General features: G+C 66.8%; 48 protein-coding genes and 1 tRNA gene (2 of these 49 cut by a window edge). 32 read left to right on the forward strand and 17 right to left on the reverse strand.

The annotated features are described in order from the left end of the window. Positions 1-4,378 carry the 3' end of a type I polyketide synthase gene (locus KRX55_RS05385; RefSeq protein ID WP_255567610.1) on the forward strand. 4,766 nt of this gene lie to the left of the window's left edge, so the window shows 4,378 of its 9,144 coding nt (coding positions 4,767-9,144); its start codon lies off the left edge, out of view; the stop codon is at positions 4,376-4,378. A 270-nt stretch (positions 4,379-4,648) separates the two neighbouring features. Here the strand turns inward: KRX55_RS05385 and KRX55_RS05390 are convergent, their stop codons facing one another. Then, positions 4,649-4,921 (reverse strand): restriction endonuclease, encoded by a 273-nt coding sequence (locus KRX55_RS05390; protein WP_255567611.1) that lies wholly within the window; start codon positions 4,919-4,921, stop codon positions 4,649-4,651. 203 nt (positions 4,922-5,124) lie between these two features. Here KRX55_RS05390 and KRX55_RS05395 point away from each other — a divergent pair, with 203 nt between their 5' ends. Beyond that, positions 5,125-6,327: a hypothetical protein gene (locus tag KRX55_RS05395; protein WP_218406770.1), complete on the forward strand. Its 1,203-nt coding sequence runs from the start codon at positions 5,125-5,127 to the stop codon at positions 6,325-6,327. Positions 6,328-6,958: 631 nt separating this feature from the next. Here KRX55_RS05395 and KRX55_RS05400 read toward each other — a convergent pair. The 3 genes from KRX55_RS05400 to pgi form a co-directional block, all read right to left on the reverse strand. Then, positions 6,959-9,928 (reverse strand): restriction endonuclease, encoded by a 2,970-nt coding sequence (locus KRX55_RS05400; protein WP_218406771.1) that lies wholly within the window; start codon positions 9,926-9,928, stop codon positions 6,959-6,961. Between the two features lie 12 nt (positions 9,929-9,940). Further along, positions 9,941-11,776: a site-specific DNA-methyltransferase gene (locus KRX55_RS05405; protein WP_370625758.1), complete on the reverse strand. Its 1,836-nt coding sequence runs from the start codon at positions 11,774-11,776 to the stop codon at positions 9,941-9,943. A 288-nt stretch (positions 11,777-12,064) separates the two neighbouring features. Next, positions 12,065-13,705 carry a glucose-6-phosphate isomerase gene (pgi, locus tag KRX55_RS05410; protein ID WP_218406772.1) on the reverse strand — a complete coding sequence of 547 codons (1,641 nt, stop codon included), beginning with the start codon at positions 13,703-13,705 and terminating at the stop codon, positions 12,065-12,067. A gap of 286 nt (positions 13,706-13,991) precedes the next feature. On the opposite strand from pgi, the gene KRX55_RS05415 reads away from it, so the two are divergent. Together KRX55_RS05415 and KRX55_RS05420 are read left to right on the forward strand one after the other, a co-directional pair. Then, positions 13,992-15,473 (forward strand): NAD-dependent succinate-semialdehyde dehydrogenase, encoded by a 1,482-nt coding sequence (locus tag KRX55_RS05415; protein WP_218406773.1) that lies wholly within the window; start codon positions 13,992-13,994, stop codon positions 15,471-15,473. Between the two features lie 213 nt (positions 15,474-15,686). Then, the gene (locus KRX55_RS05420) at positions 15,687-15,959 is read left to right on the forward strand and encodes a hypothetical protein (protein WP_200259605.1); all 273 of its coding nucleotides are present in this window, start codon (positions 15,687-15,689) and stop codon (positions 15,957-15,959) included. A gap of 21 nt (positions 15,960-15,980) precedes the next feature. Here KRX55_RS05420 and KRX55_RS05425 read toward each other — a convergent pair whose 3' ends face one another. Continuing rightward, complete coding sequence (locus KRX55_RS05425) at positions 15,981-16,280, reverse strand: chorismate mutase (protein ID WP_198737585.1); 300 nt, start codon at positions 16,278-16,280, stop codon at positions 15,981-15,983. 138 nt (positions 16,281-16,418) lie between these two features. Here KRX55_RS05425 and KRX55_RS05430 point away from each other — a divergent pair, with 138 nt between their 5' ends. Next, a complete protein-coding gene (locus KRX55_RS05430; protein WP_218406774.1) occupies positions 16,419-18,932 on the forward strand; it encodes a UvrD-helicase domain-containing protein in 2,514 nt (837 codons plus the stop codon). 146 nt (positions 18,933-19,078) lie between these two features. Here the strand turns inward: KRX55_RS05430 and KRX55_RS05435 are convergent, their stop codons facing one another. Next, on the reverse strand, positions 19,079-19,822 hold the full coding sequence (locus KRX55_RS05435) for a M23 family metallopeptidase (protein ID WP_218406775.1): 744 nt from the start codon (positions 19,820-19,822) through the stop codon (positions 19,079-19,081). Positions 19,823-20,212: 390 nt separating this feature from the next. Between KRX55_RS05435 and KRX55_RS05440 the strand changes: the two genes are divergently transcribed. From KRX55_RS05440 to KRX55_RS05455, 4 genes are all read left to right on the forward strand, one after another. Continuing rightward, entirely contained in the window at positions 20,213-21,994 is a 1,782-nt protein-coding gene (locus tag KRX55_RS05440; protein ID WP_218406776.1) for a cell division protein PerM, read from the forward strand. A 71-nt stretch (positions 21,995-22,065) separates the two neighbouring features. Continuing rightward, complete coding sequence (gene purN, locus KRX55_RS05445) at positions 22,066-22,668, forward strand: phosphoribosylglycinamide formyltransferase (RefSeq protein ID WP_218406926.1); 603 nt, start codon at positions 22,066-22,068, stop codon at positions 22,666-22,668. Between the two features lie 97 nt (positions 22,669-22,765). Then, on the forward strand, positions 22,766-24,322 hold the full coding sequence (gene purH, locus KRX55_RS05450) for a bifunctional phosphoribosylaminoimidazolecarboxamide formyltransferase/IMP cyclohydrolase (protein WP_218406777.1): 1,557 nt from the start codon (positions 22,766-22,768) through the stop codon (positions 24,320-24,322). A 134-nt stretch (positions 24,323-24,456) separates the two neighbouring features. Next, complete coding sequence (locus KRX55_RS05455) at positions 24,457-25,317, forward strand: HpcH/HpaI aldolase/citrate lyase family protein (protein WP_218406778.1); 861 nt, start codon at positions 24,457-24,459, stop codon at positions 25,315-25,317. Between the two features lie 18 nt (positions 25,318-25,335). Here KRX55_RS05455 and KRX55_RS05460 read toward each other — a convergent pair whose 3' ends face one another. From KRX55_RS05460 to rpmB, 6 genes are all read right to left on the reverse strand, one after another. Next, positions 25,336-25,998 (reverse strand): TetR/AcrR family transcriptional regulator, encoded by a 663-nt coding sequence (locus KRX55_RS05460; RefSeq protein WP_218406779.1) that lies wholly within the window; start codon positions 25,996-25,998, stop codon positions 25,336-25,338. A gap of 92 nt (positions 25,999-26,090) precedes the next feature. Then, on the reverse strand, positions 26,091-27,065 hold the full coding sequence (locus KRX55_RS05465; protein WP_218406780.1) for a putative nucleotidyltransferase substrate binding domain-containing protein: 975 nt from the start codon (positions 27,063-27,065) through the stop codon (positions 26,091-26,093). 278 nt (positions 27,066-27,343) lie between these two features. After that, positions 27,344-27,592, reverse strand: a complete 249-nt coding sequence (gene rpsR / locus KRX55_RS05470) for a 30S ribosomal protein S18 (protein WP_198735420.1) — start codon at positions 27,590-27,592, stop codon at positions 27,344-27,346. A gap of 12 nt (positions 27,593-27,604) precedes the next feature. Beyond that, positions 27,605-27,910, reverse strand: a complete 306-nt coding sequence (rpsN, locus tag KRX55_RS05475; RefSeq protein WP_198737577.1) for a 30S ribosomal protein S14 — start codon at positions 27,908-27,910, stop codon at positions 27,605-27,607. Between the two features lie 3 nt (positions 27,911-27,913). Next, positions 27,914-28,078: a 50S ribosomal protein L33 gene (gene rpmG, locus KRX55_RS05480; RefSeq protein ID WP_010187624.1), complete on the reverse strand. Its 165-nt coding sequence runs from the start codon at positions 28,076-28,078 to the stop codon at positions 27,914-27,916. A 2-nt stretch (positions 28,079-28,080) separates the two neighbouring features. Continuing rightward, entirely contained in the window at positions 28,081-28,317 is a 237-nt protein-coding gene (gene rpmB, locus KRX55_RS05485; protein WP_198735422.1) for a 50S ribosomal protein L28, read from the reverse strand. Between the two features lie 882 nt (positions 28,318-29,199). Between rpmB and KRX55_RS05490 the strand changes: the two genes are divergently transcribed. From KRX55_RS05490 to KRX55_RS05520, 7 genes are all read left to right on the forward strand, one after another. Further along, positions 29,200-29,466, forward strand: a complete 267-nt coding sequence (locus tag KRX55_RS05490; RefSeq protein ID WP_198735423.1) for a type B 50S ribosomal protein L31 — start codon at positions 29,200-29,202, stop codon at positions 29,464-29,466. A 14-nt stretch (positions 29,467-29,480) separates the two neighbouring features. Further along, positions 29,481-29,654 carry a 50S ribosomal protein L32 gene (gene rpmF / locus KRX55_RS05495; protein WP_200259629.1) on the forward strand — a complete coding sequence of 58 codons (174 nt, stop codon included), beginning with the start codon at positions 29,481-29,483 and terminating at the stop codon, positions 29,652-29,654. A gap of 242 nt (positions 29,655-29,896) precedes the next feature. Beyond that, the gene (locus KRX55_RS05500) at positions 29,897-30,589 is read left to right on the forward strand and encodes a response regulator transcription factor (RefSeq protein WP_218406781.1); all 693 of its coding nucleotides are present in this window, start codon (positions 29,897-29,899) and stop codon (positions 30,587-30,589) included. Further along, a complete protein-coding gene (locus KRX55_RS05505; protein WP_370625759.1) occupies positions 30,586-32,043 on the forward strand; it encodes a HAMP domain-containing sensor histidine kinase in 1,458 nt (485 codons plus the stop codon). Before KRX55_RS05500 ends, KRX55_RS05505 begins: the two co-directional genes overlap by 4 nt. Positions 32,044-32,117: 74 nt before the next feature. Then, positions 32,118-33,455, forward strand: a complete 1,338-nt coding sequence (locus KRX55_RS05510) for a S1C family serine protease (protein ID WP_218406782.1) — start codon at positions 32,118-32,120, stop codon at positions 33,453-33,455. A gap of 79 nt (positions 33,456-33,534) precedes the next feature. Next, positions 33,535-34,110 carry a MogA/MoaB family molybdenum cofactor biosynthesis protein gene (locus KRX55_RS05515; protein WP_218406783.1) on the forward strand — a complete coding sequence of 192 codons (576 nt, stop codon included), beginning with the start codon at positions 33,535-33,537 and terminating at the stop codon, positions 34,108-34,110. A gap of 10 nt (positions 34,111-34,120) precedes the next feature. Then, a complete protein-coding gene (locus KRX55_RS05520) occupies positions 34,121-34,315 on the forward strand; it encodes a hypothetical protein (protein WP_218406784.1) in 195 nt (64 codons plus the stop codon). On the opposite strand, the gene mscL is transcribed toward KRX55_RS05520, so the two are convergent. The 3 genes from mscL to KRX55_RS05535 form a co-directional block, all read right to left on the reverse strand. After that, positions 34,312-34,737, reverse strand: a complete 426-nt coding sequence (gene mscL, locus KRX55_RS05525) for a large conductance mechanosensitive channel protein MscL (protein ID WP_218406785.1) — start codon at positions 34,735-34,737, stop codon at positions 34,312-34,314. The two genes, KRX55_RS05520 and mscL, sit on opposite strands and share 4 nt — an antisense overlap. A 73-nt stretch (positions 34,738-34,810) precedes the next feature. Beyond that, complete coding sequence (locus tag KRX55_RS05530; protein ID WP_218406786.1) at positions 34,811-35,473, reverse strand: SAF domain-containing protein; 663 nt, start codon at positions 35,471-35,473, stop codon at positions 34,811-34,813. A 79-nt stretch (positions 35,474-35,552) separates the two neighbouring features. Beyond that, positions 35,553-36,248, reverse strand: coding sequence for a 5-formyltetrahydrofolate cyclo-ligase (locus KRX55_RS05535; protein WP_218406787.1), 696 nt, complete (start codon positions 36,246-36,248; stop codon positions 35,553-35,555). Positions 36,249-36,320: 72 nt separating this feature from the next. Between KRX55_RS05535 and KRX55_RS05540 the strand changes: the two genes are divergently transcribed. From KRX55_RS05540 to KRX55_RS05570, 7 genes are all read left to right on the forward strand, one after another. Then, positions 36,321-37,232: a UTP--glucose-1-phosphate uridylyltransferase gene (locus KRX55_RS05540; RefSeq protein WP_218406788.1), complete on the forward strand. Its 912-nt coding sequence runs from the start codon at positions 36,321-36,323 to the stop codon at positions 37,230-37,232. 144 nt (positions 37,233-37,376) lie between these two features. Continuing rightward, positions 37,377-38,666 (forward strand): molybdotransferase-like divisome protein Glp, encoded by a 1,290-nt coding sequence (gene glp / locus KRX55_RS05545; protein WP_218406789.1) that lies wholly within the window; start codon positions 37,377-37,379, stop codon positions 38,664-38,666. Positions 38,667-38,693: 27 nt separating this feature from the next. Next, on the forward strand, positions 38,694-39,398 hold the full coding sequence (locus KRX55_RS05550) for a GNAT family N-acetyltransferase (RefSeq protein ID WP_218406790.1): 705 nt from the start codon (positions 38,694-38,696) through the stop codon (positions 39,396-39,398). 137 nt (positions 39,399-39,535) lie between these two features. Further along, the gene (gene sepX, locus KRX55_RS05555) at positions 39,536-40,870 is read left to right on the forward strand and encodes a divisome protein SepX/GlpR (protein WP_218406791.1); all 1,335 of its coding nucleotides are present in this window, start codon (positions 39,536-39,538) and stop codon (positions 40,868-40,870) included. A 168-nt stretch (positions 40,871-41,038) separates the two neighbouring features. Beyond that, positions 41,039-41,111, forward strand: a tRNA-Ala gene (locus tag KRX55_RS05560). A 661-nt stretch (positions 41,112-41,772) separates the two neighbouring features. Beyond that, positions 41,773-42,396: a TetR/AcrR family transcriptional regulator gene (locus tag KRX55_RS05565; protein ID WP_218406792.1), complete on the forward strand. Its 624-nt coding sequence runs from the start codon at positions 41,773-41,775 to the stop codon at positions 42,394-42,396. Next, complete coding sequence (locus KRX55_RS05570; protein ID WP_198737566.1) at positions 42,393-42,749, forward strand: DoxX family protein; 357 nt, start codon at positions 42,393-42,395, stop codon at positions 42,747-42,749. Before KRX55_RS05565 ends, KRX55_RS05570 begins: the two co-directional genes overlap by 4 nt. Before the next feature lie 360 nt (positions 42,750-43,109). Here KRX55_RS05570 and KRX55_RS05575 read toward each other — a convergent pair whose 3' ends face one another. After that, complete coding sequence (locus KRX55_RS05575; protein WP_218406793.1) at positions 43,110-43,943, reverse strand: mechanosensitive ion channel family protein; 834 nt, start codon at positions 43,941-43,943, stop codon at positions 43,110-43,112. A 447-nt stretch (positions 43,944-44,390) separates the two neighbouring features. On the opposite strand from KRX55_RS05575, the gene galE reads away from it, so the two are divergent. From galE to KRX55_RS05595, 4 genes are all read left to right on the forward strand, one after another. Further along, on the forward strand, positions 44,391-45,398 hold the full coding sequence (galE, locus tag KRX55_RS05580) for a UDP-glucose 4-epimerase GalE (protein WP_218406794.1): 1,008 nt from the start codon (positions 44,391-44,393) through the stop codon (positions 45,396-45,398). Between the two features lie 54 nt (positions 45,399-45,452). Further along, the gene (locus KRX55_RS05585; RefSeq protein ID WP_218406795.1) at positions 45,453-45,857 is read left to right on the forward strand and encodes a DoxX family protein; all 405 of its coding nucleotides are present in this window, start codon (positions 45,453-45,455) and stop codon (positions 45,855-45,857) included. Next, positions 45,854-46,546: a zf-HC2 domain-containing protein gene (locus tag KRX55_RS05590; protein ID WP_200259674.1), complete on the forward strand. Its 693-nt coding sequence runs from the start codon at positions 45,854-45,856 to the stop codon at positions 46,544-46,546. The genes KRX55_RS05585 and KRX55_RS05590 overlap by 4 nt, the downstream gene beginning before the upstream one ends. A gap of 115 nt (positions 46,547-46,661) precedes the next feature. Beyond that, positions 46,662-47,906 carry an alpha-amylase family protein gene (locus KRX55_RS05595; RefSeq protein WP_218406796.1) on the forward strand — a complete coding sequence of 415 codons (1,245 nt, stop codon included), beginning with the start codon at positions 46,662-46,664 and terminating at the stop codon, positions 47,904-47,906. A 53-nt stretch (positions 47,907-47,959) separates the two neighbouring features. Here KRX55_RS05595 and KRX55_RS05600 read toward each other — a convergent pair whose 3' ends face one another. After that, complete coding sequence (locus KRX55_RS05600; protein ID WP_370625760.1) at positions 47,960-49,582, reverse strand: dolichyl-phosphate-mannose--protein mannosyltransferase; 1,623 nt, start codon at positions 49,580-49,582, stop codon at positions 47,960-47,962. Between the two features lie 98 nt (positions 49,583-49,680). Here KRX55_RS05600 and rsmI point away from each other — a divergent pair, with 98 nt between their 5' ends. From rsmI to KRX55_RS05625, 5 genes are all read left to right on the forward strand, one after another. Beyond that, a complete protein-coding gene (rsmI, locus tag KRX55_RS05605; RefSeq protein WP_218406797.1) occupies positions 49,681-50,529 on the forward strand; it encodes a 16S rRNA (cytidine(1402)-2'-O)-methyltransferase in 849 nt (282 codons plus the stop codon). 157 nt (positions 50,530-50,686) lie between these two features. Then, a complete protein-coding gene (locus KRX55_RS05610; RefSeq protein WP_200259683.1) occupies positions 50,687-52,519 on the forward strand; it encodes a BCCT family transporter in 1,833 nt (610 codons plus the stop codon). Between the two features lie 114 nt (positions 52,520-52,633). After that, positions 52,634-54,463 (forward strand): methionine--tRNA ligase, encoded by a 1,830-nt coding sequence (metG, locus tag KRX55_RS05615; protein ID WP_218406798.1) that lies wholly within the window; start codon positions 52,634-52,636, stop codon positions 54,461-54,463. A gap of 216 nt (positions 54,464-54,679) precedes the next feature. Continuing rightward, complete coding sequence (locus KRX55_RS05620; RefSeq protein WP_218406799.1) at positions 54,680-56,959, forward strand: outer membrane protein assembly factor BamB family protein; 2,280 nt, start codon at positions 54,680-54,682, stop codon at positions 56,957-56,959. A 74-nt stretch (positions 56,960-57,033) separates the two neighbouring features. Beyond that, on the forward strand, positions 57,034-57,671 hold the 5' portion of the coding sequence (locus KRX55_RS05625; protein WP_200259692.1) for an HAD-IIA family hydrolase. Its footprint extends 163 nt past the window's final position; the window shows 638 of its 801 coding nt (coding positions 1-638); it begins with the start codon at positions 57,034-57,036; the stop codon falls past the right edge of the window.

Here is a 57,671-nt window from a genome sequence, read left to right on the forward strand (position 1 = left end):
TGCGTTCGACAAGCTCGCCTCCGATGACCCGGCGGCACTCGCCCGGCTGTTGCTCATCGAGCTGCTGTCCTGGCAGTTCGCCTCCCCGGTCCGGTGGATCGAGACCCAGGCGCTGCTGCTCGGTGACCGGGGCGTGGAGCACGTCGTCGAGGTCGGCCTGGCGTCCTCCCCGACGCTGGCGAACCTCATGGCCCGCACCCTCGAACTGCCGCAGTTCGCGACCGCGACCACGACGGTCCACAACCTGGAGCGCGACGAACAGGTGGTGTACCTGACCGATCAGCAGGACGCCCCCGCCACGGACACCGCGGATGAGGACCAGGTCGACGCGGCCGCGGACGAACCCGCCGCAGTCGACCCCGGGACCGCGACCGCCACCCCGGACCCCGTACCCGCAACGGCGGAGGTCGCCGCCCCCGCAGCCGATCCCGCCCCCTCAGGTGGGCAGGCCGCGGGACCCGCGCCCGAACTGAACTTCACCGCTGCCGACGCGATCATCACCCTGTTCGCGGTGCAGAACAAGCTGCGCACCGAGCAGATCACCGGCACCGACACCACCGAGACACTGACCAACGGGGTCTCCTCGAGGCGTAACCAGCTGCTGATGGACATGGCCGCCGAACTCGGCGTCCCCACGATCGACGGCGCCGCCGAGGCGGACGTCACCACGCTGAAGTCCCGCGTGACCACCGCCGCCCCCGGCTACACGCCCTTCGGACCGGTGCTGTCCGAACTGACCGGCGCCCGCCTGCGCACCCTCGCCGCGCAGGCGGGGTCCAAGGCGGCCCACATCGGCGACCGCGTCACCGGAACCTGGGGTCTGCCCACCAGCTGGGTCGCCCCCGTCGAGGTGGAACTCGTCCTCGGCACCCGCACCGAGGAATCGGTGCGGGGCGGTGAGCTGGGTACCCTGCCCGGCGCGCAACCGACCTCGACGGCCGACTTCGACGCACTCATCGACGCCGCCGTCCGTGCCGTCGCCGCGGCGAACAGCACCGAGGTATCCCTCGGCGGCGGATCGACCGGCGGTGGCGGGGGAGTTGTCGATTCCGCGGCCCTCGACGCCTACGCCGACACCGTCACCGGACCGGACGGTGTCCTCGCGGCCACCGCCCGCACCATCCTCGACACCCTGGGGCTCACCCCGTCGCCCGAGGAGACCGACGGTGGTTCCGCGGACGGGGCCCTGCTCGAGGCCGTGGAATCGGAGCTCGGCCCCCAGTGGCTGAAACTCGTCACCCCGGTATTCGACGCGGAGCGGGCCGTGCTCTTCGACGACCGCTGGGCGATCGCCCGTGAGGAACTCGCCCGCATCGCCACCGGCGCCGAGGCGGCCACCGACGACACCGCCACCATCGCCCGCTTCGCGGGTACCGGGGAGACCGTCGCCGGACAGGCCCGCTGGTGGTCGGAGAGCACCGACGACGAGACCCGTCGCGAGGTTCTCGCCCGCATCGCCGAGGCCGCCACCGGTGACTCCACCCCCGAGTTCGACGGGGAGGTCGCACTGGTCACCGGTGCGGCGCCCGGCTCCATCGCCGGCTCCATCGTCGCCGGCCTGCTCGAGCGCGGGGCGACGGTCATCATGACCGCCTCCCGCGTCACGCAGGCCCGCAAGGAGTACGCGCGCGGCCTCTACGCGGCGCACGCCACCGCCGGCGCCCGGCTCTGGCTGGTACCGGCCAACATGTCCTCCTTCCGGGACGTCGACTCCCTGATCGACTGGATCGGAACCGAGGAGAAGGTCACCGTCGGGGAGAAGGTCACCGTGACCAAGCCCGCACTCATCCCGACCCTCGCGTTCCCGTTCGCCGCGCCCCGGGTCTCCGGATCGCTCGCCGACGCCGGAGGGGCCGCCGAGAACCAGGCCCGCCTGCTGCTCTGGTCCGTCGAACGCACCATCGCCGGGCTCGCCCGACTCGCGGCGACCGGCTCCGTCGGCACCCGCGCCCACGTCGTCCTTCCCGGCTCCCCGAACCGCGGCACCTTCGGCGGTGACGGGGCCTACGGCGAGGTCAAGGCCGCATTCGACGCGATCCTCGCCAAGTGGCACTCCGAGACCGGCTGGCCCGAGCACATCAGCCTCGCCCAGGCCCGCATCGGCTGGGTGTCCGGCACCAACCTCATGGGCGGCAACGACCTGCTCGTGCCCGCCGCGGAGAAGGCCGGCATCCACGTCTACACTCCCGACGAGATCACCGGCGACCTGCTCGGACTGGCCACCCCGGACGCCCGCCGTCGCGCGGCGGATGCCCCGATCGACGCCGACCTGACCGGTGGTCTCGCCGACTCCGAGGTGTCCCTGCCTGAACTCGCCCGCGGCATCGACCGTGACGCGCTGGCCGCGGCCGCCGCCGGCACCGACGAGTCCGGGGACACGGGAGCCACGATCCGCGCCCTGCCCACCCCGGCCCGCCGCGCACAGCCGCAGCCCGTCGACATCGGCGAGGTGACCACCGACCTCGAGGACCTCATCGTCGTCGTCGGTGTCGGCGAGGTCTCATCCTGGGGCTCCGGGCGTACCCGCACCGAGGCCGAGTACGGGATCCACCGCGACGGCAGCGTCGATCTCACCGCGGCCGGTGTCATGGAACTCGCCTGGATGATGGGTCTGATCACGTGGGCGGAGGACCCCACACCCGGCTGGTACGACGACTCCGGTGCCGCGGTCGCCGAGGAGGACATCTACGACCGTTTCCGCGACGAGGTCGTCGCCCGCTCCGGCATCCGCACCTTCGTCGACGACTTCACCCTCGTCGACCAGGGATCGATCGACCTCGCGACCGTGTACCTCGACCGCGACATCGAATTCACCGTCGCGAGCGAATCCGAGGCCCGCGACTACCTCGACGCCGACCCGGCGACCACCCGGATCTGGGAGGGCGACGACGGTGAGTGGACGGTGCACAAGGCGAAGGGCGCCCGCGCCTCGATCCCGCGCCGGGCGTGCCTCAGCCGCACCGTCGGCGGCCAGATGCCCACCGGCTTCGACCCGGCCCACTGGGGCATCCCCGCCTCCATGATCGACGGTCTCGACCGGATCGCCTGCTGGAACCTCGTCACCGCCGTGGACGCGTTCCTCGCCAGCGGCTTCACCCCGGCCGAACTGCTCACCGCGGTGCACCCCGGTGACGTCGCCTGCACCCAGGGCACCGGCATCGGCGGCATGGAGTCCCTGCACAAGGTGTTCGTCTCCCGCTTCATCGGTGAGGACCGCCCCAGCGACATCCTGCAGGAGGCCCTGCCCAACGTCGTCGCCGCACACGTCATGCAGTCCTGGGTCGGCGGTTACGGCGCGATGATCCACCCCGTCGCCGCCTGCGCAACCGCGGCCGTCTCCCTGGAGGAGGGCGTGGACAAGATCCGGGTCGGGAAGGCGGAGGTCGTGGTCACCGGCGGCATCGACGACATCAGCGTCGAATCGCTCACCGGCTTCGGCGACATGAACGCCACCGCCCGCTCGCAGGCGATGGCGGACAAGGGAATCGACGAGCGCTTCTACTCCCGCGCGAACGACCGTCGCCGCGGCGGCTTCGTCGAGGCCGAGGGTGGCGGCACCGTCATCATCGCGCGCGGCGATGTCGCGGCGAAGCTCGGTCTGCCCGTGCTCGCCGTCGTCGCCCACGCCCAGAGCTACGCCGACGGGGCGCACACCTCGATCCCGGCCCCGGGGCTCGGTGCCCTGGGTGCGGCCCGCGGCGGGGAACGCTCCGCCCTGGCCCGCAACCTGAAGGGCCTGGGCCTCACCCCGGACGACGTCCGCGTGGTGTCCAAGCACGACACCTCCACCAACGCGAACGACCCCAACGAGTCCGAGTTGCACTCGCAGCTGTGGGCGGCTCTCGGCCGGGACACGGACAACCCCATGTTCGTGGTCTCCCAGAAGACGTTGACCGGCCACGCCAAGGGCGGTGCCGCCCTCTTCCAGATCGGCGGACTGACCCACATTCTCGCGACCGGAGCGCTGCCCGCCAACGCGGCGCTCGACTGCGTCGATCCCGAGATCGCACCGAAGGCCACGAACCTCGTGTGGCTGCGGGAACCGCTCGACCTCGGGGTCGGGGCAGTGAAGGCCGGTGTGCTCACCTCGCTCGGGTTCGGGCACGTCTCGGCCGTCGTGGTCCTCGCACACCCGACCTGCTTCGAGAAGGCCCTGGCGAACGCCGGCCAGGACGTCGACGAATGGCGACGGCGGGCCAGCACCCGCCTGCAGGCCGGTGTCCGCAGGCTCGAGGCCGGCATGATCGGTCGCGCACCGCTCTACGAGGTGCCCGTCGGGCGCAGGCTCCCCGAGAAGGGCGGACACGAGGCGGAGATCAACCTGATCCTCGACCCGGATGTCCGGCTGGGGGAGGACGGCGTGTTCCCGCGGGCCTGACGGTGAACGCCTGATGTCATGAACAACCCGGCCCCACAGACGTCCGGATCGTAACGATCTGCGGCTGTGGGGCCGGGTTGATCTGTTCCGTGCAGGTTTCCGGCTCGGGGCGCACCGTTCACTTCATCGGGTTCCCGCTGCCGCCGGTGTCACGTCGGGTACGCCTGATCCCCAGGATCCGGTGCCTGTGCTTGCCCGCTACCCCGGAAGCCTGGGTCGGCTTCAATCCCGGGCCCCGGGCCCGCTTCACCGCGGCGTACAGCTCCACAATTACAGACCCCATTCTCCCGGCACCCCCACCCCGTAATTCACGCCGATCGCCGCGAAGTGTTTCCTGGCCGCGGCGATCCTCGCGTTCTCCGAGGGATCTCTCTGAGCCGGATCGGGTGCGTGTCCGGTGTCGAGGACCGTGTAGATTCTCTCCCCGCCGTCCCCGCTCTGCGCGATCGCCCCGGCGGGGCTGTACGGGCCGACCGGCGTATCGATCATGAACCCGTCGGGCAGCTTCATGAACAGTCTGACGTCCCCACGGCCGTCGAACAGCTCGGCGAGCTGTCAAAATGCTGGTAATATCGATAGATATCCCCAATTGACATTTCTGATCAGTTCATATCTGATCCAAAAAGTACGATCTTTTTGAGGCGTGGCATCAGTCAGAGGCCATCATCTTTGATGTCTTCCACGAGTGCTCTACCTATGCTACCGTTGCCCGGAAAGTATTTTCCGAGAAAATGAGATAGGTTCACATGCGAAGAACAATCCCCATTGCCTGGGCTACCGCCATCATCACTGCACTGACTCTTGCTGGAAGCGCAGACGCATATGTCAGGGTGACTACCGGGTACGATCATATCGATGGTGCGAAGTACTGTCTTTTTCACACCGACGGGCATTTTGGGGATGGTAGCGTAATTGAAGATCGTTTCTACATGGATCAGGCTTCCACCTTTCCTCAGAGAGTGATTTGGGAGGCAAAAGGCCTAGATTTTATTGATGATCTTCTGAGTCTCTCGCCATCCAACCCTTCCGAAGAATCGTACATAGTGGAGGAGGATATACCCGAAGCTCTGGAGCAAAGGATCACCTCCCAGGGTTTTAATCTTGAAAATGCCGTTTATCTGACGAATGCGCTGGAAAACAAATACTTGGCGAAAGCACTGGACAACGAGCCGCCAGAGTTTATCCTTGCATCCGAGATCTCCGCTGATCTTCCTGACCAATACCCTCATCTTGACGAAACTGGGGAATTGAGCCCAGAACACTTTGAGCGCCTCAAGGAGTCGGCATCTAAAACTGACTTCACTTCATTGGAAACGTTCAATGATACATCTTCCTATTTTCAATCTTCCTATTTCCCCCTGTACAACCCTGGGGACTCGCCTGGGATGACGAAACTGAAGGAAGCTGCATTCCAAAAACTGAGGCCCAGTCTCGAGGCTTCTTTCAATCAATTGCTGGAGATGGATTTCGAGCAGTACAGGGCAGCGAGAGTTTCTGACTGGCAGACCGCATACGCTCATCTTGAGGCCTGTCGCAAATGGGAGGATGGAGCGATCGACGTAGGGGAAATACCTGATTACGCGGGAACTGAAAGCGGCTATAAACCAGGAACGCTGGACCCCGGGCCTGAAGGAAACGGAAGCTCGGCGGCACCCACGCCCACCAGCACCAGTGCCCCGACACCGACCGTGACACCCACTCCCACCAGCACTAGCGCCCCAAAGCCGGCCGTGACACCCACTCCCACCAGCACTAGCACCCCAAAGCCGGCCGTGACACCCACTCCCACCAGCACCAGTGCCCCGACACCGACCGTCCCAGAGGCTCATGAGGATTCAGGCGTCGCCAAGCGGCTCACGATGGTGACCGTGCTCTTGGTCATAGCCGCCTTCGGTGGTCTCTTTGCCTGGCTCACAGGATTTCTCCAGGCATTCCCGGCGCTTTTCTAGGTTGTATTTTCTGTGCAATCTCGGAGTTATGGTCCGGGCGCAATTCGACCTCTACGGTACTGCTCAGTTCTGGAAATGAAATAGCACACTTTTGGGTGGTTTCCTTTTTCTGTGGCTGAAGAAAAAAGCTGTCTTCCTAGCGTGGAGCGTTGAGATATTTATGTCCAAGCGTTTCGTCGAAGAAAAAGTGAACCTAGGGATCGTGCTCTGATCTGGGCCGCATCAACGGAGACTCAAGGCTGAAGTTCGGTGGTGTCAGTATGGGGTTGAGGTGTAACTATGTCTGGTCCTTGATGCTGTGTAGTCTCATAGTTTTGGGAATAACATCGAAGATGGTGAAGTAGTCGCTGGGGGTGACCATAATTTCCTGTGCACGGTATTTATGGCTCTGAGTTTGTTTTCCATGAACCCAATCGACGGATCGGGCTATGGGGGCCGGATGTTCAAATGACCATCGTCTGATTCGAGGTCGCTACGACCGCGTTGGCGTTTATCTTGTGTCGCCGTCGTTTTCTCACGACGCGGTGCTGATACCTGCCGTCGAAAACACGTCGGGGTCTTCCGGTACGTGGAACCCGATTAGACGACTAGAGCCGTTACCTGGCAGTAACCCCCGCGTGCAGCTTCAAAATCACAGACACCATCCGCCTGGTACTCCCACCGCATAGTTCACGCCGATCGCCGCGAAGTGCTTCCCGGCCGCGGCGATTCTCGCGTTCTCCGAGGGATCTCGCTGAGCCGGATCGGGTGCGTGTCCGGTGTCGAGGACCGTGTAGATTCTCTCCCCGCCGTCCCCGCTCTGCGCGATCGCCCAGTCGGGGCTGTACGGGCCGACCGGCGTATCGATCATGAACCCGTCGGGCAGCTTCATGAACAGTCTGACGTCCCCACGGCCGTCGAGCAGTTCGGCGAGCTGTCGCTCCGCGTCCGAGTCGCAGATGACGAGGTCGAAGTCCGTCTTCCCGGTGTTCTTCACCCGGTAGGGTCGGTCGATGAAGCGGTCCTTCTCCGCCTCCGCGACGGCGTCCGCACGGAGATCATCCAGCTCGTAAACGGAGCCACTGATCCTCTCGTACCGGACACCGTCAACCAGGAATGAGGGAAGGTGCGTGTCGATCGCGTCTCTGACCGTCCGGATGAATTCGCTCGGGTTGGCGGGGAACTCGGCCAGCCTGCCGGACCCGATCAGGATGTCGATGATGGTCCTGCGCGTCAGCGGGGTGGCCTTCTGGAGCCGGTCGACGATGTCGGGCAGGGGATGGTCCCTGGACGGAGCACTCGTTCGCGTCGTGCGCCCAGTGGCTTTCGCACCGTCACGGGTGATCGCCACGTCTGAGCGGGTGACGCGGACCCGGGCCGGGGTGATCGCCGGGGCGTCCCTGATCGTGGCGATGGTCGCGTCGATCAGCTTCCCGCGGTCGAGGCCCACCCTGTAGGTGGTGCGTGCCGCGATGGCCCCCCAGAATCTCCCGAACTCGGCGGTGGAATGGATCCGTCTGTTGAGCCTGCGGCTGGTCCGGTCCCTCCGTGGCCGGATGATGCCGTTGACGCAGGTGGTGATCCGGTCGATGATCTCGGTCTCGATCCGCGTGTAGGGATCGGGTAGTCGCAGAGTGAAACCGGGTTCATCGGGACGGAACGAGGCCTGTACCGTGCCCCTGTCGTCGATGAAGCCGGCCTGCCGCAGGTACCCGTGGATCTCCTTCGAGCGTACGAACCCGAGCCGGTGGGGCCCGGTGCCGTCGCTGACGGTGATGCGGGCGAACTCGCCTTCGCGGACATGCCCGACGGGGACGTGGGCACTCGCGTACTCGGCCTGCAGCCCCGCGGCGAACTCCCGGTACGACTCGTCGGCGATGACCGTCAACTGCGCCAGGCTCCGGTCGGTTTGTCGCTCACCGGCCTGGTTCACGGGTAGTCGGAGTCCACGGCCGATGATCTGTCGCCGTTCCGTTTCGCCGCCCATCTCGCGGAGGGTGCAGATCTGGAAGACGTTGGGGTTGTCCCATCCCTCGCGCAGTGCCGAGTGGGAGAAGATGAACTGGACCGGCTCATCCGTGGAGAGCAATCGGGATCTGTCCCTCATGATGAGGTCGTAGGCGTCATCGTCCTTCCTGGTCGTTCCCGGCGAATCGACGAAGGTGACGGTCTTCGCCGTGCCACCGCCCTTCCGCATCTGCGCGAAGTATCCCGCTCTCAGGTCCCGTGCCGGACCCGGCGCCGCGGCCGCCCAGTCCGGATCGCCCGCCCGTTCCTCATCGAGGATCCGGTCGAACCATCTCGCGAAATCGCCGTCGGCGTCGGCGTTGTCGCTGCCCGATCCGAGATAGTTGGCGACCCTGTCGATGAAGAAGAGGGACAGCACCTTGATCCCCTCCGCGTTCACCCGGGTGGCCTTGCGCAGGTGTTCGCGGATGGTCTCGCGGATCATCTCCCGGTGGATGTCCCCTGATGCCCCGCCGATCGCCTCACCGGCGAGGAGGAGTCCGGGGTGGTTCGTGAGCGTCACGCACTCCGGTGCGAGGCTGATCTCGTCGATGTGCCAGTCGCCCGAGTACGCCGGGTTCCCGGTGACGGCCTCGAGGTCCACGCCCGGTTTGACCCATCGTCGGGCCCGCTTCAGTGTTCCGGTCCGACCCGCGACGACGAGCTCCAGCCGGGCCCGGAAACTCGGTGTGTTCCTGACCCCGAGCAGCCTGATGTACGGAGTCGTGGCCTCGCCCTCCCGGACGGCTTCTGCGACCACGATCTGTTTGACCAGACCGAGTTCGTGGGCGTCGACCGGGTCGAGCCGGTACACGGTGTTGCGGGTGGTGCGGTGGGTGGCCGAATAGCGCAGCGTGCACATCGGGTCGAGTTCCCCGACCGCCGACCGCGACAGCAGGGACTCCATGTTCTGTGGCTCGTCCATGATGATGATCGGCCGGACGGCCCTGAGAAACTCGATCGGTTCCAGTCCGTTGAGGCGGTCGCGCCGTTGGTGGATGATCCGGTTGTTCCTGTCCCCGCGCAGCGAGGCGATGGTCATCACCATGATCTGCACGCAGGTGGAGGTGGCGAATGACCGCACCTCCTCCGGCCGTTTGCCGGAGTAGACGAAGGAATCGAACGGCTGCTCCGGGTAGAGGTCGCGGAGGTGGTCCCGCATCGTATCGATGGAGCTTCTGACTCCCTCCCGGATGGCCACGGACGGCACGAGGACTATGAACTTGCGGAAGGCGTAGCGCCTGGCCAGCTCGAGGATGGTGCGCAGGTAGACGTAGGTCTTGCCCGTGCCGGTCTCCATTTCGACGTCGAACTGCAGGCCGTCGATCAGGGAGTCTGTGACCTCCAGTCCGCCCCGGTCCTGGATCCTCCGCAGATTCTCCAGGATCGTGTCCGTGTCCAGGAGCAGGTTGTTGCCCACGGCGTCGATTCCGTCCACCTGGGTGGTGCCGGTTCCCGGTTGTGTGACCGGACTCCCGGGTGACGGGGAACCGTGCCCGCGGCATACCGCGTTACCCGGGATGTCGGACCCGGCGGGTTGTCCCCGGAACAGGTCGACGACGGAGTCGATCGCCTCGAGCTGGTGGGGCTGCCTGTCGTCGAACACGAATTTCACCGCTGCGCTCCTCTACGCGATCGACAGATCGATGCCGTGGGACTTGCACAGTTGCACGAGATTCGTCTTCAGCTCATCGTCCCCGTGGAAGGTGTCCTCCAGGATGATCAGCCGTACCTCTACGGCGTCCACCAGTCCGCGGAGCTGCTCGAACGTGGGTTTGAGGTGCCGGTCGAAGTAGCCGATCACACTCCCGTGATCCACACTGAACACCTCCAGACCACAGACGGTGGCGGCGGCGTAGGTCTCCGTCAGGGAGCCTCCGAGCTTCAGGAGAGTCTCGACGAACAGGTCCTCCGGTGAGGCGTCATCCCGCACGGATCCCCGGGCCGATTCGAGAAGATCAACCAGCTCATCCGCGGTAGAGTCCGGATCCGCACGCCATCCGGTGAAGTTCGTGTCCGCCAGCGTGTAGGCCCGGAAACCCGTGTCCGGCAGGGCGTCCCCGTCGCCCTGACCGGTCCCGGAGGATGCGATCCGGGCACCGGCCCGGCGAAGGCGCTCGCGGGAGATGTCGGCGATGGTCCGGAAACCGGCGTCGCGCGCGGCGGAATCCCCACGGATCGGTTCCGGCAGCTGGACCGAGATGCACCGGCGCCGACCCCCGTCCCCGGCATTGAGTTTCAGCACGGCGTGCGCCGTCGTCCCCGAACCGGCGAAGAAATCGAGCACCGTGCCGTCGTCGGGGACGGCGGCCGACACCAGGAGCTCGAGCAGTTCCGTGGGCTTCGGGTAGGAGAAGTACCCGTCCATGCCGAGCTCCGCGAGATCATTTTTCCCTCGTTCGGACAGCGCCCTGATGATCGAGTACATCTTCGACTTCGCCCGGTCCACGGGCTCGTACCGCACGACGATGTGGTTCCCCGTCTTCCCGTCCACCTCGAGCTCCAGGGCACCCGACGCCAGATCGGCGTCGATCTCCCGTTTCTTCTCCGGTCCCTTCAGCTCCTCGATCTCCTCGTAGAAGCACCGCCGTTCGGTGCCCTTCGAGTACCTTCCGAAGACCTTGCGGACGACGTCGTCGTTGCGGAGGTACGCGACGCCGTCGCGGTGGACCACCCTGCCCTGGACGACCTTCTCCCGCACGAGAGGAGGGGCGTGCGAAATGGAACGGGCGTAAACGTGGATGAGATCGTGGCCCTTGACCACGTACTTCGCCTGTCCACCGCCCTTTGCCCGTTGGTGGACCAGGGAGGCGATGAAGTTCTGCTCGCCGAACACCTCGTCGCAGAGGTCCCGCAGCTTCGCCTGTTCGTTGTCGTCGATGGAGACCATGAAGATCCCGTCATCGGACAGGAGATTCCGCGCCAGCTTGAGGCGCGGGTACATCATGCTGAGCCAGTTGGAGTGGTAGCGTCCGGCCGTCTCGGGGTTGGAGGAGACCCGCCCACCATGGTCGAGCTGCCCGGTCCAGTCGAGGTAGGCGCCCACGCCGTCACGGAAGTCATCCCGGTAGACGAAATCGTTGCCGGTGTTGTACGGCGGATCGATGTAGATCATCGCGATCCTGCCGTGGTAGTGCGTCTGCAGGATCTTGAGGACCTCGAGATTGTCGCCCTCGATGAAGACGTTCCGGGTGTTCTCCCAGTCCCTCGAGTTCTCCCGGTCGGGTCTCAGGGTCGCGGTAGTCGGCACCTGAGCCATCCGCTGTGCATCGCGCTTGCCCGGCCAGTTGAGACCGAAACGTTCGGGACCGTCCGCGGCGTCGTCGTCGAGGAGCTCGGAGAGCTTGTCGAGATCGAGCTTTCCGTCGCTGATGATCTCGGGTGCGAGCTCGGCGAGTTTCCGGCCCAGTTCGGTGCGGAGGTCGGGGCTGGTGCGGGGGACACCGAGGTGTTCGTCGCTCACGGGGTTACCTTCCATCGGTCGGCAGGCGCGGGCCGAAGATGCACGGGTCTGCACATTTTCCCGACTATACCGACAGTCCCGACCGTGGCACCGGTCCACGGTGCCCGCCGTGGTGGCCCCGGAACCCCGACGGACGGGCCCCGTGGTCCGCCTTCCCCCGGTATCCCGATCCATCGTTTCCGCTGCTGTTGATCGGGTACCGGACGGAACAACCGGACGCCGTCCCCGCCCGCGTGTCAGTCAGCGGGCCGGGACGGCGTCCGGTTGATGTCCGTGGAGACGGGGGAGTTACTTCCTGGAGCGGTACCAGTTGATCAGGGAGTCGGTGGAGGAGTCCCCGGATTCGGGCTTCTCGGCGCCGGTGACGGCGGGAAGCAGGTCACCGGCCTGCTTCTTGCCGAGTTCGACGCCCCACTGGTCGAAGCTGTTGATGTCCCAGATGACGCCCTGGGTGAAGGTGATGTGCTCGTAGAGGGCGATGAGGGATCCGAGGATGTAGGGGGTCAGTTCCTCGGCGAGGATCGTGGTGGAGGGGCGGTTGCCGGGCATCACCTTGTGGGTGACGAGGTTCTCGGGGACCCCCTCGTCGGCGATCTCGGCCTTGTTCTTACCGAAGGCCAGGACCTTGCTCTGGGCGAAGAAGTTGCTCATCAGCAGGTCGTGCATGCTGCCGGTGCCGTCGGCGGTGGGCAGGTCCTGCTTCGGGCGGGCGAAGCCGATGAAGTCGGCCGGCACCATGCGGGTGCCCTGGTGCATGAGCTGGTAGAAGGCGTGCTGGCCGTTTGTGCCGGGTTCGCCCCAGTAGATCTCGCCGGTCGCGCAGTTCACGGCGGAGCCGTCGATGCGCACGGACTTTCCGTTGGATTCCATCGTCAGCTGCTGGAGGTACGCGGGGAACCGCGACATGTCCTCCGAGTAGGGGAGAACCGCGTGGGTGCCGGCGCGGTGGAAGTCCCCGTACCAGATACCGAACAGACCCATGAGCGCGGGAATGTTCTCGCGGATGGGCGCGGTGCGGAAGTGGACGTCCATGTCGTGGAAGCCCTCGAGGAAACGCATGAAGTCCTGCGGTCCGATGACCGCCATGAGGGACAGACCGATGGCGGAATCGACGGAGTAGCGGCCGCCGACCCAGTCCCAGAAGCCGAACATGTTGGTCGTGTCGATGCCGAACTCGGCGACCTTCTCCGCGTTGGTGGACACCGCGACGAAGTGCTTCGCCACGGCGGTCTCGTCACCGTCGAACGCCTCGAGCAGCCAGCGCTTCGCGGCGTGGGCGTTCGCCAGCGTCTCCTGGGTGGTGAACGTCTTCGACGCGACGATGAACAGGGTCGAGCCGGGGTCGAGGCCGTCGAGTGCGGCGGTCATGTCGGCCGGGTCGACGTTGGACACGAACTTCGCGTCGATGCCTGCGGTGGCGTAGGAGCGCAGCGCCTTGACTGCCATCGCGGGGCCGAGATCCGAGCCTCCGATGCCAATGTTGACCACCGTCTTGATCGTGTGGCCGGTGTGGCCGAGCCATTCGCCCGAGCGCAGCGCGTGGCAGAAGTCCCGCATCCGGCTGAGTACCTCATGGACGTCCGCGGCGACGTCCTGGCCGTCGACGGTGAGCTCGTCCTCGACGGGCATACGGAGCGCGGTGTGGAGGACGGCGCGATCCTCGGTGATGTTGATGTGCTCGCCGGTGAACATCGCCTCCGTGCGTCCCTTGAGGTCGGCGGCCTCGGCGAGGTCCACCAGGAGATCGACCGTCTCGTCGGAGACGAGGTTCTTCGACAGATCGACGCGCAGTCCGGCGGCATCGATCGTGTACCTCTCCGCCCGGTCTGCGGATTCACTGAACAGGCTCCGGAGGTTGGTGCCGGCGAAGTGCCGGTAGTGCTCGGCGAGTGCCTTCCACTGCGGGGTGGTGGTGATGTCGTTGGGCATGGACGTCTCCTTTATAGGGATGTCGGTCGCCGGGCCGGTGCGCAGCGAAGGTGACCAGTCAGGGTGACGGGACGCCGCACTGCACCGATCCCGGTGTCGGCGTTTACATCCCCACGTTAGTCGTTCTCGCGCCGGTGGGCCGGGCCCGCGACCCAGACCGGCGCGATGCAGGTCGGGTCCCACGGGGAGGGGCCGTGGCATGTGGGGGTGTCGGGAAGCGGAGGTGCTTACCCCGGGTCGGTTACCGGGGATCACACGCCGGCGGGAAAGCGGGCATAGTGGGGGCATGACTGACTCCGCAATCAACCTGACCACACTCATCGGGAACGCCCCGAAGAAACTGTTCATCGGAGGGGAGTTCGTCGCCGCCTCGGACGGCGGAACCTTCGACGTGACCGATCCCTCCGACGGCTCCGTGCTGGCGATGGTGTCATCCGCGACCGGCGACGACGCCCGCCGTGCACTGGACCTGGCGGTGGCCGCCCAGGACGACTGGGCGGCCACACCGGCCCGCGAACGGTCCGAGATCCTCTACCGGGCCAACCGGCTCGTGCTGGACCACACCGAGGAGCTCGCGTACCTCCAGTCCGCTGAACTCGGACGCGCCCTGCCGGATTCCCGTGGCGAGGTGGCGTACGGCGCCGAGTTCTTCCGCTGGTTCGCCGAGGAGGCCGTGCGGATCACGGGGGACTACCGCCACAGCCCGTCGGGCAACGCCCGGATCGTGGTCACCCGGCAGCCCGTGGGGCCGAGCCTCGCGGTCACCCCGTGGAACTTCCCGCTCGCTATGGGGACCCGGAAGCTCGGGCCGGCGCTCGCCGCGGGTTGCACGATGATCATCAAGCCCGCCTCCAAGACCCCGCTGACGATGCTCTATCTGGCGAAGCTGCTGTCCGAGGCAGGCGTCCCGGACGGGGTGGTCTCCGTGCTGCCCACCGCGAAGGCGTCGAACGTCTCGTCGCTGCTGGAGGACCCGCGCCTGCGCAAGCTGACGTTCACCGGATCGACCGAAGTCGGGCAGATGCTGGCGTCGAAGGCGGCCGAGAACACCGTGCGTGTCTCGCTGGAGCTCGGCGGGAACGCCCCGTACGTGGTGTTCGACGACGCTGATCTCGATGCGGCCGTCGAGGCCGTCGCCACGGCGAAGATGCGTGGTGCGGGGCAGGTGTGCATCGCCGCGAACCGGTTCCTGGTCCACTCGTCCATCAAGGACGAGTTCGTCGCCGGTGTCGTCGAGAGGATGCGTCGGTTCACCGTCGGACGGGGAACCGACCCGGACACCACCGTCGGCCCGCTGTCCGGTGATGATCAGCTCGAGACCGTCCGGGACCTCGTCGACGATGCGAAGGAGAAGGGCGCGAAGGTCCTCCTCGGTGGGGACACCTCCGAGCTCCCCGACGTCCCGGAGAACGGCAGCTTCTACCCGCCGACCGTGCTCACCGACGCCCCCGAGAACGCCGAGATCCGGTCCGCCGAGATCTTCGGTCCGGTTGTCTCGGTCACGACCTTCGACACGGACGAGGAGGCGATCCGCATGGCGAACGACACCCCCTTCGGGCTCGCGGCCTACGTCTTCTCCGAGAACCTCACCCGGGCACTGGACGCCGCGGAGAAGATCCAGGCCGGAATGGTCGCCGTCAACAAGGGGGCCCTGTCGGACCCGGCCGCGCCGTTCGGCGGGGTGAAACAGTCGGGGCTCGGCCGTGAGGGCGGTCTCGAGGGCATCGACGAATTCCTGGAGACCAAACTGATCTCGCTGCCGAGCTGACGAACTTGACGGCAACGGAATGGCCCGCCGATCGCCGGACTCGGTGGGCCCCTCCCATTGTTCGGTCCACGGCCCCGGGCGGGACAGGATGATCGGCGTCCGGGAGACGCGTGGACTGACAGGGAACCACGGTCCGGTGTCCACCGCACGTGAAGCGGGCCGGTGGACATCCGGCTCATTGACACCGACCACCCGGGGCGCAAGAGTGGAGACATGAGCGACGGACACGGAAACCACATCGAGATTGACGCGCAGCTCCTGGCTGAACTCCGGGAATGTGCGCGACGGCACGATGCCGGGACGGACGCGTTGATCGAGCACGTCCTGCGGGAGTACGTGCGCCTCGAACGGATCGCGGAACTCCGTTTCCGTTCGGGTGACGGCGACCGCGAATTCACGTCGTGGCGCGAGCAACTCGATTTCCTGCACCGGCGCGCACGCGGGAACGCGGACGATGACCCGTCGTTGAGCACCGGTCGGGGGTGATCCCCGGGAGCCGGCGCCGGATCAGCCGAGCTTGCCTCGCCCCATCCGGAGAAGGATGCCTGCCAGCGCCGGCCCCTCCTCACCGATCTCGTCGCGGAACTGGTTGATGATCGCGACCTCCCGGCCATGGACCAGGCGGGTTCCACCCGACCCCATCCGGGTTTTGCCGATCGCCCGGGAAATCTCGCGCCGACGCTTCACCGCGGCGATGATCTCGCGGTCGAGCCTGTCGATCTCCTGCCGGTAGAGCTGGATCTCGGCGTCGGACAACGGGTCATCTGTCCCGGAGGGACTACGGATCTCGAAACGTTCGGCGTTCATGCACCGTATTCTGCCACGCCCGCGGGGAACCGGGTCCGGGTGGTGACGGGCAGGGGCGCACGACCCCACCGGCTCCCGGGCAGACGTCCGGGAGGGGGAGCGGAGACGGTACCGCGGGAACTGTAAGTTGGAGGAACTATGAGCACCTTGTCCGATGGAACCCAGTCCTCCTCCCCGTTCCGCTCCGGCGGTTCGGACGCGATCCAGCCCCGGGGCGGTCTCGGAAACCGACCCGGTTCGGGAACCGGCCACAGTGCCGCAGACGCGTTCGGGTCGCCGACGGACCTGGTGGACGGGCTGAACGAACAGCAGCGTGCCGCGGTGGAACACACCGGCGGCCCGTTGCTCATCGTCGCCGGTGCCGGGTCCGGTAAGACCGCCGTCCTGACCAGGCGCATCGCCTACCTGCTGGCGCACCGGGGAGTCCATCCGGGGCAGGTGCTGGCGATCACCTTCACCAACAAGGCCGCGGCAGAGATGCGTGAGCGGGTCCGTGGTCTGGTGGGCCCTTCTGCGGAACGCATGTGGGTGTCCACCTTCCACTCCACCTGTGTGCGCATCCTCCGTCAGCAGGCGGCCCTGGTGGACGGACTCAACACCAACTTCAGCATCTACGACTCGGACGATTCCCGCAGGCTCCTCGGGATGATCGCCAAGGACATGGGCCTCGACGCGAAGAAGTTCACCCCGCGTGCGCTGGCGAACGCGATATCCAATCTGAAGAACGAACTCATCGACCCCTCGGATGCCGCCGCACAGGCGTCCCGGTCTGCCGACAGGTTCGGGATGACGGTCGCCGAGGTCTACGCCGAGTACCAGACCCGGCTCCGGCGCTCCAACGCGGTCGACTTCGATGACCTCATCGGAGAGGTCGTCGGTCTACTGGTGTCCCATCCCGACGTCGCCGAACACTACCGGCGCCGGTTCCGCCACGTGCTCATCGACGAGTACCAGGACACCAACCACGCCCAGTACCGGCTTGTCGCCGAACTCGTCGGGCGGTCGCAACCGGACGCTCCCCATGCGGTGCCGCCGAGCGAACTGTGTGTGGTCGGCGACGCCGACCAGTCCATCTACGCGTTCCGTGGGGCGACGATCCGGAACATCGAGGAGTTCGAGAGGGACTACCCGGACGCGCGGACGATTCTCCTCGAGCAGAACTACCGCTCGACGCAGACGATCCTCTCGGCGGCGAACGCCGTCATCGCCAGGAACGCGGGTCGGCGGGAGAAGAAGCTCTGGACCGCGCTGGGGGAGGGGGATCCCGTCACCGGGTACGTGGCGGACAACGAACACGACGAGGCCCGGTTCATCGCCGCCGAGATCGACGCCCTGTCCGACAAGGGGCTGCGCTACTCCGACATCGCGGTGATGTACCGGACGAACAACGCCTCCCGCGCGCTGGAGGAGGTTTTCATCCGGTCCGGGGTTCCCTACCGCGTCGTCGGGGGGACACGGTTCTACGAGCGCAGGGAGATCCGGGACATCATCGCCTACCTCAAGGTGCTGGACAATCCCGATGACACGGTGAGCCTGCGCAGGATCATCAACACCCCGCGCCGGGGGATCGGCGACCGGGCGCAGGCGTTCGTGGCGCTGCACGCGGACACGAACCGCATCAGCTTCCACCGTGCGCTGCTCGACGCCGTCGCCGGGGAGGTCGACATGCTGGGGGCACGGGGGCGCAACGCGATCGCCGGATTCGTCAATCTGCTCACGGAACTCCGTGAAGTGGGCGCGAACACCGTGAATGAGGAGACCCGCATGCCGGATCTCGGGGAACTCATCACCGAGGTGTGCACCCGTACCGGATACATCGCTGAACTGGAGAAGTCGAACGACCCGCAGGACGCCACCCGGCTGGACAACCTCAGGGAGCTCATCGCGGTCGCCCGGGAGTTCTCGAGCGACGCCGCGATGCGGGTCGCGTATGAGGAGATGGACGGTGGAACCTACGAGCCGGAGCCCGGGGAGCCGGAGCCCGGAAGCCTGCAGGCGTTCCTCGAGCGGGTCTCCCTCGTGGCGGACGCCGATCAGATCCCGGACGACGATCAGGGGGTCGTGACCCTGATGACGCTCCACACCGCGAAGGGCCTCGAGTTCCCTGTCGTCTTCGTCACCGGGTGGGAGGACGGCCAGTTCCCGCACCTGCGTTCACTCGGGGACCCGGGGGAACTGGCCGAGGAACGGCGCCTGGCCTATGTCGGCATCACCCGGGCTAGGAAGCGTCTCTACCTGACCCGGGCGGTGCTGCGGAGTTCCTGGGGCAATCCCATGACGAATCCCCCGTCCCGGTTCCTCGCGGAGATCCCCGCAGAGCTCATCGACTGGCGACGTGAGGAGCCGGGGGCCACCGGTGGTGGCGCCTGGGGTGGTGGAACGGGGAACCACGGTACGTACCGTGGTCGTTCGGGCTCCTCGTCCGGCGGGGTGGGCGGAACCGGGCGGGCGACACGTCCGCGGTCGGGTGGTTCCGGACGGCCGGCACTCAAACTCGCGGTGGGGGACCGGGTCAACCACGACAAGTACGGCCTCGGGACGGTGCAGGAGGTCTCCCCGGTGGGGGCCTACGACTCCGCGACGATCGACTTCGGCTCCTCCGGAACGGTCCGGCTCATGCTCATGGCGGGCCTACCGATGGAGAAGCTGTAGATCCCGCGCCGACTGGACGGGCCTCCGGTCCGGGAGGTGATCACCCCGCGGACCGGAGGCCCGGGTGTCGCAGACGCATGAAAAAAGGACACGCGACACGGATGGAACCGTGGCGTGTCCGGGTGTCCCGGAGAAGGGCCGGGGTCTTAGAGGAAGATACCGCGCTCGGCGAGCCAGGGCAGCGGGTCGATGGCGCCGCCACCGTTGGGGTGAACCTCGAAGTGGACGTGGACTCCGGTGGAGAAACCACGTGATCCCATCCCCGCGATACGCTGACCGGCCGAGACCTGCTGGCCGACCGCTACCTCGATGGTCTCCATGTGTCCGTAGACCGTGACGGTGCCGTCGGCATGCCTGATACGGACCCACTGGCCGAATCCGGAGGCGGGGCCCGCGTCGATCACGGTTCCGTCCTCGACCGCGGTGATGGCGGTGCCGAGAGCGTTGGCGATGTCGACTCCGGCGTGCAGGGTTCCCCAGCGGGCTCCGAACGTGGAGGTGAGGGTCCCCTGGGCTGGAGCGGAGCTCTTTGGTGCGCGGGCCGCGAGATCAGCGGCGATTCGCTCGGCGTTGTACTGGATGGCCTTGTTGAGCTGTTCCGCGAGGTTGTCGATCGGCTTGAACTCCGCGATGTTGAGGATCTGCGGTGCTTCCGAGCTGCCGATGACAGGTGCCGCCGTGTCGGCGACGAGGGTGTAGTCGGGGGTTTCGCTCTGTGCCTCGGCCGACGTGGCCGGGTGGGTGGCGTGTGCGGCGGCCGCACCACCTGCTCCTGCGGTGGACACCGCTCCTGTCGCTACCGCGACGAGAGCGATGCGGCTCTTGGCGTTCGACGAGACGGACTGCTTGCGGTGCGCGCCTGCGGTCTTCCGCTGAGCCTGCTTGTGCATGAAGCCTTCTTCCATCTGTTTTCCGCCACATTCGCCGGAACATCGTCTGATGTGACCGTCTCGTTACCTACCGGTTCACAACGATAACGGTTTGTTACAAACCTGGCAAGTCATTCCCACATATTGTTTGTGAGGATCGTCACCCCGGGTGTGGAGAGTTGTTCTGAATCTACTTGTCTGACAGCGCAGCGTTGTCACCGCGGTGCCTGACCCGGGTAACAGTACACCGCGCGCCCCGATGATGCAGGCGAACCGGGAGGCATCTGATCGGCAGGTCCGACATCCTCCGGTTCCCGGACCGTTCCGGTCTCCCCGGGTGTCCCCGGTGGGTGAGGGGCACATGGTCGTGTCAGCCCCCCGGGAGGCGGGGAAGATGGCACAGTTGGACCGGTGAGCAGAAAGACACGTCAGAACCCCCGCCCCAACCGTCCCTCGACGTCGCGTAGTCGACCGGGGGGCGGTCCACGGAAGACGGGTGGACCGGGCCGCTCCCGCACCACTCCGGGCGCCGAAGCGGTGGCGGGTACACGGCCCCCGGAGGTCAGTTCCCTCCGGCGGAGGCTGTTCAACTTCCTGCCGGTCGCCCTGATCCCCAACGCCGTTGTCGTCGCCGGCGTCGTTCTCTTCGCCCTGTGTGCGCTGATGCTCACCGATTCCGGCTTCGTCCCGCTCGCGGCGACGGTGGCGCAGCTCTGGCTCGCGGTGAACCTGGCCCCCGTGGCGTCCGACTCCGCGGTACTGTCCCAGCTTCCGATGCTCCCCGCCCTGGGGGTCGTGTGGCTGGTCTCCCACCGCGTGCGGGTGGCTGTCCGCGACCGGATCTCGATTCTGGACCTCGCCGTGCTCACCGGTTGCGTCCTCGTCGTCCCCGCACTCCTGGCGCTGACCGCCGCCGTGATGCTTCTCGACGCGCGCTCTGTCCTCCCGGTCGAGGTTCCGCCGCTCGCGACGGTGTTCGGCCGGGTTCTGCTCCTCCATCTCACCGCGCTCGCCATCGGGATGGGGCCGAAACTCTGGCGGGCGCTCGCGCGGAGGTTCTCGGTGCCGGCTTCGGTGATCGACCCGGTGGCGCCGGCCGTGCGCTTCGTGCTGTCGCTCGGGGCCGCGGGGCTCGTGCTGACACTGGTGTCTCTCGCGGTGCACTGGCGCGTCCTGGGGGAGCTGCTCTCATCCTTCGACGGCGGCCCGGCGGCAGCCGGTCTGCTCGGGCTCAGCCTGCTCTATCTTCCGGATGCCGCCGTCGCGGGTGCCTCCGTGCTGGTCGGATCCGAGTTCCACATCGGGGACGCCTCGGTGTCCCTCTACGATGCGACGGTCGTCCCACTACCGCCGCTCCCGATCCTGGCGGCTTTCCCCGGGTCCGTCGCCGGGTGGGCGCTCGCCCTCATCATCGTCCCGCTCGCGCTCGCGGGTACCGTTTCCCACGCTCACTGCCGTACCGCCCCGCGGGCCTGGTCGGAGATCATCGCAGCCGGAGTCTGGGCGGGTGCATTCACCCTCGTCGCAGGGTGGCTGACTGGCGGTACCGTCGGTGTCTACGGCTCCAGCGGGATGATGGTTCTCTTCACCGCGTCCCTCGTCGCCGTGGAGCTCGCGGCGGTGGGCGCCGTCGTGAACGCCGTCGTCGGCCTGCGGCAGCGCCGGGCCGGACACGCCCCCACGGACGGGGACGACGACGGGGCCGGGTCAGTGGACTCCGGTGACCCGGTTGCGGAGCCCGCCGGCCGGCCGGGATCACCGGACACCGATCCCGCTGACGATGACGGGGACACCGACGACGCCGCGGATCCCGCGGAATTGCTCGATGAGGAGGACCTCATCGCGGCCGGCGAGGAGGAATCCGGCGGGGATACGGACGCCGGAGGTTCCCCCTCCGCCGGCGAACGCTCCCCGGACACCGGAGGGGCCGGTACCGCGGGCTCCGCGGATCCCGATGAGAGAGGTGGGGCGGAGGACGGGACCCGGGAGGGGACGGGGACGACCGGTTCAGCAGACACCGGATCCGGGGTCGCGGAGACCGGCGGGGACTCCGGGGATCCTTCCGGAGCTACCGGGTCGGAGGGCGGTGAGTCGGCGGAGGGTTCGTCCGACGGTGAGGCCCCGGAGACGGCGGCGACCGGTGAGGCGCGGAACGGATCCGACCCGGACCAAGGGACCCGTCCGTCGCCGTGACCGGTCGGGGTCGCCACCACCGGGGGCCGAAAGGTGACGCGAACCCGCAGGACCACCCGCCGGGTACTAACATTGTCCCGGTGACCGAAGAAAGACAACTGACCAGAGTGGTGGTCCTCGCGTCCGGTACGGGGACCCTGCTGCAGGCGATTCTCGACGCCGGTGATCCGAACTACGTCGTCGTCGGCGTCGTCACCGACAAGCCCTGCACGGCAGGGGATCGTGCGGCCGCCGCCGGAATTCCGGTGGAGGTCGTACCACTCACCGGGGGGCGGCCCCGGACCGCGTGGGACGAGGAACTGCGGGACACCGTCGCCGTGATGCGACCTGATCTGGTGGTCTCCGCCGGATTCATGAAGATCCTCGGCCCCGGGTTCCTGGCGGGCTTCCCGGACCGGGTCATAAACACCCACCCCGCGCTCCTTCCCTCCTTCCCCGGGGCGCATGCGGTCCGGGACGCCCTGGCGCACGGGGTGAAGGTCAGCGGCTGCACCGTCCACCTCGTCGACGAAGGAGTCGACACGGGCCCGATTCTCGCGCAGTCCGCGGTCCCCGTCCTGCCGGACGATGACGTGGACGGTCTCCACGAGCGCATCAAGACCGTCGAACGTCGACTCATCGTCGAACTGCTCGACACCGTCGACCCCACGGACGTGCGCGGCACCGCACCGTAGCCGTACACCCCTGAGACCCGCCGGGAGTCACCCCCGGCACCTACGCTGGACCACAACGACACAACCCCCGAACGACCGAAAGGCCCACACAGCAGCCATGAGCGACGACCGCAAGGCAATCACCCGCGCACTCATCAGCGTCTACGACAAGACCGGTCTGGAGGAACTGGCGCGTTCCCTCGATTCCGCGGGCGTGGAGATCGTCTCCACCGGCTCCACCGCCGCCCGGATCGCGGAGGCCGGGGTGAAGGTCACCCGGGTCGAGGAACTCACCGGATTCCCGGAGTGTCTGGACGGACGTGTCAAGACCCTCCATCCCCGTGTGCATGCGGGCATCCTGGCCGACACCCGTCGGCCCGAGCACCTCAACCAGCTCAGTGAACTCGGTGTCGAGCCCTTCGAGCTCGTGGTGGTCAACCTCTACCCGTTCACCGAGACCGTGGCCTCCGGCGCGGACTTCGACGCGTGTGTCGAACAGATCGACATCGGAGGCCCGTCGATGGTGCGTGCCGCCGCCAAGAACCACCCCTCCGTCGCCGTCGTCGTCGACCCAGCGCGCTACGGGGAGGTCGCCCGTGCGGTCGCGGAGGGCGGTTTCACCCGCGATGAGCGCGCACGGCTCGCGGCCGAGGCGTTCCGCCACACCGCCGACTACGACGTTGCCGTCGCCGGCTGGCTCACCGGGCAGACCGGTGCGGACGAGGCGTTCCCCACGTGGATCGGCTCCACCCACGTGCGCTCCGCGACGCTGCGCTACGGGGAGAACCCCCATCAGTCCGCCGCCCTCTACGCGGACATCGACGGCGCCGGACTCGCCCAGGCCACGCAGCTGCACGGCAAGGAGATGAGCTACAACAACTACACCGATTCCGACGCCGCCTGGCGCGCCGCCTGGGATCACGAGCGGCCCTGCGTCGCGATCATCAAGCACGCCAACCCCTGCGGGATCGCCGTCTCCGACGGGTCCATCGCCGCGGCGCACCGGGCGGCGCACGCGTGTGACCCGGTATCCGCGTTCGGTGGCGTGATCGCCGCCAACCGGGAGATCAGCGTCGAGATGGCCGAGCAGGTCGCCGAGATCTTCACCGAGGTCATCATCGCGCCGTCCTACGCGGACGGTGCGGTCGAGGTGCTCTCCCGGAAGAAGAACATCCGCATCCTCGTCGCCGAGGCACCCGTCCGGGGCGGATTCGAGCAGCGCCAGATCTCCGGCGGTGTCCTCGTCCAGGAGCGTGACCTCGTCCACGCCGACGGAGACGACCCGGCGAACTGGACCCTCGCGGCCGGTCAGCCCGCGGACGACGCGGCCCTCGCCGATCTGGTCTTCGCCTGGCGCAGTGTGCGTGCGGTGAAGTCGAACGCGATCCTGCTCGCCGCGGACGGCGCGACCGTCGGAGTGGGCATGGGACAGGTGAACCGGGTCGATTCCGCGCGTCTCGCCGTCCAGCGGGCCGGGGCGGACCGCGCCCGTGGCGCGGTCGCCGCGTCCGACGCCTTCTTCCCCTTCGCCGACGGGTTCGAGGTACTTGCCGAGGCCGGGGTGACCGCCGTCGTGCAGCCCGGAGGATCGATCCGTGACGCCGAGGTCATCGAGGCCGCCGAGAAGGCGGGCGTGACGATGTACCTCACCGGAGCACGCCACTTCGCACACTGACCGACCGATCCCGGAATCCCGCGTACGGACGGAGCATCTCCGGCATAATGGCCTCTGAGACGCCGCACCGGCCCCCGGTGCGGCCCAGGTGTGGCCGACCCACGACCGCGCCACCGAGTGCGAGAGGACCGATGATGACCGGAACCAGCGGACAAGGCGGGGCACCGGACCCCGTGATCACAGGCCCCGCACTGCTCTTCGCCCCGGCCAACCGCCCTGAACGTTTCGGCCGCGCGGCGGCGTGCTCGGACATGGTCATCCTCGACCTCGAGGACGGGGCGGGCTCGGTCTCCCGTGAGGAGGGGCGACGCAACATCATCAATTCGGGCCTGGACCCACGGCGGACGATCGCCAGGGTCTGCGGTCCGCAGGATCCCGGGTTCGCCGACGATGTCAGGGCGATCCGGGAAACCGACTACCGCACCGTCATCGTCCCGAAGGTGACCGACCGGATCCCGGACGAGGTGCGCGGTTTCCGGATCATCGCGCTCATCGAGACGCCGCAGGCCGTCCTCAACCTCGGCGCACTCGCGGCGGACCCCGATGTCGTGGGGCTGTACTGGGGTGCCGAGGATCTCTGCGCCTATCTCGGCGGCACGCACTCCCGGGTGCAGCCTGACGAGGGCGCTCCCGAGGACCGGCCCGGCCGCTACCGGGACACCATGCTGATGGCCCGCTCCCTCATGCACATGCACGCGGCGGCCGCCGGTAAATTCACCGTCGACGCCGTGCACGCGGACTTCAACGACGACCGCGGACTCTACGAGGAGGCCGCCGATGCGGCCCGGTCCGGGTTCGCCGCCACCGCATGCATCCATCCCCGGCAGATCGAGGTCGTCCGCCGCGCCTACGCCCCCGAGCCCGCCCAGCTGGAGCGGGCCCGCAGGATCGTCGAGGAGGCGCGGAGACATCCCGGTGCGTTCAAGATGGACGGTGAGATGATCGACGCGCCGCTCATCGCCCAGGCCCACCGCCTGGTGGCTCGCGCGGGATAGGGTGCCCGGGGCCGGGTCTCAGCCGGTGACGAGGAGCTCGAGGGTCCGGGAGACCCGGTCCGCCGGGGCGAGACCGCCGAGGACCGTCAGCGCCGCGTCGGCGAGCATCACGGCGGTCGGGGGAAGGGTCTCCGCGGACAACGGGAACGGAACCACACCGTCATTGCTCCGCATCTCCGTCGCGGACTGCGCCAGATAGAACGGCAGCTCGATGCGCTGATCATCGCGACCTCTCAGCTCCGCCGCCATCGAGCGGAAGATCTCCTTCAACTCGCGGTGCTGACCGTGGAAGTCCGTGAACTCGGCCGACGACGCGATGGGCAGCTGGTAGAGCCGGCCGACGTTCCAGCGGGTGGAGAGCAGCAACCGTGCCTCGGCGGCGACGAGTGCCCAGAGTTTGAGCTCCGGGCCCGCATCCGAGGCCTCGAGCCGCTCGGCGAGAGCGAGCGACGGTTCCACCGTGGACTGCAGCAGCGTCAGGAAGATCTCCGTCTTCGAGGGGAAGTGGTAGTACAACGACGCCTGCCTGATCCCCACCGCATCGGCGATCTGGTGCGTCGAGGTCGTTGCGAAACCCTGGGTGGTGAACAGCTCCGCGGCCGCGTCGAGAATCTCCTCCCGGGCCGTGCTCCCCCGGCGGCGGGGGCTGTTCTTGCGTGGCCGTCCGACAGTGCCAGCCATCTAGCTCACCCGCCTTTCTTTTTCGAGGACCATGGATCTCCAGAGTCTAGCCGGTGAGCCCGGGGCGCACCGGCATCTCCCGGGTGAGGTCGTCATGCGTCCCTGCCGTGTTCCCGGGTGTCGACACCGTGGCGTTCCGCCGTGGACCGGGTGACGTCCGCGAGCATGCGGCACGCTGCGCCGAAGGTGGAGCGTTGAAGCTGGGGGAGCATGTCGAGGGTCGTCGGTTCATCCTGCACCCGCTCCAGCCACCGGGTGAGCGTCAACTCGAGTCCGGCCTCCCATGCCTCGAGGAGATAGTCCGCCTCGGAGGACAACAGGACCCCGGCCGCCCGTGCGGCGCCGATTCTCTCTGGCACACCGGTCTGGGTGCACCCGGCGGCGATTCCGGCCCAGCGGGCGATCTGGCCGAGAGGGGTGAGCAACTGCCCCTGGACGTCGATCGCGACGTCCTTGCGCGGAAGGCCTTCCCGGGACCGCACCGCCGGAGGCCTGTGCGCCACCGCCTCGGCGAGCAGGGGAGTGAAGTCCCGGCAGCGTTCGATGACCGCCCGGGTGAACCAGTCACCGGCGTCCGCGAGCCATCCGAGCGCGGCTCCGTCACCGGTTCCGGCCGCGGCGTCGATGCGGGCCGACCATGTGGCCCTGCCTGCGGGCCCCATCGACCCGGGCAGGTATCCGAGCAGGACTCCGGATTCCGCGACGAGTGCGGCGAGCTCGGTGGAGGGGTCACCGGTGGTGTCCTCCGCGTCGGACGGGAGAATCGTCAACCAGTGGAGCTTCGCCGTCGGTGTCCCGGACCCACGGCTGTACGGGCCCGTGACGACGATCTCCGAGCCCCGGGTCAGTGATTCCGCGCCCGGGCTGTGGAGGGTGTCAGCCACCAGGGTCGTGTACCAGCGGGTGACCTCCAGGACATCGGCACCGTGGTTGAGGGCGTTGCGCAGCAGATCGTGCGACTCCGTCAGTACCCCTCGCACGGTTGCCGCTGAAGTGCACAGGGGGGCCTGTTCAGCCAGGTCGGTGAGTGAATCATGCAGCACGGTGTCGTCCTCCGGGATGGTCATGTGTTCGAGGATCTTCCGACTCAATTTACCAGCACCGACCGGTGACACCCGTGATCGACGGCGGATCCGGGCCCGGGGACACGAAAACCGGCCCGCAAGCGCCACTACCCGGTGAAGGGGTGGTTGTTGCGGGCCGGTTGTTCACGACGGCTGTGCGCCGACGTTACTTTGGCCGTGTCACGAGTGGTCAGCGGCAAAAGTTCGCTGTCATCGCATAGACGCCCTTTTCAGGCGGCTGCGGAAGGAGACCCTTGCGGGTCCCCCGATGAATCCTCGATCTAGCGGCTGGTGAACGGCAGAAGAGCCATCTCACGTGCGTTCTTGACCGCGGTCGCGACCTGACGCTGCTGCTGCGGGGTCAGGCCGGTGACCCGGCGGGACCGGATCTTGTGACGGTCGGAGATGAACAGCCGCAGGGTGTCGATGTCCTTGTAATCGACGCGGTCGATCTTGGCGGCCTTGAGCGGGTTCTTCTTGGGGCGGCGGGACTGCTCCATCCGCGCCTTCTTCATGTTGGTGCGCTTCATTTCGCTACTCCCTTACCAGCTGGACTTACGGACGCCCGGGAGCTCACCGCGGTGAGCCATTTCACGGACGCGGACACGGGACAGGCCGAACTTGCGGAGGTAACCGCGGGGACGGCCGTCAGCGGCGTCACGGTTACGGACGCGAACCGGGGAGGCGTCACGGGGCTGGCGATTCAGCTCGTACTGCGCATCCATGCGCTCCTCGTCGGAGGAGTTCGGGTTCTTGATGATGGCCTTGAGCTCGTTGCGACGCTCCGCGAAGCGGGCGACGATTTCCTTGCGCTTTTCGTTCTTGGCGATCTTTGACTTCTTGGCCATGAATTATCGCTCCTCGCGGAATTCGACGTGCTTGCGGACGATCGGATCGAACTTCTTCAGCGTGATGCGATCGGGGTTGTTGCGCTTGTTCTTGCGCGTCACGTAGGTGTAGCCGGTGCCCGCGGTGGACTTCAGCTTGATGATCGGACGGATGTCATTACGTGCCATCTCTAGACCTTCTCTCCGCGAGCTCGGATACGGGCGACAACGACCTCGATGCCGTCGCGGTCGATGACCTTGATGCCCTTGGTGGACACGTTGAGCGTGATGGTCCGGCCCTCAGAGGGCAGGTAGTACTTGCGGCGCTGCACGTTGGGGTTCCAACGGCGGTTGGTGCGCCGGTGCGAGTGCGAGACGGACTTGCCGAAACCCGGCTTGCGTCCCGTGACCTGGCAAATAGCCGACATGGGTTTCTTTCTCCTAGCCGCCCGGCTACAACGCTGACCGCAGCCGCTCCGCCTCGCTGACCTGCTTGAACAGGTGGGAAGCGGGGCGCGGCCATGACAGATGTGCGGGCGATAACGAATATTTCGACAACAGCAAGGGACAACCATACCGCCAAGACGAACTTTTGCCTAATTCGCCGGTCGGCTGAGGCCGCAGGGCTTTCGGGGGGGGCTACCGGACTGTGGGTGGGGGCGGCCGTGGCGCAGGGCCCGCCGCCGGGTCATCCGGTGACTCCCGGTATCGGCTGTTCCGGTGTTCGGGGGCGTCGTCCCGGCCGTGCCGACGTCCGGGCCGTTCGTGGGGGTACGCGGAAAACCTGTGTTCCCGGTCGCGACTCCCGGGGTGTCGCCGCTCCCGGGGCCGGTCCGGCCCGGTGTATCCGCCGGTGTCCGCTGTGCCGCGCCACGGCGTCCTTGCAATCTCCACGAGGGGACGACTAGTATGGGCGGGTCGAATTGAATCCATGGTTCGGGTCGGTCCGGGTATCCGTCAGGATGTGCGGGCGGACCCTCTGCGGTGGCGGCTCGCCCTTCTTATTATTTAAGGAGTATCGGGCTCCGTCGTTCCGGGATTTCGGTATTCGGCGTTCTACGTTGTAGGATTCACCGATGCATACACGGCTGCGCCGCGGTATGCCCCCGGAACGGTCGCCGCAGATCTGGCCGGGGGTGTCACCAGCGTGGGCGGGTACGGCGCCGGTTCATCCGGATGACGTCGCTCGTCGAGGTGGCGTGGCAGGCCTGCGGGCACCGTTAGTACCAGTATCTGTCAGCGGCTGCACTCCGCGCTCCCAGAGCGCGGTACGCCGATCAGCACACGTACGTGATCTTAAAGGGATGAGAATGAAGAAGGATATCCACCCCGACTACCATCCGGTGGTCTTCCAGGATGCGGGCACAGGTCACAAGTTCCTGACCCGTTCCACCGCCAAGAGCCAGCGCACCGTTGAGTGGGAGGACGGAAACGAGTACCCGCTCATCGTCGTCGACGTCACCAGCGAGTCGCACCCGTTCTGGACCGGTGCGCAGCGCGTCATGGACACCGCCGGCCGTGTCGAGAAGTTCCAGCGTCGCTACGGGTCCCGTGCCCGTCGCGCCAAGAAGGCTTGAGGAGGGAATAGAAAATGGCAGTTCCGAAGCGTCGCATGTCCCGTGCCAACACGCACCACCGTCGTTCTCAGTGGAAGGCCGACAATGTCGCCCTCCAGGAGGTCAAGATCGACGGCCGCGAGCACCTGATCCCGCGCCGTCTGGTCAAGGCCGCGCAGCTGGGCCTCGTCGAGGTCGAGCAGTTCTGAGGTAACGCTCCTTCGACCACTGTCGAGAGGCGTTGCCTTGACCCGCCCCCGCACATCTGTTGCGGGGGCGGGTTTCTCATGTCCCCGGCCGGGGTGTGTCTCCGTGTCCCGAGGCGTCGCGGAACCGGATTGATCGAGGCTCATGCCATTAGGGCGCGGTGTTCTCCCACGTCAGAGCGCATCCCGCGGCGTGCGTGGAGGATGCTCAGCGAAAACACATGTGATGAGGGCACAATGGGTGCATGAAGATTCTGGTTGTAGATGATGAACAGGCGGTCCGTGAGTCGCTGCGGCGTTCGCTTTCCTTCAACGGGTACGACGTCCTGCTCGCTGAAGACGGTGAGGCTGCGCTCGAGCTGATCGCCAGGGAACAGCCCGATCTCGTGATTCTTGACGTGATGATGCCCAAGATCGACGGTCTCGAGGTCTGCCGCAGCCTGCGTTCCACGGGTGATGATCGCCCCATCCTCGTGCTGACGGCCCGGGACGGGGTCTCGGACCGGGTGGCCGGTCTGGACGCGGGGGCCGACGACTACCTGCCGAAACCTTTCGCACTCGAGGAGCTTCTCGCCCGGGTGCGGTCACTGCTCCGGCGTGCGGCCGCGGACGCTGTGAACAGCGTCGGTTCGCGGGAGCTCGAGTTCGAGGACCTCCGGCTGGATCCCGATACCCGGGACGTGACCCGGGGCGAACGTTCCATCAGCCTGACCAGGACGGAGTTCGCCCTCCTCGAGCTGCTGATGAGCAATCCCCGGAGGGTGCTGTCGAGGGCGTCGATCCTGGAAGAGGTGTGGGGCTACGATTTCCCGACCTCCGGTAACGCTCTCGAGGTCTACATCGGCTACCTGCGTCGTAAGACGGAGGCCGACGGTGAACCCAGGCTGATCCACACGGTCCGCGGCGTCGGTTACGTCCTCCGGGAGACCGCTCCGTGATTCTCCGTACGCCGACGCCGGACTCCGGCCCGGCTATGGGGGCCGACGGGCCGGATCCACTCGAACAGACGCACGCCGGTTGGTCCCGGCGTGCCCCGCTACGATGGCAGTTGTCACTGGTCACCGCGGTCATGGTCGCGGTGGCCGTCGGTGTGATGACCGTCGTCGCCTATTGGACGGTGTCCACCTCCCTGACCCGGCACGTGGACCAGGAGCTCGAGGACAAGGCGTCTTCGCTGCTGCAGAACAGCTTCGACCCCGCCTTCGTCTACAATCCCGCGGTCGAGGTCGCGGCGTTCAAGACCTACAACCCCGACATCCGGGTCGCCTACTACCCACCGGGGTCGGTGAAACCCATCGGGGACAGCGTCCCGATCCTCGATGAGGTCGACGTTCTCCAGGGCAGTCGTGAGGTCTCCGTTCGCAGCAGCGGGGACGAGCGCATCTTCGCCCGGCAGAACAAGATCGGTGCAACCGTCATCCTCGCCCAGGACATGCGCGGCACCCACCAGCTGATCTCATCGCTGGGGCTGGTGCTGCTCCTGATCGGCGGCATCGGGGTTCTCATCGCCATCGCGGCAGGTATGGTCGTCGCCACGACCGGACTCCGTCCGGTCAGCCGGCTCCGGCAGGCCGTCGACTACGTCGCCCGCACCGATGATCTCCGGCCCATCACGGTGGTGGGCAATGACGAGCTAGCCCAGCTCACCCGCAGCTTCAACGGGATGCTGGCGGCACTGTCGGCGTCGCGTCGTCGACAGGCGGAGCTGGTCGCGGACGCGGGACACGAGCTGAAGACGCCGCTCACCAGTCTGCGCACCAACGTCGAGCTGCTCATGATGGTCGACAGGCGGGGGGGTGCCTCGATCAGTCCGCAGGACCGGAGGGACCTCGAGCACGATGTCATCGCCCAGATCGAGGAACTGTCGACCCTCATCGGGGATCTCGTCGATCTCGCCCGCGAGGACGGACCACAGCAGATAGTCGAGTGCATCGATCTCGTCGAGTGCATGGAGACCTCCCTGGAGCGGGTACGCCGCCGTCGGCCGGACGTCACCTTCACGTTCAACTCGACACCGTGGTTCCTCTACGGAGATCCCTTCGCCCTGGGGCGGGCGACCCTCAACCTCATGGACAACGCCGCGAAATGGTCACCCGAGGGCGGCGAGGTGCGGATCGACATGGAGCAGATACGGGAAGGGGTGATCGAGGTCCGCTTCTCGGACTCCGGCCCGGGGATTCCCGTGGAGGACCGACAGAAGGTGTTCGAACGCTTCTACCGGTCCATCGCCGCGCGCAGCATGCCGGGATCGGGACTCGGTCTCGCGATCGTCGCGCAGGTCATCGCACGACACGCGGGAACCATCGCCGCCGAGGAATCCGACGACGGGGGAGCGATGATGCGGGTCACCCTCCCCGGCACGCCCACCGTCGACGACGGCGCCGACAGCTGATCTGACGCAGGTATCCAACCGATCTACAGTTGACTCACAGTCAACGTACAGAAGCAAGGACGATAATCGGACCCATGAACAACGACAGCTTCGACCGCAACCAGGTCACGGGTGGTTCAACAGGCAACCCGTACGGCATCACAGGATCGGGCTTCGCCGGCACCGGTGACGGCGCCGCACAGTGGCACCCGGGCCGGGGGGCCTCGGGCGAGACCGCAGCGCCGTATCCGCAGCAGACGGGGAGCGGGCAGACCCCACCGCCCCCGGGTGGTTTCCCCACCCGGGGCGTGCCCCCGACGCCCCCGGAGCCGCAGGCGCGGCGGCACCGGTCAGACAAGAGGCAGGGGCTCGGCGTCGTCCCGGTGACCGCGCTCATGCTCACCACCGCCATACTCACCGGAACCATCACCGGGGTGGTGGTGAGCCGGGACGGTCAGCAGGCTGTTCCATCCACGCCGCAGGTGAACGCCCTCAACGAACCCGCCGCCCACCGGACCAGCCTGCCGGCGGCCGGAAGCGTCGAGGACGTCGCGGCCAGTGTACTGCCCGCCGTGGTCTCCATCGAGGTCACCGGACCGACCAAAGCGGGGGAGGGGTCCGGATCGATCATCTCCGCGGACGGAATGATCCTGACCAACAACCACGTGGTCACGGGAGTCGGCGAACCGGCGGAGATCAGGGTCAACCTGAATGACGACCGTTCGTACCTCGCTGACATCGTCGCCACCGACGCCCAGACCGACATAGCGGTCATCAAGCTCCGCGACGCGAAGGACCTGCCCGTGATGACCTTCGGTGACTCGGACGACCTGACGGTGGGTGAACAGGTCGTCGCCATAGGATCGCCGCTCGGCCTGAGCGCGACGGTGACGACGGGCATCGTCTCGGCGCTCAACCGTCCCGTGCGCGCCGGTGGCGACCGCGGGGAGTCCTCCCTCATCGACGCGATCCAGACCGATGCCGCGATCAATCCGGGCAACTCGGGTGGGCCCCTGGTGAACATGGAGGGGCAGTTGATCGGGATGAACTCCGTCATCGCCTCCACCGCCAGCGGCGAGGCGGGGTCCATCGGGCTCGGTTTCGCCATCCCCGTCAACCAGGCCCGGCGTATCGCCCAGCAGCTCATCGACACCGGCGTGGTGACACACCCGCTACTCGGGGTGCTGCTCGCCCAGAAGTCGCGGTACCGGGGTGGTCTCATCGAGTCACTCACCCCCGGTGGTCCCGCGGAGAAAGCCGGTCTGCGCCCCGGTGAGCTGGTGCTCAAAGTCGATGACCGGGTGATCGACAGCAACGATGCACTCATCGCCGCGATTCGCTCGCATGAGTTCGGTGAAACTGTCACACTGAAGGTGGCTGATCCGGAGAACCGGACCAGTCGGGACGTCGAGGTCACGTTGACCGAGAGTTGATCGGCGGAGACCGCCAACGTCCGCCGAAATGAAACGATCAATCGACGCCGCTGGTGCGGAGAAAGTACACTCCTAGGACATGGACAACAACCTGGCCCCCGACAGCAGCGTCCTCGACGATTTCGGTGAGCCGGACCCGGAGTTCCTGAAGGCCGCCGAAGGCAACCGGCCTCTTCCGGCTCCCCGTCGGGCACTCGTGGTTCTCGTCACGGATCAGATCGCAGACGATCGCGACGACACCGATCGTCTGGTCACCGAGTTGCTCCAGGAGGATCAATTCACGGTCGACGCCGTGGTCAAGGTCACCTCGACCAAGAGCACGATCCGCAAGGCCATCGAAACCGCCGTCGTCGGCGGTGCGGATCTGGTCATCACGGTCGGCGGCACCGGGGTCGGTCCCCGGGACAAGACACCCGACGCCACGCGCGCCGTCCTCGATCAGATTCTCCCCGGAATCGCCCAGGCACTGCGTGCCTCCGGACTGGCGTGCGGTGCGATCGACGCCGGCACATCCAGAGGTATCGCCGGGGTGTCGGGGTCGACCGTCATCGTCAACCTCGCCCCCTCCAGGGCGGCGATCCGCGACGGAATGGCGACACTCGGACCGTTGGTCCACCACATCATCGATCAGCTCCAGGCATGGTCGATGGACTAGTGGAGTGAGCATGCCCACACCCTCACGCCGACGTCGCCGGGTGGTCAGACCGTCCACCGCTGAGCACATCGACCGTTCGGTCGACAGGGCGTCGGTGACCCGCCGCATCACGGGAGCCCCCGGGCAGGGCGGATCTGACGCTTCCGTGTCCGAGGGCTTCGATGAAACATACTGGCGGAGCCAACGTCCGCCGCACTGGGGCTAGCCCAGGCGCTCCGCCGTGGGGCCGTGGCCCTGCTCCTTCAGCAGGTCGCGGATCTCCGTGAGGAGCTCCACCTCCACAGGTGCCGGAGTCTCCTCGTCCTCTTTTCCGGCACGCGCGGCCTGGATCTCCTTGATCCGGTTCATGGGGGCGACGAGAACGAAGTAGATCACCGCCGCGATGATGAGGAAGTTGATCGCGGCGGTGATGATCGCCCCGAAGTCGATGAACGTCGCGTCGTTGCCCGGGCGCAGGTGGAAACCGAGGCCGGCGTAGTCGGTGCCGCCGAACACGGCGAGCAGCGGATTGATGAGGTTGTTCGAGAAGGCGGTGACGATCGCGGTGAATGCCGAACCGATAACGACCGCAACCGCGAGGTCGACGACATTGCCCCGCATGATGAAATTCTTGAAACCGTTAAGCATGAAGGTCTGTAGCTCCTAGTTAGGTGAAAAACACGGTCTTCGTCGCTGAGGCGACGTGAACACTCTAGATGGCTCAGGACCGTTTTCCCGCCCCAGTCGCCCGTGGACCGGTCAGAACGACCGTGACGGGGGACGTCAGCGACACGGCCGCGACCCTCCGCGCGTCCTCCTCCGGCAGGGCCAGCAGAACGGTGGCGGCGCTCTGACCTCCGTGATCGCCCGGAGGTGCCGTCAGTATCACACGTGCTCCGGTGGCGATGACGTGGAAACCCGCATCCACCCCCGGTCCAGCGGGGTCGGTGTGTGCGCCCGGGCCCTCGTCGCCGGCCGAGAGAACGGTGACCGTATCGCCGTGGACGAGGAAGGGGACGACCGCGGGTTCCGCGAGCCGGAGCGGGACCATGGTCGGTCCGCCGTGTCCGGAGCCGTGATCGGTTCCCCCGAACATCCGTGCCGTCGCACCGGGGTCGATCAGAAGCGTCGTCGTCAGGATCTGTCCCGGGTCAACCGAGGTCACGACGATCCGTCCGACGCCCGCATCGACGGACTCGAGGGTTCCCTCCGGGTGCAGACCGGGTGGGACCCGGACCAGTTCCAGATCCTCACGGCGCAGCTCCGCCCCCGCGGTGACCGGACTTGCCAGCGTGACGGCCCACGGATCGTCGCTCCGGGTCGATGAGATCGCGGTGACCGCAGCTAACACCACGAGCGCCAGAGCCGTTGACCGTCGGATCATCCGACTACGCCGCCAGCCCGGCGTCAGCGCCCGGATGACTGGGGAGGGCCACCCCTGGATCCGGTCGGCCCTAGCTGTCTCACACCTTGTTCTGCCGGGGAGTCTCATGCCCGTGGGACACTCCGGGACCGTCGGAGGTTCCCGGATCCGCGGTCGACGGCACGCAGTTGTGGAATGCGCCCGGTGTGAGGACCCCGTCCACAGGTTCGTCGTGCGCTTCCGCGGGCAGGCGATCAAGCAACTCTGAATCGTATGTCAATGCGATGATCCTGCACCGGTTCCGGCTCGCACCCGCCAGTGCGCGATCGAAGTAACCGGCGCCTCTGCCGAGCCGAACCCCGTCCACCGAGCATGCGAGCGCCGGACACAGCAGGAGCTCCACATCCCGGGGGAGCGTCTCCACTGCGGGGCCGGCAGGTTCGGTGATCCCGAATCTGCCCCGGTGCAGGTCTCCGATTGACTCACAGAAGGCCCAGCTGAGTCGACCGGCCGCTCCGCTCACCGGCAACCAGATGCCGGGAAGCACCGACAGCAGCGCCCCCACCAACTGTCCGCCACCCGGTTCACCCGACATCGGCGAGTACGCGGCGACCGCGGTCGGGTCGTCGGAGTGGATCAGCTGCAGGACGCCCTCGACCAGACGGGTATCCAGGATGCGGCGCCGCTCGGGGGGTGTGGTCGCCCGGGCATCCAGGATCGAGCGGCGGAGTCCCTCCTTCACCTCCCGGGGGGTGGCGAGTGTGCCGGAAGTCGTCTCCGGCGTCCGAATATCCATGTCAAATGATCCTAATCACCCACTCGGGTATCCGTTGTCCGTTTCGTTATACGGGGCCGGTAGGCTCAAAGTATGAGCAAGCCGATGAAGATGCACAAGCATGCGGTGAAGACGGTTGTTGTCCCCGCAGCGGGGTTGGGCACCCGTTTTCTGCCCGCGACGAAGACTGTCCCGAAGGAACTGCTACCGGTCGTCGACACGCCCGGGATCGAACTGATCGCCGAGGAGGCGGCCGACCTGGGGGCCTCCCGGCTCGCGGTGATCACCGCCCCGAAAAAACAGGGCGTTCTCGCGCATTTTCAGGAACACCCCGAACTTGAACGCACCCTTGAGGAACGGGGTAAGAACGAACAGCTCGACAAGGTGCGGCGCGCCCCCTCACTGATCCGCGCGGTGCCGGTCGAGCAGGACAAACCCCTCGGACTCGGACACGCGGTCGGGCTCGCGGAGAACGTGCTGGATGACGATGAGGACGTCGTCGCCGTCATGCTCCCCGACGATCTCGTCCTCCCCACCGGGGTGATGGAACGGATGGCCGAGGTCCGTGCCGAACTCGGCGGCAGCGTGCTCTGCGCCTTCGAGGTCGAACCCGACCAGGTCAGCAACTACGGCGTGTTCGACATCGAGGAAATCGACACCGATGCGAGTGACGTGAAGCGTGTCCTCGGCATGGTCGAGAAACCTGCTCAGGAGGACGCCCCCTCGACCTTCGTCGCCACCGGACGCTACCTGCTCGACAGGGCGATCTTCGATGCGCTGCGCCGGATCGAACCAGGCAAGGGTGGGGAGCTTCAGCTCACCGACGCGATCGAGCTCCTGATCACCGAGGGACATCCCGTGCACATCGTCATCCACGAGGGACGCCGCCATGATCTCGGGAACCCCGGAGGGTACATCCGGGCGTGCGTCGACTACGGAATCCACCACCCCGAGTACGGGCCCTCGTTGCGCAGATGGGTCGGCGAACTCCTCGAATCCGACTAGACGCTGTGGGGCGGCGGTACGGATGAGTCGCGACACCCGGATTCTCCCCCGGCGATAGCGCCCCAGAGCAGCTTCACCGCACTACAATGACGGCGGAACGATGCGGTGATCAGGTCCGTGTCCGTCGGGAAGGAGACGAAGCGAGTGCGTTCCGTCGAACAGCAACTGTCCCTCGTGACCCGTGCCGCGGTCACCCCGGAACCGGTTCGCATCGCCATCTCCGAAGCGCTCGGCCTCATGTGCGCCGAGGAGGTCCAGGCGACACGCCCGCTCCCCGGATTCACCCAGGCCGCGATCGACGGGTACGCCGTCCGTGCCGTTGACGTCGGAGGAGAACGTGGAATCGGCTCCCCGGAGCTCGCTTCCGCGAAGGACAATCAGGACGGGGAACCCAAGGGGGCCGCAAAATCGCTTCCCGTCGTCGGTGAAGTTCCCGCGGGCTCGCAGCAGCCACTCCGGCTGCAGCCGCGACAGGCCGTGCGCGTGCACACCGGAGCACCTCTGCCCACCCTCGCCGACGCGGTTCTCCCGCTCGCCTGGTCCGACCGCGGGCACAAGAGAATGACCGCCGAACGCCCCGTACGCTCGGGTGAGTTCGTGCGCAAGGTCGGGGACGACATCCGTGAGGGTGACGTGGCGGTGTCACCGGGCAGCGTGCTCGGTCCCGCGCAGATCGGGCTGCTCGCCGCCGTCGGTCACCCGAAGGTCCTCGTCTATCCCCGTCCCCGGATGTCCGTGATCTCCGCGGGCGCCGAACTCGTCGACATCGACCGGGAGCCGGGCCGGGGACAGGTCTACGACGTCAACTCCTACGCGCTCGCCGCCGCGGGCAGGGAAGCCGGCGCGGATGTCCACCGGGTCGGTATCGCGGCCGGGGAACCCCGGAGGCTGCGCGAGATCATCGAGGGACAGATGCTGCGCAGCGAGATCATCGTCATCTCGGGAGCGGTCGGCGGCGCCGGCTCGGAGACCATCCGGAGGGTGCTCTCGGAGATCGGTGACATAGACACCACCCGCGTCGCCATGCACCCCGGATCCGTGCAGGGGTTCGGTCTTCTCGGAGATGAGGGCATCCCGGTGTTCCTCCTGCCCTCGAACCCGGTGTCCGCCCTCGTCATCTTCGAGACATTCATCCGCCCGGTCGTGCGCCTGTCGCTCGGCAAGCGCAACGCCACCCGCCGGGCCGTCAAGGCCCGGGCACTCAACCGCATCACCTCGAGGGAGGGACGCCGCGGACTCATTCGGGCCCGGCTCATGCGTGACGCCGAGACACGCGACTACCTCGTCGAGGGACTCGGTGGTGCAGGCGGCGCGCCCGCCCACCTGCTCGCCGGGATGGGGGCGGCGAACGCGATGATCCGGATCCCGGAGGAGGTCACCGCGATCCGCCCCGGAGACGTCGTCGATGTCCTCTTCCTCTCCCAGAGTCAGTGACAGGACCGGCAGGGGACGTGGACGCGCGTGATTGATCCCTTCGGGTGTGCGGTCGGACAGTCGGAGAAACGGGCGAGCCGAGACCCGCACCCCGAGCACCCGGGCTGGCCCGAAGTGACCGACCGGGTCGTTCTCCCCGACGGAACCCTGGTCCGCCTCCGCCCCCTGCTGCGGCGTGACGCCGGATCCTGGTGCGCCATGCGGACCGAGGACGTCGAGATCCTCCGCCCTGTGGAGCCCACCGTCGCAGGAACATGGGAACGCGCCCACGACCGCTCCGCCTGGTGGCGACTTCTCCTTACCCTCCGAACGATGGCGAACACGGGGGTGCTGGTCCCCATGGCCATCGAATGCGACGGGCGTTTCGCCGGGCAGCTCACCCTCGGCAACATCCAGCACGGTGTCGTGTCCGACTGCTGGATCGGCTACTGGGTGTCCAGTCGCTACACCGGGCGCGGTGTGGCGACGGCCGCTGTCGCACTCGGTACGGACCACGCCTTCGACAGGGTCGGTGTGCATCGGGTCACCGCGACCTACCTGCCCGCCAACCCGGCATCGGGAAGGGTCCTCGCGCTCAACGGGTTCCGTGAGGAGGGCTACCTGGTGCGGTGCCTCCACATCGACGGTGACTGGAGGGACCACCATCTCGTGGCACTGACCGAGGGGGAGTTCCTCGATTCCTGCGTCGACCGGTTGATACGCGGCGGCAGAATCCTCCGGAAGGCGGTCTGACGCAGGCTGTCCCGACCCCGTGAACACCCGGCGTGCCTACCGGGAAGCTCCGTCGAACACGGTTAGTGTTGGGTGGAAGTGGCAGTTCACCCTGCCCGTCATTCTGTTGCAATCAAGTGGAAGGTGGGCGGACGCTCATGTTCGGGACATTCGTGATCGGCCTGATGATCGTGGTCTGGCTGTTTGTGCTCCTTCCACTCGTGCTGCGCAACCGGCGACCCATCCGGCACGCGGGTGAAGGGTTCGACGACACCCGCATCGTCTTCTCCGGGGACGATGCCACGCAGGCACCCCGTCGTAGGCCGCGGCTCGGGCACACCGGCATCCACGGCCCGGCGGAATCATCGACGGATCCGGTCAATCCCGGGGACCCGGTCACCGGTGAGTACGAACTCCTCGATGATCCGGAGATCGTCGCCGGACGGGGGCGCACGGACGACGCCGAACCGGCGGACCATGACGCCGGTGAGCACGCTGAAACCGAAACCTCCGGGGACGGAGGCGCGACGCACGTCACCGGGATCGGTGGCTTCTTCTCCGCCCTGTTCGGTCGGAGATCGGCGGTCGACGACGGTGACGGTCCGGGTACGGAGGACGGAGACAGGAGTTCCGGCACCGCCACCGCCAGCGAACGCCGCAGGGCGGCGGCAGCGGAGATCCGCAGCCGGATGCGCGCCCGGACACGCCCGACCGAACAGGACGCCATCGAGATCCTCGAAGGTGAGGTCGTCACGGAGCTGCCCGCCCTGGCCGCGCACCCCGAGACGGTCGACACCGTGGTCGTCCCCGCGGTCGACCTCGACGATGACGACGAAGATGCCTTCCACCACGACGACGCCTACACCGACCCCGCCGACCTCCTGCACCCGGCTGGTGACTACCGGCCCGCCGACGACACCGGTGAGGCCTACGACTACGGGGATGAGCCGCATACCGCGGATACCGCTGTCGCCGAGATCGAGGAGGCCGAACCGGAACTCACCGAAGAGGACATCGCGTTCGCCGCGAGCCGCCGTGGTCGTGGCGGATTCGATCCGGAGACCCACGACGCCTACGCCGCCGCCCGGTTCCGACGGCGCCAACGCACCCTGGTCATCCTCGCCGTGCTCCTGTTGGCGGGCCTCGGGATAGGTTTCCTGTTCGGCGGACTGTACTGGCTGGTGCCAGCCGCCGTGGGGCTGCTGCTCGGCATGTACCTCTACGCGCTGCGCACCCAGGTCATGGCCGAACAGGAACTCCGTGCCCGCCGAATCCGTCAGATCCGCCGCGCACGTCTCGGCGTACGTAATGCAGCCGACGCCGAACTCGGGCTTCCCGCACGCCTGCGGCGCCCCGGTGCGGTCGTCCTGGAGATCGACGACGAGAGCCCGGATTTCCACGAGCTCGAACTCCACGAGGGCTGCGCGGGGGCCGGGACCGATGAGGACACCGTGATCGACATATCGACCTATCACCCGCGCCGGGCGGGTTGACCGGGCGACCGGTACCACCGGTTTCGGGCGGGTGACGGGCACTGATCCGGGAGGACAGAGTTCAAATTGTGTCGCCGGGCCTGTGGGCGTAACATGTCCACCAGCACCGAGTGGTCCGGTCAACGCCGGATCCCGGTACCCGGGTGTCTCCCTAGGGAAACACCGTGAGGGGCTATAGCGCAGTTGGTAGCGCGCCTCGTTCGCATCGAGGAGGTCAGGGGTTCGATTCCCCTTAGCTCCACGTCGAGGGGAAGTGTCGAACTCTTTGGGGTTCTCACTTCCCCTTTTCCGTGTTTTCCGGGGCGATCGTGCCTCCGTGGTCGAGGTACCGTTAGGCGACGGTGATGGTGTGGTCACCGATGAAGATCTTGTCCGTGGAGTATTCAGGGGGCTCCCGCGTTTCAGCGGTGCCCACCGTGGTGTGGGCGTATTTCTCCCAGACGCTACCGGTGCAGACCCCGCTTTCGGAGAGTGTGGCTTCTGCGTTATTGAGTTGGATTGCTTCGTTCTGGTTCCTTTTTGTCGTTCGAGTCCTTTTCATGGCTTGTCGGTGGAGTCACTGAATATGCCAGGGCCTACTGCTTCAATGAAGTCACCGCGTGGAGACCCAACGACTTTCCTGCGAGCTTCCAGGCTTTTCGGAATCTTCCGAGCGGCCCCGTGTGTCTGCTGGTAGAGATTTGTCGTGTCCACAGCTGGGGAGGAGGGCATCTCGGTGTCGGGAACCGGATCGTCAAACGTCGCCATTCCCACTGGTTTCGCTATGTGACGGAGGTGCACCCGAGAGGGAGATGCGTTCGGGCATGCGGTGGACATGTCGGGCATCGCCTCCGGGTTGACTCTCTGTGCGGGTGTACCGCCAACGTCTCTTGAAGAGCTCAGTCCCCTGAAGTAATCTGAACATGTTCAGTGAACAGGTTCAGGAGGTGGAGATGAACGGCATCCGGGCTGAGGCGCGTCAGGCGACGCGCCGTGCCGTGCTGGAGGCGGCAGGCAAGTTGTTCGACGAGCGTGGATTCCTTGAGACGACCGTGAGGGATATCGCGCGGAAAGCGGGTGTGAGTGTCGGGACCGTGATGGCGGCCGGGGACAAGGAAACCCTGCTGGTGGAGTTCTTCGACGGCCTTATCGCGGAGCGTCAGCAGTACGCCGATGCTCTCGCCCCGGGTGTCGGAACCCGGTGCGACGAAGAGGCGGTGGCAGTGGTTGAGCCGTTCGTGTCGCTCTTCGATGAGCGTCGTGACCTCGCGCAGGCGTACGCCTCGATTCTGGTCGGTGGGAGACATTCCTCCGTGGTCTTCACCGACCTCGCGCGGCGGCTGATCGCTGTGTTCGAGCATCTGGTGGAAGCCTGCGGTTGCCCGAGGTCCGTCGACGCACGCGGGTGTGCCGACGCGTTCCACGCGGCGTACATCGGGAGCTTGTTCATGTGGTCGGCCACGCCGGAGAGGTCCGTGTCGGAATTCACGGCTCAGTTGCGGGACGTCTTCGCGGCGATCTGCCCGCATGAGGGAGGTCACCCGTGATTCTGCTTCCGTCGTGGTGGGTGCCACCAGCTCTCCTGGCCGCCGTCCTTCTCCTGGACGTGGCGCTGTCGATCCGGCCGCTCGGCTTCATCCGCATGTGTCTCCACGGTGTCCGGTTCCCCGAGGAGTGGTGGTGGATCCTGCTCGTTGTCAAGGTGCTTGCGGCAGGGGGGCTCATCGCGGGCATCTGGGTCCCCGGAATCGCCTTTGCAGCCAACAGCGGGGTCATCGCCTACTTCCTGTGCGCATCAGCAGCCCACATCCGGGCGAAAGCAACCGGAGCCGCTTTCCGGGTCAATTGCCTGGGGATGCTGGCATTGTCGTGCGTGACCCTCGTGTCGAGCTTCCTCTGAGGTCTGAACTGGCGATGCTTCAGACCTGACCGCAGAGGGATGGGCCGCATCGGTGAATGTACGCCGATAACGTTTCTTCATCCGCGGCATCCACGACTGCACGATTGATGTCGTGCAGTCCACCTGCGTAACCAACGCAGAAGCAGGCAACACATGATCCCCACGAGCATGGAGTCGGACATGTGCCCCTGACCCCACCGCAAGAGACCGCCGGCACCCGGATCTCCTGCTGTCGACGGGATCTGTCCGTCCCGGGAGAACAATGCTCCGGATGTTCCTACGACAACCCCTATCGCGGGGTTCCGGGGTGGCGGAGCCCTGCGGTACCCGCGTTTAGCGCGTGGTGCAGATCCAGGGTTGCTAGGCCTGTTCTTCCGGTCCTTCGTTCTCCGCATTCGGGCTCTCCGTGAGTTGGACGGCCAACGGAGGTGTCCCGATGGTGATTCCGTTCTCGGCGAAGGAACCCAGGACGTGCTCGATCACCGCGTCCTGAGCTTCCTTGGTGTCGAGCTGGCGGGCGCTGGTCCAGAACCTCAGGTCCAGCTGTATCGTCCCGGTTCCGACCTGTGAGAACAGTGCCTGTGCCGGGGGATCGGAGAGCACGCTGGGCAGCTCGCGGATGGCGTTCAGCGCCACCTCGCGGGCTGCGGTGGGATCGCTGCCGATGGTGAGGTCGAAGACGACGGTGGAGCGGACGTACTCGAAGCCCGTCTGCACGGTGACGATCTCGGAGTGCAGCGCGGAGTTCGGGATGAGCACCAGTCGACCGTCGAAGGTGCGGATCGCGGTGTGGGAAAGCTGCATCTCCACCACTGTTCCCGCGTGATCCTTCAGCGATATCTGGTCGCCGACACGGAACCGGTCCCGGGCGAGGATGACCATTCCGGCGAACATGTTGCCCAGCACCGTCTGGAAGGCGATACCGATCGCCAGGGAGAACAGTCCGATCCCGCCGAGGATGTCGACGGGTTTGACGCTGGGGAAGACGATGGTCAGGGCCGCGCCGAGGGAGATGACGATCACGGCCGCCTGGACCAGGCCCGCGAACACCCGGCGGGAGGAGTCGCTGCGGCCCCGCCAGTACAGGAACCGGGAGGTCGCCCAGTTCATCAGCCGGGAGAGGACATAGCCGCACACGGCCACGGTGAGTCCGAGCAGTACCGCTTGCCAGGTGATCGGCGGTAGTTCGAGCATCTGTCGGCGATTCCTTCGCGTCGTCGGCCGGGCAGGGGCGGAGATGTTCCCGGTGATGCCAGGGTAACGGGGCTCCGTGCGCCCCGCCAGACAACGGCGATGGGGATCCGCGCGGGTCGTGACGACGGCGGGAGGACCGCGGGGTCCGCCGGCCCGGACGGTCGGCGGTGACCGCAATCCGTGACGGGAGCCCGGGTGGAGGTGGCGCTCCGGGGGAGGGGATGATGCCCCGGCCGGCACGGCGTGCGACGGAGATGCTGCTGCACACGAGCTGAATCACGTGGATGTCCGTGAATCCTCCTGTTTCCCGGCGGTGTCCCGCCTGATGTACGCCCGGCAGTGATAGGTTCAGTGGAAACGAGACCATTCCGTTACCCGCCGACAGAGGTCGGTGGCCACGACCTCGATCCCGGTCGCGCGACAGACGAACCCAGGCAAGGAACCCACATGGACATTCTCATCACCGGCGGCGCAGGCTTCATCGGATCGACGGTCGGCTCCGCGTTGATGGAGCTCGGCCACAACGTCATCGTGCTCGACAACTTCTCCACCGGTCGGCGGGAGTTCGTCACCGACCGCACCGTGTACGAGGGCGACATCGCGGATCGGTCCGTGGTGGACCGGGTCTTCACCGAGCACCCGGACATCGCCGTGACGATCCACTGTGCTGCGTCGATCGTCGTCCCCGAGTCCGTCGCGGAGCCGATCATGTACTACCGCAACAACGTCGAGGGAACGCTCGAGCTCGTCGACGCGCTGCTCGCCAACGGCTGCCGGCGGATCATCTTCTCCTCGTCGGCGTCCATATACGCGGTCCGGGAGGACTTCGCGGTGGACGAGGACTGTGACATCTCACCGACCAGCCCCTACGCACGCACCAAGGCCCACGTCGAGGGCATGCTGCGGGACATCGCCCACGGCACCGACCTGAAGGTTCTGTCCCTGCGCTACTTCAACCCGATCGGCTCCGACCCGAAGATGCGCACCGGTCTGCAGCTCGAATTCCCCTCGCACGCCATGGGCAAGATGATCGAGGCGAAGAACGCGGGAAAGCCGTTCACCGTGACCGGTGTCGACTGGCCCACCCGGGACGGATCCGGAATCCGTGACTACATCCACGTCTGGGACCTCGCCCAGGCGCACTGCCGGGCCGTGGAGCGTTTCGACGACGTGGTCCCGGGTACCGACGCCGAGAGCTCCTACCGGGTGATCAACCTGGGCACCGGTGACGGGACCACGGTGTTCGAGCTCGCCGACGCCTTCTCCCGGGTCTCCGGTGAGAAGCTCGAGGTCGTCACCGGGCCGCCGCGCCCGGGCGACGTCGCGGGTGCCTTCACCCGGTCCAACCGGGCGAAGGACGAACTGGGCTGGGTCGCGGAGCACTCCATCGACGAGGGCATCGCCGACACCCTGAGGTGGTTCGAGGTCCGCGGGAACATCCTCGAGGAGTTCTAGGAATTCCGGACCATGGGAGCAGAGCGCGTGGGTACCACCGGGTAGTCTGTCGATATGGATAAACCGGTTGTCAGGGACGGCATGCTGCTGGTGTTTCGCGCCATCCTCGGGCTGGTGTTCGTGGCCCACGGATGGGACAAGCTCTTCTTCACCGGCATCACCGAGACCACGGGACAGTTCAGTGCGGCGGGTGTGCCGCAGCCGAAGCTGTCGGCGTGGATCGCCGCGCTCGCCGAGCTCGTGGGCGGGGGAATGCTCGTCGTCGGGCTCCTGGCGACGTTCGTCGCCGCGGGTCTCGCGCTCCTGATGGCCTGCGCCTTCTACTTCGTCCACCTCGGCTCGACCGTGTTCGTCGCGGACGGGGGGTTCGAGTACGTCGTGGTACTCATCGCCGCTCTGCTGATGGTCGTGGTGTTCGGTCCCGGTCGCGCGAGCATCGACGGGGTCCTGGGCAGATGATGGACTGCGCCGGGATCCAGCGGGCGTTGTCGGCCCGGCTGGACGGGGAACCCGCGGGTATCGCCGACGACGTCGTCGACGCCCATGTCGCCGCATGCGTGGAGTGTCGGGCTTTCCTCGACTCCGCCGCCGCGTTGAACCGCCAGCTGAAGTTGTCCACCGCCTCCGGTTCGGGGCCGATGGTCGCCCCGGATCTGTCCGAGACCATTCTCGCGGGCATCGAGCCGGAGGCCCGGCGCCGGGCCGCGGCCCGGGCGTTCGGGCTGGCCCTGTCCCGCGTGGTTCTGGTCGGGATCGGGCTCGCCTACGTCATCTGGGCGATCGTGCTCCTCGGGGACTCGGCCGCCGTGGTGGCGCCACCGGTCGATCCCGGTGTGGACACCTCCGTCACCGCCGGACTGTTCGTCGACGCCGCGGCCGTGCGGCTCGCGCTCGCGTTCGGCCTGTTCTTCGCCGCGTGGCGCCCGCAGAATGTCGCGGGCATGGTCCCGGTCTACGGTGCGCTGTGGGCGTTCAGCTTCGGTTTCGCCACCCGGGACGTGGTGCTGGGCTATGCGAGTGCCTCCGATGTCTTCGGGCTCGTTCTGCTGCTTCTCTCGACCCTGGTTCTCCTGTGGACCTGGTTGTCCGGTTTCGGTCTGGTGGCCATGGGCCGGGCCTGGCGGGCGGCGACCGCCCGTCCCGACTGAGGGCTCCCGTGGGCTGTGTGCATACGGGGCCTCCGTGGCAGACTGGGGCCGGGTCCGATAGACGTCCTCGGATCCCGTCTACCTGAACTCGATTCCCCAGGAGCTAAAACACGTCATGAGTTTCGTCGATCACGCCATCACCTGGCACGTCTATCCCCTGGGATTCACCGCGGCTCCGGTGCGCCCGTCCGGCCCCGGGGAGCGTGAGCTCACACACCGGCTGCCCGCCCTGATCGACTGGCTGGATTACGCGGTCGGACTCGGATTCAACGTGATCCAGCTGGGTCCTGTGTTCGAATCGACGTCCCACGGCTACGACACCCTGGATTTCCTGCGCATCGATCCACGGCTGGGCGATGACGGCGATTTCGATGAGCTGATCGACGCCGCGACGGACCGCGGGGTCGGCGTGCTCCTGGACGGGGTGTTCAACCACGTCAGCAGTGAGCACCCGCTGGTGCAGAGGGCTTTGTCGGAGGGCCCGGACGGCGAGTACGCGGGAATGTTCCGGATCTCCTTCGACGGGGAAACCGCGTCCGCCGAAACCTTCGAGGGACACGACGGGCTCGTCGAGTTCAACCACGGGGATCCCCGCGTCGCGGACCTTGTCACGGACGTGATGCTCCACTGGCTCCGGCGGGGCATCGCCGGGTGGCGTCTGGATGCCGTCTACGCGGTTCCCGCGGAGTTCTGGTCCTCCGTCCTGCCTCGGGTGCGGGAGGAGTTCCCGGAGGCGTTCATCTACGGGGAGATGATCCACGGAGACTACGCGGACTACGTGCGGAGGTCAGGCGTCGATTCGATCACGGCCTACGAACTGTGGAAGGCGACGTGGAGTTCACTCAACGACGGGAACTTCTTCGAACTCGAGTGGAGCCTCCGGCGGCACAACGACATGCTGGGGACCTTCACGCCCTACACGTTCGTCGGCAACCACGACGTCACCCGGATCGCCACGAAGGTCGGCCCGGACAAGGCGGCTGTCGCAGCCGCCGTCCTCTTCACCGTCGGTGGCACCCCCGCCGTCTACTACGGCGACGAGTTCGGGATGGAGGGGGAGAAGTACGAGCGGATCGGCGGTGACGACGAGGTCCGTCCGGCGTTCCCGGTCTCGCCCGACGAACTGGGGGGGACCGGTGACCGGCTGCGCCGGCTGCACCACGATCTGATCAGTGTCCGCCGCAACCATCCCTGGCTCGTCCGGGCACGCGTGGAGACGGTCGATCTGTCGAACACGGCCTACACCTACGACTGCGTCGGCGAGGGGGGCGAACGGCTCCGGGTGGAACTCTCACTGGAACCGTCCCCGGCCGTACGGATCAGCCGCGACGGCGAGGAGATCTACGGCTTCGGCCGGTGACGGACGTTTCCGCCCCGCACACCGTGAGTGGGGCGCGGGGCGGAAACCGGGTGTCACTTCCAGCTGCGGAGCCACATCAACGACTCGAAGTGTGCGTCGGTGATCCGGAAGCCGTAGAGGATGGGCAGGAAGTAGAAGAACAGGGTCACCGCGAGCGCCAGGTAGCAGATCACACCCAGGCCACCGGTGGTGAGGCTCCGGGGTACCGGGAGCCCGGGGAACCTCGCCCGGACGGAGGTCCCCGTCCGGGCGATCTGGGCGAGCGTCATCCCGAGCAGGATGACCGTGAAGGGCACCATGGCGGTCGCGTAGAAGAAGTACATCTGCCGGTCGTAGGCGACGAGCCACGGAAGCCAACCCGCCGTGAAACCGGTGACCGGAACCGCGAACCGGAGGTCGCGGCGGATGATCAGGCACCACAGACCCCACAGGACGACGGGGACCGTCAGCCACCAGACGGCGGGATTGCCGAAGAGCAGGATCATCCGTCGGCAGGTGTCGTCACCGCAGCTGAGACCGGTCTGCGAGTAGTACAGGATCGGCCGGGTGGCGGCCAGCCACGACCAGGGTTTGGAGTCCCACGGATGGCTGTGGCCGCTGGAACTGGTCAGCGAGGCGTGGAAATCGAGGACCCGGTGGTGGTAGTACAGCCATCCCGCCAGGGCGTCGGGGAGTTTGGTCAGCGGGGAGTCCGGTGAGATGTCGCCGTTGACCGCCGAGTGCCGGTACACCCCCGTCTCCGAGGCGAACCACGCCCGCCAGCTCCAGGCGTAGACGAGAACAGGGACGATGACGGTCGAGGCGAACGCCGGTACCGCGTCGCGGACGAGCATCCCCGTCAGGGGGCGGGCGATGCGGTAGTGGTGGCGGAGCCAGATGTCCAGGCAGACCGTCAGGACACCGAAGAAGGCCATGTAGTAGAGGCCCGACCACTTGATGGAGAGAGCCATTCCGAGCAGGATCCCGCACCCGAACCGCCACCATCTGAACCCGGCCCGGGGGCCGAACGCTGAGGACACCGACCGGAGTGTCCCGTCCTCCCACGCCCGGTGATAGTTTTCCCAGACCTGTGCGAAGTCCCGTGCGAGGCAGTATGCCGCGGCGATGACGAAGAACGCCTGGAAGATGTCGAGCATGCCGAACCTGGAGGAAACGAGGAGCACCCCCTCGACAACGGCGAGGATCCCGGCCGCTGCGGTCGCGACGGGGGACCCGGTGAGGCGGCGGGTCAGGGCCATCACGAGGACGACCGTCGCGACGCCGAACACGGCCGTGCTCAACCTCCATCCCAGGGGGGTGTACCCGAACAGCATCTCCCCGTAGGCGAGGAGCTGTTTCGCCAGTGGCGGATGCACCACGAGCCCGTATCCCGGGTTCGCCTCGATGCCACCGGTGACCGGATTGCCTGCTGAACGGACCATGTCCCATGCCTGCGGGACGTAGTGCTTCTCATCGAAGACCGGTGTGCCGTCACCGGTGGCCGAGGTGAGTCTGAAGAAGCGTGTGATCAGGGCGAGCAGGCCGATGACCAGGAACGTGGTGGTGTCGGTGCGGGTCCACGGGTAGTGCATCGGGCCGGTGGGGGGAGGGAGCTGGAAGCGGTGCCCGGACCTCCGTGCCGGGGGCGTCACGGCACGGGATTCGGCGGAGGGGAGGGTGTCTGCTGCATCGGTCACCCGAATGAGTCTATTGGTTGTGCTGCGGGTGCGACAGTGCAGGTGGTCCAATTCGGTGTCCGCGGTGCACCGGGCGGGGTATGTGGGAGACTTGTCGCATGCATTCCGAACCCCGTCAGCTGCCGACAGGTGTGATCGTCGCCGCCACCCCGCTGGGGAACATCGCCGATGCGTCGCCACGTCTCGCCACGGCCCTCGAGTACGCCGATGTCATCGCCGCGGAGGACACGCGGAGGTGCTCCGCGCTCGCCTCCGCGCTGGGGGTACGGCCGCAGGGGCGGATCATCTCCAATTTCGACCACAATGAGGTCGGGCGTGTCCGGCAGCTCCTCGATGTCGCCCGGACGGGGACCGTGGTGGTGGTCAGTGACGCCGGAATGCCCGGTGTCTCTGACCCGGGATTTCCGCTCGTTGAGGCGGCACACGACGCAGGTGTTCCCGTGACCTGTTTCCCCGGACCGTCCGCCGTGCCCACGGCACTCGCTCTGTCGGGTCTGCCCGTCGGGCGGTTCTGTTTCGACGGGTTCGCGCCCCGGAAGCACGGGGCCAGGGTGTCCTGGCTGGAGGAGCTGGCGACAGAACGCCGGGCGGTGTGCTTCTTCGAGTCCCCGCACCGGCTGGCGCAGACCCTCGCGGATGCCGCCGCGGTGCTCGGTCCCCGGCGTCGGGCCGCGGTCTGCAGGGAACTCACCAAGACCTATGAAGAAGTGAAGAGGGGCACTCTGGAGGAGCTCGCCCGCTGGGCGGACGGGGGTGTCCGGGGTGAGATCTCGGTGGTCATAGAGGGGGCGCGACCCGCCGTCAAGGATGTCTCGGAACTCGTGGAGGAGGCGGCTGCCAGAGCGGCCGCCGGAGAGCGTCTGAAGACCGTGTGCGCGGAACTCGCCGCAGCGCACGGGGTCTCCAAGAAACAGATTTACGACGCCGTCGTGACACTTCGTGACTGAACTGTTGCCGATCTGTTACGTAAAAGGTCCGGCGGACACTCTGGTCAGGGGATATGGAGGGAACGCAGAGCTGCGATTAACCCCGTATTTTCCTTAAGCGGGTGATAAAAAACGCTGGTCATTTGATTAATCATGCGTTTGGCACCATGTTGGAAACATGACCAACTCTGACCCGAATGAACAAGACGCGCACCACACCCATCAGCGCGGACCGAAGGACGGTCTGACTGAACCCGAGCCCCGCTCAGCGACGCAGACCCTGGCGTCGATGCTGGAAGCGCCGGATCGGCTCCACCACATCGACGACACCGAGGACATCGTCTCGGAGGCCGACGCCGAGTTCCACCGGCTCTGCTGGCCGGTGATCATACCGGCGATGGCGATCGTCATCGCCGTCGTCGTCTGGGGGCTGGTCAGCCCTCTGACCTTCTCCGACTTCGCCTCCGACACCCTCGCGGTCGTCGTGAACAACTTCGGTTGGGCCTTCGCCCTGTTCGGTACGGTGTTCGTCGCGTTCATCGTGATCCTCGCGGCCACCAAGTTCGGCCACATCAAACTGGGTCGGGACAACGAGGCCCCCGAGTTCTCGACGGTGAGCTGGATCGCGATGATGTTCGCCGCAGGCATGGGCATCGGTCTGATGTTCTACGGAACCTCCGAGCCGCTCGGCCACTATCGTGCCGGGGTCCCCGGTCATGAGGAGCAGGAGGTCGGCACCGCATTCGCCACGACCCTGTTCCACTGGACCCTCCACCCGTGGTCCGTCTACGCCATCGTCGGTCTGGGTATCGCCTACTCCACGTTCCGCGTCGGCCGTAAGCAGCTGCTCAGCTCCGCCTTCACCCCGCTGATCGGGGTCAAGGGTGCGGAGGGCGTGCTCGGCAAGATCATCGACATCCTCGCCATCATCGCCACGGTCTTCGGTACCGCGGCATCGCTGGGAATCGGTGCCGTCCAGATCTCCGCAGGTCTGGACAAGACCGGTCTGATCCCGGACGCCTCCGACAACACCATCCTGATGATCGTGCTCGTCCTGACCCTCGCCTTCGTCATCTCCGCGATGTCCGGCGTCGGTAAGGGCATCCAGTACATCTCCAACGTGAACATGATCCTGGCCGGTCTCCTCGCCGTGTTCGTGTTCATCCTCGGGCCGACGGTCCACATCCTCAACATGATCCCGACCGCCGCAGGCAACTACCTCCTCGAGTTCTTCGAGATGGCCGCCCGGACCGCGGACTCCGCCAACGGCACCGCCGGCGACTGGCTCGCGGGCTGGACCATCTTCTACTGGGCGTGGTGGATCTCGTGGAGCCCCTTCGTCGGCATGTTCCTCGCCCGGATCTCCCGCGGCCGCACGATCCGTGAGTTCGTCATCGGCGTCATCGCCGTGCCGACCGCCGTCTCCGTCGTCTGGTTCTGCATCTTCGGCGGCACCGCGATCCACCTCGAGCAGATCGATGAGTCCATCTACGGTGACGGTGACGCCAAGCGTCAGCTGTTCGACCTCCTCTACACCCTGCCCGGTGGTTCCATCGCCGCATTCCTCGCGATGCTGCTGCTGGCCACCTTCTTCATCACCTCGGCGGACTCCGCGTCCACGGTGATGGGCTCGATGAGCCAGAACGGCCGGCTGGAGGCCAACCGCTTCGTCACCGCCGGTTGGGGAATCGGTACCGCCGCAATCGGGCTGACCCTCCTGATGAGTGGTGGCGAGGACGTGCTCAGCAACCTGCAGAACGTGACCATCATCGTCGCCAGCCCCTTCCTCCTCGTGATCTTCCTGCTGATGTTCGCGATCGTGAAGGATCTGCGCAACGACCAGCTCTACCTGGATCACAAGGCGCAGCGCGAGTTCGCCATGAACCTCGCCCGCGAGGCCCGCATCCACGCGGAGCACCAGAAGCGGGAGGCGAAGAAGGCGGCCAAGGCGGCGAAATCGCCGAAGGTCAAGGCCTCCTCCAGGTCCGCGAAGAAGGAAACCGGCAGGTAACTGTTTTCCACGCATCGCCGAAACCCCGCCCACGGTTCATCCGGAGGCGGGGTTTCATCGTGCTCCGGGCCCCGGGGGCGGCACCCGGGGAACCGATAAATTAGGCTGGTGCACATGACGAAGTCTGTGCTCACTGCTGTTGCCTGGCCCTACGCCAACGGTCCCCGCCACATCGGACACGTGGCGGGGTTCGGTGTCCCCTCCGACGTGTTCGCCCGTTTCCAGCGAATGTCGGGGTCGGATGTGCTCATGATCTCCGGCACCGACGAGCACGGCACCCCGCTGCTCGTGCAGGCGGAGAAGGAGGGCGTGGGCGTCCAGGAGCTCGCCGACAGGTACAACCGCCAGATCGTCGAGGATCTCGCCGGACTCGGCCTCTCCTACGACCTGTTCACCCGGACCACGACCCGGAACCACTACGCCGTCGTCCAGGAGCTCTTCCGGGGGCTCCACGACAACGGCTACATGGTCGCGGAGACCACCATGGGGGCCATCAGCCCGTCGACGGGCCGCACCCTGCCCGACCGGTACATCGAGGGAACCTGCCCGCTCTGCGGGGCCGCGGGGGCCCGTGGGGACCAGTGTGACGCCTGCGGCAACCAGCTCGACCCGGCCGATCTCATCGATCCGGTCAGCAAGATCAACGGGGAGACCCCCGAATTCGTCGAGACCGAGCACTTCCTGCTCGATCTCCCCGCCCTCGCCGGGGCGCTCGAGGAATGGCTGAAGGGGCGCACCGACTGGCGCCCCAACGTCCTGAAGTTCTCGCTCAACCTGCTGGGGGATCTGCGTCCGCGGGCGATGACCCGGGACATCGACTGGGGCGTGCCGGTCCCGATCGACGGCTGGTCCGGGAACGGTGCGAAGAAACTGTACGTCTGGTTCGACGCCGTCGTCGGCTACCTCTCCTCGTCCATCGAGTGGGCTTGGCGCACCGGGCAGCCGGAGGCGTGGCGGAAGTTCTGGACCGACCCGGAGGCCCTGTCCTACTACTTCATGGGCAAGGACAACATCACGTTCCACTCCCAGATCTGGCCGGGAGAGCTCCTGGGATACCGTGGCCTGGGCGCCAGGGGAGGACAGCAGGGCGAGTTCGGTGCCCTCCAGCTCCCCACCGAGGTCGTGTCCTCCGAGTACCTCACCATGTCGGGCTCCAAGTTCTCGTCGTCCAAGGGCGTGGTCATCTACGTCAAGGACTTCCTGAAGGAGTTCGGCCCGGACCCGCTGCGCTACTTCATCGCCGTCGCCGGCCCGGAGAACACCGACACCGACTTCACGTGGGACGAGTTCGTCCGCCGGGTGAACAACGAACTTGCCAACGGCTGGGGCAACCTGGTCAACCGGACGGTGTCGATGGCGCACAAGAATTTCGGGGAGGTTCCGGCACCGGGTGAGCTCACCGATGCGGATCGCCGGATCCTCGACCTCGCCGCCGAGGCGTTCGACGTCGTCGGTGGGGCACTCAGCCAGTCCAAGTTCAAGGCCGGTATCACCCACGCGATGCACGTCGTCGGCGAGGCGAACGCCTACATCGCAGAGCAGGAGCCCTGGAAGTTGGCGAAGGATGAGTCGCAGCGCGAGCGCCTGGCCACAGTGCTGCACACCGCCCTGCAGGTGGTCAGCGACTGCAACACCCTGCTCACGCCGTATCTCCCGCACACCGCGCAGAAGGTGCACGAGACCCTCGGTCGCGACGGCGTCTGGGCCGCGATGCCCGAGATCCACGAGGTGACCGACGACATGCCGGTCGAGCCGGTCGGTGTCGGCATCCCGGAGAAGGGACGCAGCTATCCCGTCATCATGGGCGACTACGCCAACCAGCAGGCCCGCTGGGAGCGCATCGGCGTCATTCCGGGGACCACCCTCGCGAAGCCGAAACCGCTCATCGCGAAGCTCGACCCGGAACTCGGGGAAACCGGCCCCGAGTGGGCACCGGTGCAGTGAGGGGCTGAATCGACGCAGCCCATCCCCTTTTCACGGTCACCCGTTGCATCGGCTCCGGTAACCTCGGGAAAGAACGATATTTCGTGCACGTAGCCCAGGGTCTCCGGGGTCCGCTGAGGGCTCGCTCTCGGCGACGGCCGATGATCCCGGGAGCTGACAGCAGTGATTCACCCTCATGGTGCAGGCCGATCCGACACCGACACGAAGCCATGGAGGATGATTCTCGGGGCTGTAGTTGCGGTGTTTCTTCTCGGCATCGCCGCCTGCGGAGCCCCGGGGATACCCGGGGGCACGGTGGCCGAGTCCGGCCGGGACATTTCCGGGACGGACGCGCACGCCGTCAGCTCCCCGTACCTGTCACGGATCACGTTTCCGATGACCCCCGTCGGCGCCTGGCACGCACCCGCCCTGTCCGGGCGATCCGCCGGAGCCCCCGGCTCGAACCCCCTCATCAGGGCTCCGCTCTACGTCGACCGGGGCGTGGCGGTGCTCGACTCCGACGGTGACGGTGTCGTGGCGTACGACACCGGTACCGGCGACGAGGTGTGGCGGGACGATGAACTGCGGTGTTTCCCGGATTTCGCGCACTCCGGACAGCTCGTGTGCCGTTCCGGTGACGGGGAACTCCACCTGATTGACGCAGCCACCGGTGCCAGCCGCAGAATCGCGGGGAATCCGGAGGCGGCGGGCGTCATGCGGTTGCTGGTGGGCGGATTCGTCCACCGGGGCGCGGTGTACCTCCACGGATATCCAGGTGAGGGGGACGGCTACCTGCTGGCCAGGAGGGACATCGACGGCTCCGGGTGGTCGACCGGGACGATCGCCGCATCCCAGACGTGCCCGATCCTCGGTGACCCGGTGCCCTCCGCGACATTCAACGGTTCGATCGGGCTGGACACCGGCAGCGCGGGAGCCTTCGTGTTCGATCCGGACACCCTCGGGATCCTCACCACGGGCGCGAACTTCTCGGCTGTCCCCGGTCCGGACGGGCCGTTGTTCGCCCGGCCCTGCACCACACCCGCCTCCGGCGCGAGTGGAGGTCCCGCCGGCCCGGGAACACTGACCGCCCTGAACGGTGAGGTCGTCGGCGACTACGGGTCCGTGATTCTGCCGTCGTGGCAGGTGAGCGCAACGCCGCGGGACGTCGCCGTCGCCGACGGTGATCTCGTGGACCTGGCGACCGGGAGTGTCACCGCCGGTGTGTTTCCGTGGGCACCGGATTCCTCCCCGGGCCTGTCCGGTCTGGTCGTGGTGGGGGACACCGCCGTGTTCACCGCGCCAGATGCACGTGCCGGGGTCGACCTGGTGACCGGCGAGGTCCTCTGGAACGGACCTGTTGAGGATCCCGGGAAACCGGTGGGGACCGACGGGCGGCTCCTGTTCTTCACCACCGGTCAGGCCATCGACCTCGCGACAGGTGAGGTGGCGTGGACGCTACCCGTCACCGGTACCGGTGGCGGGGTCGGTATCGCACCGGACGGCCTCATCGTGAGTGATCGGGCCGGCGTGAACTTCTACCGCGCGACGGGAGATCCCGTCACGTCGCTCCCCGGACAGGGGAACATCGCGGTCACCGGGGCGGGGAATGCCGACGGGGCAGAGTTGTCGGCGACCTCCCCCGGACCACCGGCGGACGTGTCCACCGGTGGACGCGGGGTCCTCACCGACTGTGGCCGGGTCCCGGAGCTGAAGGCCGAGGCCCTGTCGCTCGACGGGGGAATCCTCACCGCCGACATGTTCGTGAAACCCACCTGCCCCGAAGGTGATGTCCTCGCAGGACGCGGTTTCACGATCCGGTTGCTGACGGAAGGCGGAACCACGGTCGCCAGTGGTGTGTTCGATCTCTCCGCGTCCCCGGTCGGGATCCCGGCTTCAGGACGCAGCGTCCGGTTCGTGTTCCCCGAGGGCAGCTACTGGATCGCCCCGGGCAGCCTCGCCGGTGACCGGGCCGCGGCCACCGGCGAGGTGTCCGGTACCGTGCGACTGTCGGGTGCGACCCTCATCGTCGAATGTGAACGTGGTGACGGGGGAGCAGAACGAAAGACGCGACCGGTGGAAGTCGATCTCAGCGGGTCCACGGAAGCCGGGGTCGCGCGGGACAACGGGCTCGGAGCCGAGGAGGTCGTAGAAACGGCCTGTGAGGCACTCGAGGAGATCCGTCGACGTGACCGGCCGATCATCGAAGCCGAGCTCGCGGGCCTGTGGCAGCCACAGCTGGCGTCGATGCGGCCGGGAACCGGGGGACACGACTGTGATTCGATTCTCCGCGCCCACCTGGAGTTCCGGGACCCGTACCCGACCTCACGTCTGGTGTGGAGCGGTGACTGGCGGAACTACGACCGCAAGGACTGGTGGGTCACCCTGTCTGGCGTCGGTTTCCCCACCGCGGAAGGTGCCCTGCAGTGGTGTCGGGACCAGGGCTTCGGACACGACGACTGCTATGCCCGTCTGGTGTCCAATGACGTGGGACCGGAGGGAACCGCCCGGTACCTGTAGCGGGTTGGTGGCGGTGCTGCCGGTGCGGGAGGATCGACCGACCGGTCCGGTCCCGATGGACTACCGTGGGCAGCATGCGTACGCGATCAGATGTATCCAGTTGGCTCACCGACATGGACGGTGTCCTCGTCCACGAGGAGAAGGCCCTTCCCGGTGCCCGGGACCTCATCGAGACCTGGAAGAAGGACGAGACGCCCTTCCTGGTCCTCACGAACAACTCCATCTACACCCCGCGGGACCTCGCGGCCCGTCTCCAGGACTCCGGGCTCGACGTCCCGGAGGACCGTATCTGGACCTCCGCGCTGGCGACCGCGACGTTCCTGAAGGAACAGGCCGCCGGGGGGACCGCCTACGTCATCGGCGAGGCCGGCATCATCACCGCACTTCATGAGGCGGGTTTCGTCCTCACTGACCGGGATCCCGACTTCGTCGTCGTGGGGGAGACGCGCAACTACTCCTTCGAGGCGATCACGACGGCGATCCGGTTGATCGACGAGGGTGCGCGGTTCATCGCGACCAACCCGGATCCCACCGGGCCCAGCTCAGAGGGGATCATCCCCGCCACCGGTGCGATCACCGCGCTGATCACCAAGGCCACCAGGAAGGAACCGTATGTGGTCGGCAAACCCAACCCGATGATGTTCCGCTCCGCGCTCAACAAGATCGGCGCCCACAGCGAGAACACCGGAATGATCGGTGACCGGATGGACAC

Source organism: Corynebacterium sp. TAE3-ERU16, assembly GCF_019209935.1.
GTDB lineage: Bacteria > Actinomycetota > Actinomycetes > Mycobacteriales > Mycobacteriaceae > Corynebacterium > Corynebacterium antarcticum.

Coding starts and splice junctions, on each gene's coding strand:
- KRX55_RS05395 (WP_218406770.1), top strand. CDS start 5,125: ATGCGAAGAACAATCCCCATTGCCTGGGCTACCGCCATCATCACTGCA.
- pgi (WP_218406772.1), bottom strand. CDS start 13,705: ATGCCCAACGACATCACCACCACCCCGCAGTGGAAGGCACTCGCCGAG.
- KRX55_RS05415 (WP_218406773.1), top strand. CDS start 13,992: ATGACTGACTCCGCAATCAACCTGACCACACTCATCGGGAACGCCCCG.
- KRX55_RS05420 (WP_200259605.1), top strand. CDS start 15,687: ATGAGCGACGGACACGGAAACCACATCGAGATTGACGCGCAGCTCCTG.
- KRX55_RS05425 (WP_198737585.1), bottom strand. CDS start 16,280: ATGAACGCCGAACGTTTCGAGATCCGTAGTCCCTCCGGGACAGATGAC.
- KRX55_RS05430 (WP_218406774.1), top strand. CDS start 16,419: ATGAGCACCTTGTCCGATGGAACCCAGTCCTCCTCCCCGTTCCGCTCC.
- KRX55_RS05435 (WP_218406775.1), bottom strand. CDS start 19,822: ATGCACAAGCAGGCTCAGCGGAAGACCGCAGGCGCGCACCGCAAGCAG.
- purH (WP_218406777.1), top strand. CDS start 22,766: ATGAGCGACGACCGCAAGGCAATCACCCGCGCACTCATCAGCGTCTAC.
- KRX55_RS05455 (WP_218406778.1), top strand. CDS start 24,457: ATGACCGGAACCAGCGGACAAGGCGGGGCACCGGACCCCGTGATCACA.
- KRX55_RS05460 (WP_218406779.1), bottom strand. CDS start 25,998: ATGGCTGGCACTGTCGGACGGCCACGCAAGAACAGCCCCCGCCGCCGG.
- KRX55_RS05465 (WP_218406780.1), bottom strand. CDS start 27,065: ATGACCATCCCGGAGGACGACACCGTGCTGCATGATTCACTCACCGAC.
- rpsR (WP_198735420.1), bottom strand. CDS start 27,592: ATGAAGCGCACCAACATGAAGAAGGCGCGGATGGAGCAGTCCCGCCGC.
- rpsN (WP_198737577.1), bottom strand. CDS start 27,910: ATGGCCAAGAAGTCAAAGATCGCCAAGAACGAAAAGCGCAAGGAAATC.
- rpmG (WP_010187624.1), bottom strand. CDS start 28,078: ATGGCACGTAATGACATCCGTCCGATCATCAAGCTGAAGTCCACCGCG.
- rpmB (WP_198735422.1), bottom strand. CDS start 28,317: ATGTCGGCTATTTGCCAGGTCACGGGACGCAAGCCGGGTTTCGGCAAG.
- KRX55_RS05490 (WP_198735423.1), top strand. CDS start 29,200: ATGAAGAAGGATATCCACCCCGACTACCATCCGGTGGTCTTCCAGGAT.
- rpmF (WP_200259629.1), top strand. CDS start 29,481: ATGGCAGTTCCGAAGCGTCGCATGTCCCGTGCCAACACGCACCACCGT.
- KRX55_RS05500 (WP_218406781.1), top strand. CDS start 29,897: ATGAAGATTCTGGTTGTAGATGATGAACAGGCGGTCCGTGAGTCGCTG.
- KRX55_RS05510 (WP_218406782.1), top strand. CDS start 32,118: ATGAACAACGACAGCTTCGACCGCAACCAGGTCACGGGTGGTTCAACA.
- KRX55_RS05515 (WP_218406783.1), top strand. CDS start 33,535: ATGGACAACAACCTGGCCCCCGACAGCAGCGTCCTCGACGATTTCGGT.
- KRX55_RS05520 (WP_218406784.1), top strand. CDS start 34,121: ATGCCCACACCCTCACGCCGACGTCGCCGGGTGGTCAGACCGTCCACC.
- mscL (WP_218406785.1), bottom strand. CDS start 34,737: ATGCTTAACGGTTTCAAGAATTTCATCATGCGGGGCAATGTCGTCGAC.
- KRX55_RS05530 (WP_218406786.1), bottom strand. CDS start 35,473: ATGATCCGACGGTCAACGGCTCTGGCGCTCGTGGTGTTAGCTGCGGTC.
- KRX55_RS05535 (WP_218406787.1), bottom strand. CDS start 36,248: ATGGATATTCGGACGCCGGAGACGACTTCCGGCACACTCGCCACCCCC.
- KRX55_RS05540 (WP_218406788.1), top strand. CDS start 36,321: ATGAGCAAGCCGATGAAGATGCACAAGCATGCGGTGAAGACGGTTGTT.
- sepX (WP_218406791.1), top strand. CDS start 39,536: ATGTTCGGGACATTCGTGATCGGCCTGATGATCGTGGTCTGGCTGTTT.
- KRX55_RS05565 (WP_218406792.1), top strand. CDS start 41,773: ATGTTCAGTGAACAGGTTCAGGAGGTGGAGATGAACGGCATCCGGGCT.
- KRX55_RS05575 (WP_218406793.1), bottom strand. CDS start 43,943: ATGCTCGAACTACCGCCGATCACCTGGCAAGCGGTACTGCTCGGACTC.
- galE (WP_218406794.1), top strand. CDS start 44,391: ATGGACATTCTCATCACCGGCGGCGCAGGCTTCATCGGATCGACGGTC.
- KRX55_RS05585 (WP_218406795.1), top strand. CDS start 45,453: ATGGATAAACCGGTTGTCAGGGACGGCATGCTGCTGGTGTTTCGCGCC.
- KRX55_RS05590 (WP_200259674.1), top strand. CDS start 45,854: ATGATGGACTGCGCCGGGATCCAGCGGGCGTTGTCGGCCCGGCTGGAC.
- KRX55_RS05595 (WP_218406796.1), top strand. CDS start 46,662: ATGAGTTTCGTCGATCACGCCATCACCTGGCACGTCTATCCCCTGGGA.
- rsmI (WP_218406797.1), top strand. CDS start 49,681: ATGCATTCCGAACCCCGTCAGCTGCCGACAGGTGTGATCGTCGCCGCC.
- KRX55_RS05610 (WP_200259683.1), top strand. CDS start 50,687: ATGACCAACTCTGACCCGAATGAACAAGACGCGCACCACACCCATCAG.
- metG (WP_218406798.1), top strand. CDS start 52,634: ATGACGAAGTCTGTGCTCACTGCTGTTGCCTGGCCCTACGCCAACGGT.
- KRX55_RS05620 (WP_218406799.1), top strand. CDS start 54,680: ATGATTCTCGGGGCTGTAGTTGCGGTGTTTCTTCTCGGCATCGCCGCC.